At 46.5% G+C, this 57,671-nt stretch carries 49 protein-coding genes (2 of these 49 running past the window's edge); 31 read left to right on the forward strand and 18 right to left on the reverse strand.

Going from position 1 to position 57,671, the window contains the following annotated elements; translation table 11 throughout:
- Positions 1-936, forward strand: the 3' portion of a protein-coding gene (locus tag DC345_RS14160; RefSeq protein WP_113053639.1) for a nucleoside hydrolase-like domain-containing protein. The gene continues 699 nt to the left of window position 1, outside the view; 936 of the gene's 1,635 nt are visible here — the last part of the coding sequence; its start codon lies off the left edge, out of view; the stop codon is at positions 934-936.
- A 104-nt stretch (positions 937-1,040) separates the two neighbouring features.
- Here DC345_RS14160 and DC345_RS14165 read toward each other — a convergent pair whose 3' ends face one another.
- Complete coding sequence (locus DC345_RS14165; RefSeq protein WP_113053640.1) at positions 1,041-1,607, reverse strand: TetR/AcrR family transcriptional regulator; 567 nt, start codon at positions 1,605-1,607, stop codon at positions 1,041-1,043.
- Positions 1,600-2,817 carry an MFS transporter gene (locus DC345_RS14170; protein ID WP_113053641.1) on the reverse strand — a complete coding sequence of 406 codons (1,218 nt, stop codon included), beginning with the start codon at positions 2,815-2,817 and terminating at the stop codon, positions 1,600-1,602. Before DC345_RS14170 ends, DC345_RS14165 begins: the two co-directional genes overlap by 8 nt.
- 217 nt (positions 2,818-3,034) lie before the next feature.
- Here DC345_RS14170 and DC345_RS14175 point away from each other — a divergent pair, with 217 nt between their 5' ends.
- From DC345_RS14175 to DC345_RS14185, 3 genes are all read left to right on the forward strand, one after another.
- A complete protein-coding gene (locus DC345_RS14175; protein ID WP_113053642.1) occupies positions 3,035-3,841 on the forward strand; it encodes an alpha/beta fold hydrolase in 807 nt (268 codons plus the stop codon).
- 28 nt (positions 3,842-3,869) lie between these two features.
- Positions 3,870-4,868, forward strand: a complete 999-nt coding sequence (locus DC345_RS14180) for a sensor domain-containing diguanylate cyclase (protein ID WP_113053643.1) — start codon at positions 3,870-3,872, stop codon at positions 4,866-4,868.
- A 68-nt stretch (positions 4,869-4,936) separates the two neighbouring features.
- Entirely contained in the window at positions 4,937-5,767 is an 831-nt protein-coding gene (locus DC345_RS14185) for a methyl-accepting chemotaxis protein (RefSeq protein ID WP_113053644.1), read from the forward strand.
- Between the two features lie 120 nt (positions 5,768-5,887).
- On the opposite strand, the gene DC345_RS14190 is transcribed toward DC345_RS14185, so the two are convergent.
- Both DC345_RS14190 and DC345_RS14195 read right to left on the reverse strand, forming a co-directional pair.
- A complete protein-coding gene (locus DC345_RS14190; RefSeq protein ID WP_258530679.1) occupies positions 5,888-7,369 on the reverse strand; it encodes a right-handed parallel beta-helix repeat-containing protein in 1,482 nt (493 codons plus the stop codon).
- A gap of 172 nt (positions 7,370-7,541) precedes the next feature.
- A complete protein-coding gene (locus tag DC345_RS14195) occupies positions 7,542-8,777 on the reverse strand; it encodes an MFS transporter (RefSeq protein ID WP_113053646.1) in 1,236 nt (411 codons plus the stop codon).
- Between the two features lie 111 nt (positions 8,778-8,888).
- Between DC345_RS14195 and DC345_RS14200 the strand changes: the two genes are divergently transcribed.
- Positions 8,889-10,688 (forward strand): SgrR family transcriptional regulator, encoded by a 1,800-nt coding sequence (locus DC345_RS14200; protein ID WP_113053647.1) that lies wholly within the window; start codon positions 8,889-8,891, stop codon positions 10,686-10,688.
- A gap of 63 nt (positions 10,689-10,751) precedes the next feature.
- Here DC345_RS14200 and DC345_RS14205 read toward each other — a convergent pair whose 3' ends face one another.
- Positions 10,752-11,603: a leucine-rich repeat domain-containing protein gene (locus DC345_RS14205; RefSeq protein ID WP_113053648.1), complete on the reverse strand. Its 852-nt coding sequence runs from the start codon at positions 11,601-11,603 to the stop codon at positions 10,752-10,754.
- A 165-nt stretch (positions 11,604-11,768) separates the two neighbouring features.
- Between DC345_RS14205 and DC345_RS14210 the strand changes: the two genes are divergently transcribed.
- From DC345_RS14210 to DC345_RS14220, 3 genes are all read left to right on the forward strand, one after another.
- Positions 11,769-12,446, forward strand: coding sequence for a Crp/Fnr family transcriptional regulator (locus DC345_RS14210; RefSeq protein WP_181586592.1), 678 nt, complete (start codon positions 11,769-11,771; stop codon positions 12,444-12,446).
- A gap of 61 nt (positions 12,447-12,507) precedes the next feature.
- Positions 12,508-13,164: a DUF2625 family protein gene (locus DC345_RS14215; RefSeq protein ID WP_113053763.1), complete on the forward strand. Its 657-nt coding sequence runs from the start codon at positions 12,508-12,510 to the stop codon at positions 13,162-13,164.
- Between the two features lie 33 nt (positions 13,165-13,197).
- Positions 13,198-13,662 carry an SMI1/KNR4 family protein gene (locus DC345_RS14220; RefSeq protein WP_113053650.1) on the forward strand — a complete coding sequence of 155 codons (465 nt, stop codon included), beginning with the start codon at positions 13,198-13,200 and terminating at the stop codon, positions 13,660-13,662.
- Between the two features lie 117 nt (positions 13,663-13,779).
- On the opposite strand, the gene DC345_RS14225 is transcribed toward DC345_RS14220, so the two are convergent.
- The 3 genes from DC345_RS14225 to DC345_RS14235 all read right to left on the reverse strand — a co-directional run bounded on the left by DC345_RS14225 (position 13,780) and on the right by DC345_RS14235 (position 18,516).
- On the reverse strand, positions 13,780-15,105 hold the full coding sequence (locus tag DC345_RS14225; RefSeq protein WP_258530680.1) for an MFS transporter: 1,326 nt from the start codon (positions 15,103-15,105) through the stop codon (positions 13,780-13,782).
- Positions 15,106-15,275: 170 nt separating this feature from the next.
- Entirely contained in the window at positions 15,276-17,927 is a 2,652-nt protein-coding gene (locus DC345_RS14230) for a cation-translocating P-type ATPase (protein ID WP_113053652.1), read from the reverse strand.
- A gap of 217 nt (positions 17,928-18,144) precedes the next feature.
- Positions 18,145-18,516, reverse strand: a complete 372-nt coding sequence (locus DC345_RS14235; protein WP_113053653.1) for a hypothetical protein — start codon at positions 18,514-18,516, stop codon at positions 18,145-18,147.
- A gap of 229 nt (positions 18,517-18,745) precedes the next feature.
- On the opposite strand from DC345_RS14235, the gene DC345_RS14240 reads away from it, so the two are divergent.
- The 3 genes from DC345_RS14240 to DC345_RS14250 all read left to right on the forward strand — a co-directional run bounded on the left by DC345_RS14240 (position 18,746) and on the right by DC345_RS14250 (position 22,483).
- Positions 18,746-20,356 carry a helix-turn-helix domain-containing protein gene (locus DC345_RS14240; RefSeq protein WP_258530659.1) on the forward strand — a complete coding sequence of 537 codons (1,611 nt, stop codon included), beginning with the start codon at positions 18,746-18,748 and terminating at the stop codon, positions 20,354-20,356.
- A gap of 114 nt (positions 20,357-20,470) precedes the next feature.
- Entirely contained in the window at positions 20,471-21,445 is a 975-nt protein-coding gene (locus tag DC345_RS14245) for an ABC transporter substrate-binding protein (RefSeq protein WP_113053654.1), read from the forward strand.
- Positions 21,446-22,483, forward strand: coding sequence for an NAD(P)/FAD-dependent oxidoreductase (locus DC345_RS14250; protein ID WP_113053655.1), 1,038 nt, complete (start codon positions 21,446-21,448; stop codon positions 22,481-22,483).
- A gap of 110 nt (positions 22,484-22,593) precedes the next feature.
- On the opposite strand, the gene DC345_RS14255 is transcribed toward DC345_RS14250, so the two are convergent.
- A complete protein-coding gene (locus DC345_RS14255) occupies positions 22,594-23,307 on the reverse strand; it encodes a MerR family transcriptional regulator (RefSeq protein WP_113053656.1) in 714 nt (237 codons plus the stop codon).
- Between the two features lie 153 nt (positions 23,308-23,460).
- Here DC345_RS14255 and DC345_RS14260 point away from each other — a divergent pair, with 153 nt between their 5' ends.
- On the forward strand, positions 23,461-24,351 hold the full coding sequence (locus DC345_RS14260; protein ID WP_113053657.1) for an alpha/beta fold hydrolase: 891 nt from the start codon (positions 23,461-23,463) through the stop codon (positions 24,349-24,351).
- Between the two features lie 23 nt (positions 24,352-24,374).
- On the opposite strand, the gene DC345_RS14265 is transcribed toward DC345_RS14260, so the two are convergent.
- Complete coding sequence (locus DC345_RS14265; protein ID WP_220095242.1) at positions 24,375-25,142, reverse strand: isoprenyl transferase; 768 nt, start codon at positions 25,140-25,142, stop codon at positions 24,375-24,377.
- Between the two features lie 359 nt (positions 25,143-25,501).
- Between DC345_RS14265 and DC345_RS14270 the strand changes: the two genes are divergently transcribed.
- Positions 25,502-26,272 (forward strand): SDR family NAD(P)-dependent oxidoreductase, encoded by a 771-nt coding sequence (locus DC345_RS14270; RefSeq protein WP_113053658.1) that lies wholly within the window; start codon positions 25,502-25,504, stop codon positions 26,270-26,272.
- Between the two features lie 39 nt (positions 26,273-26,311).
- On the opposite strand, the gene DC345_RS14275 is transcribed toward DC345_RS14270, so the two are convergent.
- On the reverse strand, positions 26,312-26,968 hold the full coding sequence (locus tag DC345_RS14275; RefSeq protein WP_181586593.1) for a TetR/AcrR family transcriptional regulator: 657 nt from the start codon (positions 26,966-26,968) through the stop codon (positions 26,312-26,314).
- A gap of 168 nt (positions 26,969-27,136) precedes the next feature.
- Here DC345_RS14275 and DC345_RS14280 point away from each other — a divergent pair, with 168 nt between their 5' ends.
- The 5 genes from DC345_RS14280 to DC345_RS14300 all read left to right on the forward strand — a co-directional run bounded on the left by DC345_RS14280 (position 27,137) and on the right by DC345_RS14300 (position 33,216).
- Entirely contained in the window at positions 27,137-27,667 is a 531-nt protein-coding gene (locus tag DC345_RS14280) for a CueP family metal-binding protein (RefSeq protein ID WP_397333670.1), read from the forward strand.
- Between the two features lie 107 nt (positions 27,668-27,774).
- Positions 27,775-28,416, forward strand: coding sequence for a TetR/AcrR family transcriptional regulator (locus DC345_RS14285; RefSeq protein ID WP_113053661.1), 642 nt, complete (start codon positions 27,775-27,777; stop codon positions 28,414-28,416).
- A 153-nt stretch (positions 28,417-28,569) separates the two neighbouring features.
- The gene (locus DC345_RS14290; protein WP_113053662.1) at positions 28,570-29,979 is read left to right on the forward strand and encodes an alpha/beta hydrolase family protein; all 1,410 of its coding nucleotides are present in this window, start codon (positions 28,570-28,572) and stop codon (positions 29,977-29,979) included.
- Between the two features lie 196 nt (positions 29,980-30,175).
- Positions 30,176-31,171 carry an ABC transporter substrate-binding protein gene (locus DC345_RS14295; RefSeq protein ID WP_113053663.1) on the forward strand — a complete coding sequence of 332 codons (996 nt, stop codon included), beginning with the start codon at positions 30,176-30,178 and terminating at the stop codon, positions 31,169-31,171.
- Positions 31,168-33,216: an iron ABC transporter permease gene (locus DC345_RS14300; protein ID WP_113053664.1), complete on the forward strand. Its 2,049-nt coding sequence runs from the start codon at positions 31,168-31,170 to the stop codon at positions 33,214-33,216. The genes DC345_RS14295 and DC345_RS14300 overlap by 4 nt, the downstream gene beginning before the upstream one ends.
- A 119-nt stretch (positions 33,217-33,335) precedes the next feature.
- On the opposite strand, the gene DC345_RS14305 is transcribed toward DC345_RS14300, so the two are convergent.
- Entirely contained in the window at positions 33,336-34,520 is a 1,185-nt protein-coding gene (locus DC345_RS14305; RefSeq protein WP_113053665.1) for an aminotransferase class I/II-fold pyridoxal phosphate-dependent enzyme, read from the reverse strand.
- Between the two features lie 181 nt (positions 34,521-34,701).
- Between DC345_RS14305 and DC345_RS14310 the strand changes: the two genes are divergently transcribed.
- A complete protein-coding gene (locus tag DC345_RS14310; protein ID WP_113053666.1) occupies positions 34,702-35,727 on the forward strand; it encodes a leucine-rich repeat domain-containing protein in 1,026 nt (341 codons plus the stop codon).
- A gap of 76 nt (positions 35,728-35,803) precedes the next feature.
- Here the strand turns inward: DC345_RS14310 and DC345_RS14315 are convergent, their stop codons facing one another.
- Positions 35,804-38,089, reverse strand: coding sequence for a helix-turn-helix domain-containing protein (locus tag DC345_RS14315; protein ID WP_113053667.1), 2,286 nt, complete (start codon positions 38,087-38,089; stop codon positions 35,804-35,806).
- 358 nt (positions 38,090-38,447) lie between these two features.
- On the opposite strand from DC345_RS14315, the gene DC345_RS14320 reads away from it, so the two are divergent.
- Positions 38,448-39,122: a hypothetical protein gene (locus DC345_RS14320; protein ID WP_113053668.1), complete on the forward strand. Its 675-nt coding sequence runs from the start codon at positions 38,448-38,450 to the stop codon at positions 39,120-39,122.
- A 181-nt stretch (positions 39,123-39,303) separates the two neighbouring features.
- Here DC345_RS14320 and DC345_RS14325 read toward each other — a convergent pair whose 3' ends face one another.
- Entirely contained in the window at positions 39,304-39,507 is a 204-nt protein-coding gene (locus tag DC345_RS14325) for a hypothetical protein (RefSeq protein WP_113053669.1), read from the reverse strand.
- 425 nt (positions 39,508-39,932) lie between these two features.
- Between DC345_RS14325 and DC345_RS14330 the strand changes: the two genes are divergently transcribed.
- Genes DC345_RS14330 through nagZ form a run of 8 tightly spaced genes read left to right on the forward strand, consistent with a single transcriptional unit; the run spans position 39,933 to position 51,155 of the window.
- Positions 39,933-40,901: an ABC transporter permease gene (locus tag DC345_RS14330; protein ID WP_090953579.1), complete on the forward strand. Its 969-nt coding sequence runs from the start codon at positions 39,933-39,935 to the stop codon at positions 40,899-40,901.
- Between the two features lie 13 nt (positions 40,902-40,914).
- Positions 40,915-41,784 carry a carbohydrate ABC transporter permease gene (locus DC345_RS14335; RefSeq protein WP_053781400.1) on the forward strand — a complete coding sequence of 290 codons (870 nt, stop codon included), beginning with the start codon at positions 40,915-40,917 and terminating at the stop codon, positions 41,782-41,784.
- Between the two features lie 48 nt (positions 41,785-41,832).
- Positions 41,833-43,392 carry an extracellular solute-binding protein gene (locus DC345_RS14340; RefSeq protein WP_076287988.1) on the forward strand — a complete coding sequence of 520 codons (1,560 nt, stop codon included), beginning with the start codon at positions 41,833-41,835 and terminating at the stop codon, positions 43,390-43,392.
- Positions 43,393-43,451: 59 nt separating this feature from the next.
- Complete coding sequence (locus tag DC345_RS14345; RefSeq protein ID WP_258530660.1) at positions 43,452-45,533, forward strand: Ig-like domain-containing protein; 2,082 nt, start codon at positions 43,452-43,454, stop codon at positions 45,531-45,533.
- Between the two features lie 54 nt (positions 45,534-45,587).
- Complete coding sequence (locus DC345_RS32195) at positions 45,588-45,725, forward strand: hypothetical protein (protein ID WP_258530661.1); 138 nt, start codon at positions 45,588-45,590, stop codon at positions 45,723-45,725.
- 39 nt (positions 45,726-45,764) lie between these two features.
- Positions 45,765-46,547: a glucosamine-6-phosphate deaminase gene (locus DC345_RS14350; protein ID WP_309304335.1), complete on the forward strand. Its 783-nt coding sequence runs from the start codon at positions 45,765-45,767 to the stop codon at positions 46,545-46,547.
- Positions 46,544-47,707, forward strand: coding sequence for an N-acetylglucosamine-6-phosphate deacetylase (locus tag DC345_RS14355; protein ID WP_258530662.1), 1,164 nt, complete (start codon positions 46,544-46,546; stop codon positions 47,705-47,707). The genes DC345_RS14350 and DC345_RS14355 overlap by 4 nt, the downstream gene beginning before the upstream one ends.
- Positions 47,708-47,717: 10 nt before the next feature.
- Complete coding sequence (gene nagZ, locus DC345_RS32200; RefSeq protein WP_258530663.1) at positions 47,718-51,155, forward strand: beta-N-acetylhexosaminidase; 3,438 nt, start codon at positions 47,718-47,720, stop codon at positions 51,153-51,155.
- 284 nt (positions 51,156-51,439) lie between these two features.
- Here the strand turns inward: nagZ and DC345_RS14365 are convergent, their stop codons facing one another.
- A complete protein-coding gene (locus DC345_RS14365; RefSeq protein WP_113053670.1) occupies positions 51,440-52,297 on the reverse strand; it encodes a type II CAAX endopeptidase family protein in 858 nt (285 codons plus the stop codon).
- 325 nt (positions 52,298-52,622) lie between these two features.
- Between DC345_RS14365 and DC345_RS14375 the strand changes: the two genes are divergently transcribed.
- The gene (locus DC345_RS14375; protein ID WP_113053672.1) at positions 52,623-54,059 is read left to right on the forward strand and encodes an alpha/beta hydrolase family protein; all 1,437 of its coding nucleotides are present in this window, start codon (positions 52,623-52,625) and stop codon (positions 54,057-54,059) included.
- 20 nt (positions 54,060-54,079) lie between these two features.
- On the opposite strand, the gene DC345_RS14380 is transcribed toward DC345_RS14375, so the two are convergent.
- The 3 genes from DC345_RS14380 to DC345_RS14390 all read right to left on the reverse strand — a co-directional run bounded on the left by DC345_RS14380 (position 54,080) and on the right by DC345_RS14390 (position 56,557).
- Positions 54,080-55,111 carry a MerR family transcriptional regulator gene (locus tag DC345_RS14380; RefSeq protein WP_113053673.1) on the reverse strand — a complete coding sequence of 344 codons (1,032 nt, stop codon included), beginning with the start codon at positions 55,109-55,111 and terminating at the stop codon, positions 54,080-54,082.
- A 318-nt stretch (positions 55,112-55,429) separates the two neighbouring features.
- Entirely contained in the window at positions 55,430-56,149 is a 720-nt protein-coding gene (locus DC345_RS14385) for an SDR family NAD(P)-dependent oxidoreductase (protein WP_113053674.1), read from the reverse strand.
- A gap of 45 nt (positions 56,150-56,194) precedes the next feature.
- Positions 56,195-56,557, reverse strand: a complete 363-nt coding sequence (locus DC345_RS14390) for a winged helix-turn-helix transcriptional regulator (RefSeq protein ID WP_113053675.1) — start codon at positions 56,555-56,557, stop codon at positions 56,195-56,197.
- A gap of 200 nt (positions 56,558-56,757) precedes the next feature.
- Here DC345_RS14390 and DC345_RS14395 point away from each other — a divergent pair, with 200 nt between their 5' ends.
- Positions 56,758-57,309 carry an NAD(P)H-dependent oxidoreductase gene (locus DC345_RS14395; protein ID WP_113053676.1) on the forward strand — a complete coding sequence of 184 codons (552 nt, stop codon included), beginning with the start codon at positions 56,758-56,760 and terminating at the stop codon, positions 57,307-57,309.
- 353 nt (positions 57,310-57,662) lie between these two features.
- Positions 57,663-57,671, forward strand: the beginning of a protein-coding gene (locus DC345_RS14400) for a hypothetical protein (protein WP_113053677.1). 351 nt of this gene lie beyond the right edge of the window; 9 of the gene's 360 nt are visible here — the first part of the coding sequence; the start codon lies at positions 57,663-57,665; its stop codon lies beyond the right edge, outside the window.

Consider the following 57,671-nt stretch of genomic DNA (forward strand, 5'->3'; position numbering starts at 1 on the left):
GACTATATTGCAAAAAATTGGCCGGACATTCGTATTCTGAACGACCAATCGAACTTCTGGCATTTTGCCTATGCGTGGAAATTCCATACAGAGGAAGTCAACAGTAAGCTGCATGGCGACTGGATGATTAAAAACATTCTGGATGGTCATGGCAAGTTGTTGGATATGTATGCATCCATGGGTGATGGCAAAATGATTGAAGGCGAGCTGGACGAAGAGCAGCGCGGTAGTGCTGAATATCTGAAGAAAAATCCGCAATATGATAAATACGATTTTATCTCTGAGGGTGATTCTCCATCCTTCTTCTATCTGATCGACAATGGCCTGCGCAGTATGGAAGACCCTTCTTACGGTGGTTGGGGTGGACGCTTCGGTGTAGTAAATGAAAAGCTGTTCAGGAACAACGTTCTTGACTACGATCCGTATACCAAACGTTATGAGGCTGAATACTCTCTGATGAGATGGTTTGACGATATTCAGAATGATTTTGCTGCTCGTGCCGATTGGGCCGTCACGGATACGTATGAAGGAGCCAATCATAATCCGTCATTAACAATTAAGGAAGGATTGGACCTGTCCGTCAGTCCGGGTGAGAAAGTAATCCTTCATGCAGAAGGCCAAGACCCGGATGGGGATCAACTGACTTACAAATGGTGGAGATATTTTGAAGCAGATACGTACAAAGATTCCAACGTCCAGGAGGAGAAAGTCCAGCCTGAGATGGCGGGAGACTTGCAGCTTGGATTGCATCGTGAACTGGCAAAGGGTGAGAAGCTGAATACAATACAATTAGAGGACAGCGATACCAATGCTGTAACGTTCACGGTACCTGACGATGCCAAATCGGGCGATACCATTCATATCGTAGCGGAAGTACAGGATGATGGGGAGCACCAGTTGAAGCATTATCAACGTGTGATATTGACTGTAAAATGAAACAAAACAAAGAGGAGCGGTTCCCAAAAAGTATAAACTTGGGGAGATGCTCCTCTTTGGTTTCACGTCAATCATTCACCAAAAGGTGTACCTGGTCCTGGTGCTCAGCGCTGCTGGATACCTGACCAGAAAACATTCCAGGTGATCGCCAAAGCCTGCTCGTAGGATTGTCTTGTCTCATACACAAGCTGCACATCAAGACCATCCATAAGCGTTACGAAGGCTAAAGTTGCTTCTTCTGGACTTAAACGGATATCTGGATGTCTCGCGAAAACTTCTGCAAGCTCTTCCTTCAACGTGCCCAGATATGAACGGTACTGAGCCAGCACAAAATCATGGACCTCTAGTGGAGTAATAAAAGACAATATATACATAAAGGCCACATTCGGGTTGGTCAGGAACCGATTTTTGTGTTCAATTAAAAAGGCATGCAGTTGCTGCTCCAAAGGCTGTGCAGTCTCTTTTTGAAAGAACTGTTTTACGAATTGTTGTTCCTCCTGAACTACTTCCTCATATATTTCGATCAGCAGAGCTTTTTTTGTTGGAAAATGATAAGCAAGCGATTGCTTGCGAATGCCTGCTTCTTCGGCAATCTGGGCCATTTTGGTCCCTTCATAACCGTGGCGGTTGAAATGTTGGATGGCGATTTCTTTAATTCTTCTTTTACTCAAGGTTTACCTCCAGTTGGTTGGCTTGATCTCTCATCCGCTGTCTCCGTGAGTATACCAAAAATAATAATAGATATACCACAAAGACACCTATGGCAATATGATACACCATTGTATAGGAAAAAGCAGAAGCCATCATACCAAGCACGAGCGACCCGCCGCCAATACCAAGATCGAAGAAGTTGAAGAAGGAGGCCATGGCATTCTCGTGTTCATGTTCATCGACGAGATTTACACACCAGGTCTGAATGGCTGGGAAAATGGCACCAAAACCAAAACCGTACAGCGCCCCGGCGAGCAGGAAATGTACTTCATTCTGGGCTACTGTTAGCATAAACAGTCCAGCGATTGCAAATCCGGCTGATGGCAGCAATACCGAGCCTGGCCCTAACCGATCAAACATTTTCCCAGAGAATAATCGAACTGCAAAGCTGGCTATCGCCACGATAAAGAAAAACCAGGCTACATTCTCAAAACCACGTTCTGAGGCAAACAAAGCCACAAATGACATGATGGAACCAGCAGCTATGCCTACCAACATGATCAGGAGGGAAGGAAATAATACTTTTTTCTCGATTAGCTTGACTGTAGCAACGGGGAGCTCCGTTCTTTGATTGCCTTGGACCGGCTTTGGTTTTCGGGATACAAATACCGCCATCAGAAGGGCTAACAGCAATATGCACATCCCTCCCACAAAAAGACTTTGATAATTGTATCTGAACAACAGGCTGGTTCCAACCAGTGGTCCAATGGATATAGCTACGGTCTCACCCACTCCGAAATATCCCATGCCTTCCCCGCGTCGTTCTTTCGGCATGTTCTCCGTAGCAATCGTTGCGAAAAATGTTGTCGCCAAACCAAAGCCAAAACCGTGAATGACTCGTAACACAAGAATCATCCATATACCTGACGAGAGGTAGTATGCTCCAGTGCTTAAAGCACAGATTGCTATGCCGATAATCAGAAGATATTTTTTGTCCATTCTTGTGGCCAATACTGCTGTAAATGGCCTTACCAGGATGGCAGAGAACATAAAAATACCTGTGACAAGTCCGATTTGGGAAGCTTCTCCTCCTAGGGATGAAACGAATAAAGGCAGAGTGGGAAGCAGCATTTCAAAAGCCATAAACAAAAATGCATTAGCCAGCATAATAAAAATAAAGGATCTTCCCCACAATTTCTGAGGCAAATGGTTATCGGTCAGAGTGTTCATCGTCTTCCTCCGCAATATAATCTCTGTCGCGCGACATGTTTATCTGATTTTATCTGACGATAGTCAGATTGTAAAGATCTAAAAATAATTCTGTACGATGTCTATCTGTACCTTCCGAGATGAGGAAATTAATATTTTCTATCCATATCCCAGCATTTTCCGATATAATAACCAGATAGACAATACAAAAGGATACTACCTCAGAGAGGTGATTGTTGTGGCGATTGATGTACTTGTACGCAATAACGTGAAGGTGCTCGGTTCTGGCAGTCAAACGATTGTTTTTGCCCATGGTTTTGGATGTGATCAGGATATGTGGCGTTATATCGTTCCGAGCTTCATGGATAATTATCGTGTCGTTTTATTTGATTATGTAGGCTCTGGCCAATCTCAAATTAACTATTATGATGCTGAAAAATATAGCAGTCTGCGAGGATATGCACAGGATGTGCTGGAGATTATGGAAGCGCTCGAATTGAGAGACGCCATATTTGTTGGGCATTCTGTCAGCAGCATGATTGGCATGCTCGCTTCCATCGAAGCATCCAACTATTTTAGACATATTGTTATGCTCGGGCCTTCCCCGCGTTATGTAAACGATCTTCCGGGTTATTATGGCGGTTTTGATCGGCGTGACATTGATGAACTGCTGGAAATGATGCAGATGAACTTCATAGGTTGGGCCAGCTATCTCGCTCCGATTGTTATGCAGAATCAGGAACGGAAAGAGCTGACGGATGAGTTGGAAAAAAGCTTTTGTTCGAGAGATCCGCATATTGCCAGACAATTTGCGGAAGTGACGTTTTTCTCGGATTGTAGGGATGAATTGGAGCGCGCCTCGGTACCTACGCTCATTCTTCAATGCTCAGATGACAGCATTGCGCCTGTTGAAGTGGGGCATTACTTGCATACACATCTGAAGAACAGCAGACTTCAACAGATGACGGCCAAGGGACATTATCCACATTTGAGTCAGCCTGAAGAGACAAGCCGCTTCATTATAGACTATTTGCAGAGCGTGTAAATAAAATGAGAGGAAAGGCAATTATTTCATGGATATTCAATTAGATGTGGCTCCATGTGGCTACTTCTCGATCGCTGATTCGGGAATCATTCAATCCATTAATCAAACCCTGCTGACTTTGCTGGGATATGAACGCAACGAGCTGTTGGGACGACATATCGAGTCCACCATGTCTGTGACCAACAAGCTTTTTTTTCATACGTATTTCTATCCCTACATTCAGTTATATGGACATGTGGATGAGATGTATTTTTCATTTCGGACCAGCGATCAACAGGATGTTCCGGTTCTACTGAACGGGGTTCGCCAGACCCGCAATGGGGAAAACGTAATCGATTGTGTTGTGGTTGTCATGCGCAAGCGAATTGAGCATGAAAAGGATATTTTGAATACCAAAACGAAGCTGCAAGAGTTGTATCAAGCTACCCATGAAGCGAACAAGGAGCTTGAACGACTGCACGAAGAATACAAGGTGAAGCAGCAGGCATTGATTAAAGTAAATGATCAGCTGGAGACAATGGCCTCGACGGATCTGCTTACAGGACTCAAGAACCGCAGATTTTTTCAGGATAAAATGCTGGAAAGTTTGGCTCTCTTCCGGGATACTCAGTTTGTTTTCTCCCTTCTTGTCGTTGATATTGATCACTTCAAGAGTATTAACGATACGTATGGACATCCGATTGGAGATCTGGTTTTGGGTAACCTGGCAGGCCTGCTGCAATCGGTGTCACGAAGCACGGATGTGGTGGCGCGTTATGGCGGAGAAGAATTTGTCATTATTCTTGCGGATTGTGATCGAGAGCAAGCTGTAACTATAGCAGAGAGATACCGTTCACAGGTCGCCTCTGCCGATTGGGGAGAGTATAACATTACAGTGAGTATTGGCGCGGCAACGGTTTCGCAGGAAGATACAGATCAGTCTTTGTTTCAAAAGGCGGATCAGGCGCTCTATGCCTCCAAAACGGGCGGGCGAAATCGGGTGACCCATGCAGCCGAAGCAGCGAGTAATGGTATTAAGCCTTCATAATGGATTAATAACTGTCGATATAATATTCAGCACTATTATCTCTATTAAGAGGAAGTGAATATATCATTATGAATCAGGTTGAGGCTGTTTTGGCTGCAATACCATTTATTCGCGAAGCTACACGTCAGGATGTTTCCATATCGGTCATGGACCGGGAAAAATTCCTATTTTTCGAATCCGGTAACGCTTTGAAATATGATTTCAAGGCAGGAGACCCAATTGCAGATATACACAGAGACTTTAAGATGTTAAAAAATGAAGCCAAGACAAGGGAGCATTATCCGGCTGAGGTTTTTGGCATCGCTACGGATTCCTATTTCCTTCCGATTAAGAATGAACAGAACGAGATAGAAGCAGTCCTTTGCATTACATATAGTATGGATACCCAGGATCAATTGAAAAAACTGATGAATCAGGCAGGAGAAGTTACAAGCAGACTGATTGAAGGTATCCAGCATGTAGCTGCTCATTCGGAAGAGTTGAGTGCAACCTCGGAAGAAATTTTGAGCAATACGAAACGCGCGGTTGAAGATTCCAGTAATGTGAATGAAGTGGTTAGCTACATAAAAGAAATTTCAGAACAGACCAATCTGCTGGGTTTAAATGCTGCAATTGAAGCGGCGCGGGTCGGTGAAGCCGGGGCAGGCTTTGGAGTAGTAGCCACGGAAATCCGTAAAATGTCAACAGGGACAAAGGAAGCCACGGGACGAATAGAACAGTCTCTTGATGCTGTGAAAAAGTCCGTACTGAACATGGAACAGGAGATTGCCCAGATTTCAGTTTCTTCTCAAGAACAGGCCAAACTGGTCACAGAGTTTATGAGTGTAATTGATCAATTGAACGAAACCAATCATGGCTTGCGGAAACTGGTAGAAAAAATTACTGACGACGCTGAATAATAATTTGTAGCGTTTAATCCTGTACTCCATATCCTGAAGTCGAAAAAACGCTCAACCATCATCGTGGCTGAGCGTTTTTTTCGGTTTGTTTAGAGTTTCACCAATTGGAATCATATCAATCTACTCATGGCTCATAAATCCATTTCCAAGGGCAGGTGAACTGCCTTGGAGAGCGAAATCTTCGTTGGCTTCATCTACAAATTGGGGGTTTACATACAATGAATGTGCGTCATTTCCTGATCCATCCGTGTAGGAGGTGAAGCCGGAATACTCTGTATTTTTCCATACCCACAGGGCCTCTTCTTGTGGTGCAGGGGAGTAGTACACATTATAATCAAATACATTCCCCGAATTACTGGTGTATTCATTGTAAATGAGCACGTCAGAGCTGCCCGATACGAGAATGTTCCGTTTGAACGTATTGTTCTTCGTTTGGGCTTGCAAGAAGAGCTGCCCATTGCCTGCATCCAGCAGGTCGTTATCTACTAACGTATTATACATAATCGTGCTGTCCTCGGTAGAGCCACGCTCCTCATCATAACCGCCCATGGCGATGCCTGTAAGCCTGTTGTGAAAAATCAGATTATCCTGTAACGTAATGTGGCTGGTCGAACGCCCGGCATGCTCCGAAGCAATCTCGATTCCGATATCGTTGCGATATACCCGATTATGGTCGATAATATGATTTTTGCCTCCATCTACATAGATTCCCCCAGCTGAATTGCTGTCATTAGGGAGATTCGTTCCATAGGACGGATTAAGATTGGAAGAGATATTATAGACCTCATTTCCCCGTATAATCCCGTTTCGCGCTAGATCGTAAGTGTCGTCCTCCGAAGTTCCTTCATACCCAATCAGATCAATACCGATGTTGTCGGTATCATGGATCGTATTGTCCAGTATCCCAAACGTATCCACATTCCCGTTGACTGCGAGTGACTCACTTGAGCCTAGCACGAGATCATACATTTCATTATCCTTGATGATAATATCACGCAATGCTTGGGGATGCTCCGTACCATATATCGCAATTCCATGGGCATCTCTGCCCTGTAAATCGGGTCCTGAAGGTTTAGCATCATTGGCAATGGAATGAATGGTGTTGCCCAGCAGTTGAATGTGCTCTCCTGCCCCGTGAACATATATGCCAGAAGGCACTTGTCCCCGAAGTGAGGTAGTAAAGTTGCGGATTTCGAGATTTTGAATCGTAATATAGCTGGCATTTTCGACTTCAATCAAACCCTCTATGCCGCGTACCGACAGACCTTCACCATCAATGATGACCTTCTCCTGTAGATAGCTGGAAAACAGGGTTGGATTGCCTGATGAATTACCGCTTCTGGTAATCTTAACTTTTTGGTGATAGATACCTTCCCGCAAATAAACGGTGCTTCCCGGGGGAGCATGGTCGGCAGCATGCTGCAACGTTTTCCAGGGAGCTTGAATGGTTCCTTTGTTCAAATCGTTTCCTTGTGGTGATATGTAATACATCTTCTGGGTATCCGGTACCTGCACAGCCTCGGGAGAAGGGATGGATGAAGGCTCGTCCTTCTGACAACCGGTTGCGAACAGAATCAGAGCCAGGAGTACAATTGCAGCCATACGATACAAGTTGATTCCTCCTTAATAACAAGCTATGAAGTTCGATTATAGCAGATTTGAATGGTGAATTAGCGCGTGAGTACTCATAGAATTTCAGAATGGGGAGAGGTTCCTAGAAACAGCGAAACAGGTGGTGAGTGTGATCTCGCCACCTGTTTGTATATGTTGCTTGTTATTTTCGGTCCCAGAGCACACTGTAGCGGCAGCAGATAAAAATGATGACATTGACGGCTGCGGCTATGCCGAACACCAACGCAGGATTGGACAGCTCGGAGATCCAGCCGCTTCCCCATATAGCCAAGGGCATGCCGAGCTTGAACAGAGAGCCGGTAATCCCGCTGATCCGGCCTATCATGTGATGCGGCGTGGATTCCTGACGGAATGTCCAGATGCAGATCGTGCTGATGGTTTGGAAAATACCAGATAGAAACAGGCCCACTGCAAGTCCGTAGGTGGAGTGGGACAAACAAAGGATTAAAAAGGCGAATCCTTGAAGCAATGTGGTCACCACAATCAGCACGCCAGCCGAATATTTGCGGCGCAGGGAGCTTACCATCAGACTACCGATTAAACCACCTGCCCCGGCAGCAGCTAGTACAAGTCCAAGCTCCAGATTACGCAGTTGCAAAGTATCTTTGGCATAAAAGATGACGGTTGCATCCACCATACCATAGGTGGCATTGAGAAAAATGACCGTAATGCTGATAACCAGCAACATATGGTTGCGTCGCAGTTCGATCCAGCCTTCTTTAAAGTCTACCCAGAAGCCCTGAGGAGATGTTCCTCTGGACACAGGTGCAGAGTGCAGTGGTAATAGAATGATACATGATACCGCAAGTAAAATGGCCGTAATTAACAGCCCCGTATACAAGTTGGATAACATCAAAAGCATTCCTGACAGGGCGGAACCCATAATGGTAATTAACGTTGTGGTGAAACCCAGAGCCGCATTAGCTGACGTTAGCAGTGGCGTAGGCACCGATTGCTTGATCATGCCAGCTGATGCATTGCGAAAAGCATAACTTAGTGTCATCAGCATAAAACCGCACCCGTAGAGTACATAAATGGAAGGTTTACCGTATTGAAAAGACAGAAACAGCGCGAGCAGAAGCATAACCTGTAACGCGATGGAGCCAATAGACCACCATTTCTTATGCACCCGGTCCATCAGTACACCGATAAACATGGCGAGAAACAGATTCGGCAGAAATTCAATGCCACGCATGGTGGACATCGCTACAGGAGATTTTGTGAGTTCATATAAAATAAGAGGCAGGGCCAATTCATAGATTTGATTGCCCAGAGCAATGATGCCGCTGGCAACAAACAGAATGATAAAGCTTGGATTTCTCCATACGGATGTGGCGGGTGTGGTGACAGATGCGGCGTGTACGTTGATTTCGGACATGGATAACAATCTCCTCTTTACGTGTGGTAATGAGGTCCATTATACTTTTGCAAAAGAGGAAGAAAAAGCGAAGCATTCACCAAGTCGACTTCGCCTTTTAGGAGGGTGAAGATGGACGCAGAAGAGCATTACCTTATCTTGCGCACCCAGTTTGAGGGTGTTCCTGAGCAGGAAATGATTGAAGTCACGATGGAACAGGTCACTGAACTGCTGGATTGTTCGAGGCGCAATGCACAGCTAGTTCTGAACAAATTGATGGAATCCGGTTATTTGACATGGATACCCGGTCGTGGAAGAGGCAAGGTATCCCGAATGTCTTTTCATATTTCGATATCGGATCTGCTTGCAGCCAAAGCGAAGCAGCTTGTGGAGAATGAGCAGCTGAATGAAGCATGGCGTTTAATTGATTCTTCCGGTACACAGCGAATGAAGGATGACTTTACCGATTGGCTGGAACGACAGCTGGGCATCTTGCGCACCGATGAGGAGGAACGGGAGGTGCTGCGTTTTCCCTTTTACCGTCCAGTCCCTCATCTGGACCCCGCGTGGGTTCAGCGGCGTACTGAATCTCATTGGGTAAGGCAGATCTTCGATACACTCCTCATATTCGATCCAGAGGAAAAACGTATTCTTCCTGGACTAGCCCATCATTGGGAATGGGACGAATCATCATCGCGCTGGCGATTTTACTTACGTAAGGGAGTACGGTTCCACCACGGTCAGGAAATGACTGCACAGGATGTGAAATTTACATTTGAACGCATGTCAGGAAGGACATCCTCAGAATGGATATTTTCTTTAATTAAAGCTATAGAGACTCCCGGGAGATATCGCATTGACTTTTATTTTGCCCAGCCCAATGCAGTATTTCCAGCTTTTCTCTGTACGGATCGCTGTTCGATCGTACCTGAAAATTTGGGAGGCCCTGATAAAGCTGCATGTTTCCCAGCACTGCCGATTGGCACGGGTCCTTTCCGTATGATCAAAAATAATGAATCCCTGCTTGTATTGGAAGCGAATGATCTTTACTTTGAAGGGCGTCCTCATCTGGATCGGATTGAGATGTGGGTGTGGCCGGACTATGAAGGACAACCTGGATCACACAGGACAGGCAGGGATATGCAGCTGTTATATTCGGATGCGAGTAGAGAATCAACGAGTGAACCCTCTCTCAGCCAGTTGGAGAATGGTAGCACCTATCTGACCTTTAACCTGAGCAAAGCAGGGATTCAGCAAAATATTCTATTTCGTCAGGCCATAGATATGGGATTGGATCGGGAACGAATGATTAAGGAACTGGGTGGTCTTAGGCAGTGTGCATCGGAAGGGTTTGTGCTCAGTGGAGCGCAGCAGGATGACACAGCGAGTTTTGATCTGGATGAAGCCAAAAAACGGATTCAGGCATCCGAATATGGAGGTCAGTCTCTGAACCTGTACACGTATGAATGGTTGGAGAATGAAAAAACGGCTGCGTGGATTAGCAGGCGATGCAAGGAGATGGGGGTTCAACTGAACGTAGTGAAGCTCCCGATCGAGCATCTGGCTGACGCTCAAGTGCTGGCAAAGGCCGACCTGGTCATGGCAGGAGAAGTGCTTGGCGAGCAGGCAGACCTTACCCTGCTGGAGCTGTATCAATCCCGTTTCAGTTTCCTGCGTAATCACCTCAGCCCGGAATTGACCGCTTATGTGGATGACAAGTTAACAGTATGTATGGGAGAACCAAGCTCGGATGAGCGAATGAAGCTGCTTATGGACATTCAGGAAAAGCTCAAAAGTTCATCTAATGTCATCTTTCTGTATCACAGCCTTCAGAAAGCCCAGCATCACCCCATGCTTGAAGGCATGGCCTTAAATGCATGGGGGAAAATCGACTACAAGCATATCTGGGTGAAGCATGTCGAGGAAGTGTAACATCGAGAAATCCAAGATGGTACTATCCTTCATTCGACCTTTTCATGCAGAAGGCTATAATGCTCATGTATAAACCACACAGCCTCTTTGCTCGAGGGTAGTTAAGCAGGAAGTGGGCCTCAGATTGCTATTCCACCTGAGATCAAGCTTCTCCAGATGCTCCAGCTCCAGGATGGATTCAGGAATTTCCAAAATGTCGTTATCTCTCAAATCTAGCTCAATCAGGTTGGCGAGTGCACCGATTTCTGAAGGTAACTGGGTTATTCTGTTTGTTCTAAGGCTTAGCTTTCTCAATTTTTTCATGCCCTGAATAGAGTGAGGCAGTTCATTAATCCGATTGTTGTTACAATCCAATATGCGAAGTTCAGTAAGGTGGCCTAGTCCCTGAGGCAGGAAAGTGAGCAGATTACCGTATACGTGAAGTTCTCTCAATTGGCTTAGTTCGGTAAGCGATTCGGGAAGTGATTCCAGTTTGTTATAATATAAACGTAGCTCAATGAGGCTCTTCAGATTGCCTAATTCTGCTGGGAGCTCCCGAAGCTGATTGTCTGTAACATTCAGATATCGAAGTGACTTGAGGTTACACAACTCTGCAGGAAGATTTGTAAATCGATTGTTGCTCAGGTAGAGGAACGTATCCAGCGAGCTTAATTGTCCAATTTCTTTGGGCAGCTGTTCGAGACGATTATGTCCAAGATCCAGCATTCTCAAGCGAGCAAGGCGACCGATAAGGCTTGGCAAAATCTCAATTTCATTTCCTGCATAATTCAAAACTTCAATATCAGTATGTTGGAACAGCCGATCGGGAATTGTGTTGATCCGGTTGTTATAGAGGCTTAGTTCAAGCAGATTTTCAGTATCCCATACATGTTCCGGTGTCTCGGTTAAACCCAGCCCATCCAGATTAATTCTCATCACATTCTCTCCTCGTTATACAAAATAATGGACATGCTGGTTGTGGCAAATAGGTGGTTTGATTGTGGCAACGTGTGCTTGAACCTACTATAACAGCGCTGGTGAAGAAGTGCTGTATGCCAGCATACGATCATCCGAGGTACAGAAAGGAAGCTTATGGGCATTATGACATTATGGCAAGATATTCCGTTATTCAGAGACTTGTATCCGGAAGAACTTGAAGAAATCCGTCCTTTATTCCGAACGATATCTTACCCCAAAGGCAAACGGATTTTTGATGAAGGTGAACCGAGTCATTATGCCTATATTGTGTTATCGGGAGTCATCAAAGTGTACAGAACGACACAGGGGAGAGAGCATACAGTTGATTTGCTGGGTCAGGGCGATGTCTTTGGAGATATGGAGCTTGTCGATCCCATCAAGGAGAGGCTGTTATCTGTGGTTTCCCATCGTGACAGTGTGGTCTGTACCATTGACGGTAAGGTATTCAAACAGTTGATTGCCCAATATCCAGGTGTTAAAGACCGTTTGCTACAGCTTCAGATTGATCGTCTGATCCTGGCTAATGAGAAGCTGCATGAGATGAAAATCAATGATGCCAAAACACGATTAATGCTGACGCTGCAAAAACTGTATTCCAAATTCGGTGCACAGGAAGAGGGAAAGTCCATCATTAATTTGAGACTGACTCATCAGGATCTGGCAGATATGGTTGGAACTCTGAGGGAAACGGTAAGCATATTGTTAAAGGATTTGCAGCAGCAGGATGTGGTGCAAATGCAAAATCAAAAAATAGTTATTATGAACCCTGAAGCGTTGATGAGCTTCGCCAAGTCTGAATAAACGAGCAGCTATTGGAAATGAACGATATGTAAAGTTATAGGTTGGAGAGGGGCGAGTGATCATGCATAAACTATCTGCAAATGAATTAGTGGATCGGGAACATCATGCTTGGGAGGAACTCAAGGAACTGTTGGACCATGGACAAAATAAATACACCTATATACCTGCACAGCGGGAGGTCGGAGAAGATGCGCTCTATCGCCTCCAAGTAAGCACCAAATCCTATTTGGGAGCCGTTGCCTATGAGACAGAGGGAATCGTGTTGGATGATGGCTGGATTACATTACTTGGATCGGGTAGTGACCGTATTTTCGGGAGTCTGACCCGTTGGAATGGTGTTGGTGACATGCCGTGTGTACCCGCATTGGAAGGCATGATGATCGTCGCCTACGATGCCGCGGGTGGATTTTTCGGAATGGATATGGGTAAGTATGGCCGTACGGGACATGTATACTATTTTGCCCCTGACACGCTGGAATGGGAATCGACAGAACTGGCTTATTCAGGCTTCATCAACTGGTTGGCCAATGGTGATCTGGAGCAGTACTATCAGACCTTTCGCTGGAAGGGTTGGCAAAACGACATGGGGCAGCTTCAGACAGGGCAAGTATTTGCATATTATCCACCGCTTTGGACAGAGGAGGGCGGCGGCGAGAGCAGCACAAAAGCTCCTGTAGCGGTGGAGGAGGCCTGGAAGGCAGCATTGGCTGGGAAATGATGTGTTATGACAGGGCTGTAGGGGAGGGAGTGTATGAATAAATTGAATATCGATAACATTCAGAAGTATTACGGCATTGTGTTTCCCCACGAATATGTGGAGTTTCAGCAGGAGTCTGGCGGTCAGGCATTTGACATGATTGAAAATGGAGAGATCATTGATTGGGAGATTCGTTTCTCTGCTCTCGATGATCAGTTCATTGCGAATAACATCAATCTGGTTGACGATGTGAATCCCGATCCACGCCGGATCATTCCATTTGCTTGGAGTGTCAGCAGCGGCAACAACTATTTATTGGATTATCGAACGAATTCAGAATCTCCTGGCGTACTGGTTATGGATCATGAAGAAGCAATGGTGCGCGAAGATGCTGAGAGTGAATCAGAGACGTCGGAGGAAGCCCAGCAACTGCTGGAGGAAAATGTACGAGAGATCGCTACCAATTTCAATATATTCATAACTTGTTTAAAAGCCAGATCGAGTGATTCAGTAGAGTGATTCACCGTTTGAACATCCTCGTGAACGACAAAAGGCTCGCGCTATGCGCGGGCCTTTTACTCAACGAATACATGCATGTTCTAATTGAATGATATAGAATACATCCTTGTTTGCAACCTATCCAGTCTCAGTCATTGTAGTCGTAGAGTTCGATCGTGCAGCTTTGTTATGCCAAACCACGATGACAAGCGAGATCAGACAGACTAAAAGCAGACATCCATATACATAATGATAGGCTTCCTCAATCGGAACGCCTGGAATGCCGTGAAGCAGTAGACCGCAAACAGCTACGGATACCGAGCCGCCAAAAAACTGAATCAACTGCAGCAAACCCATACCGGAACCGATCTGTGCTTTGGGCAGCACCCGAGACGCTTCGTTATTCAGCGAAGCTATCGATGCGGAGAGTGCCGGGGAGAAAAAGAGATATCCGCCGGTGATGATCAAGGCAGACTGATTCAGTCCCAGCATAAACAGAGCAAGTACTGCGGCAAGCAAAATGTGTCCGATCATCAGAAAACGCATATTGCCATAACGGTCGATCCAGCGACCTACGAAACGGGTGCAGAATGCCGAAACGATGGCACCCGGAGCAATCAGCAGACCAATAGCCAGTGACGAACGTCCAAACAGATCAGCGAGCACTAGCGGCATCAGGAACAGATTGCCCAGATTTACGACCAGAACACAGAAGCCGATGATCAGCAGCCGGGTAAACCCGGGTGTTCGGAATACATGTGGATTCACAAAAGGAAGGCTCGCCCTGCGAATATACACGATGTGTGCAACAAGTGAAATGACACCTATAGCCAGCCATAACCATGACTGTTGAGTGATGGCAACCAGAAGAGTGGTTGCATTAATCACGGTTAATGCTGCACCGATCATATCAAAAGGATTCTCAGGTTTGGTCGTTTCACGAGGTAGAAAATAGAGCAGTACGGGCAGCGCAAGCAGGACAAGCACTGTGATAGCGAAAAGTCCATTCCAGCCCCAATACTCGCTAATGAGTCCACCCACAATGGGACCAAGCCCAAATGCCATGGCACTGCCTGATGAGATCAGTGCGATGGCAGCTCCGCGTCGCTCCACTGGAATATAACGGCTTGCGATGACAAGCCCAAGTCCGGCCATCACCCCTGCACCCGCAGATTGCAAAATACGTGTTAGCAATAGAATTGAAAAGCTGTGCGCAAATAATCCAAGCAATGAAGATAAGCCCAAGATCAGCAATCCAACCGTCAGCAGTTTGCGTACCGGAATACGGTCAGACAAACGACTGTAAATCACCGTCGACAAGGCGTAACCAATGGAGTAGCTTGAAATGACCCAGGACCCCAGGTCCGATGTAATCTGAAGATCATGAATAATCACGGGTAAAGAGACGTTAAACATGGTGGTATTCATCACAACGATGAATAGGCAGCAAGTCCAGAGAGGCATTACAATTTTATCTTTCACGTAACCATTCCTGTCTATGAATTCAATAAACCATTTTACGCTCAATCTATGTATATGGCAATAATGTCATACGGATTCGTGTGGTAATCAGAACAAAACGACGTCCTGACCAGGACGCCGTTTTGGTATATGGCACTTTCATGTGTTCATTTTTAGGAAGCAGTAGTTGATGTGCCACGATTGCGAATCCACTTGATGACATCCATCAGAATGACCGCGGCGAGAGCGAGTCCCCCTGCGATGAGGAACTCATTCCAGCCAAAGGCTGCCGGGATGGCGAAGATGCTGCGAACCCCTGGAATCAGCGTGATTCCATACAGGCAGAGACAAACCAGGATGGAGCCGAGGACATATTTGTTGGTGGTGAAGCCAACCTGGAAAATCGTCTGTGTGTTGGAGCGAGCTGCAAAAGTTTGCAGACTCCGTGCCAGAATCAGGGTTGTGAAGGCCATTGCCACACTCATTTCCTCCGAGATCCCAAGTCCAATATATTGGGATACGATAACAGCCACCCCGATCAGAACACCACGTGTAATGACAGCCTGCAACGTTCCGCCGGCAAAGATGCCTTCGTTGATATCCCGCGGTTTGCGCCGCATGACATCCGGTTCAGCTTTTTCGGTGCCCAGTGCAATGGCAGGCAGGGAGTCATTCACCAAATTGATGAAAAGCAGCTGGAGAGCTGTAAATGGGTTCACCCAGCCGACCACAAGTGCAAACAAAATGGCGATAATCGCCCCGAGGTTTCCTGCAAACAGGTACGCAATGGCTTTTTTGATATTATCAAATACCATACGTCCGACACTGACTGCATTTACGATGGAAACAAAGTTATCATCCGTCAAAATCATGGCTGCCGCATCTTTTGCGACATCCGTCCCGCTGCCCATCGCTACGCCGATGTCTGCCTGTTTCAGTGCAGGTGCGTCGTTGACACCGTCTCCGGTCATCGCTGCAATCTTGCCTTTGCGCTGCCACGCACGCACGATGCGGATTTTATTTTCAGGAGATACGCGTGCATACACCGAGATATGTTCGAGTTGCTGATCGAGTTCTTCATCGGACAGTTTGTCCAGCTCTGCTCCGGTAAGAGCCAGGTCGTCCGGGCCTGCAAGTCCGATATCAATACCAATGGCTTGGGCTGTTGTTTTGTGGTCTCCAGTGATCATGATGGTGCGAATGCCCGCCTTCTTGGACTCTTCGATGGAACCATATACCGCTTCACGCGGTGGATCGATCATAGAAGTTAGACCAACAAGCGTTAGATCATGTTCGTCCTCGATGGTGAGCTGATCTTGGTCATCAAACTTTTTGTAGGCGTAAGCCAGCACACGAAAGGCCCGTTTGGAGAATGCTTCGTTTTTTTCTTCAAACTGCGTGCGAATCTCGGGTGTCAATGGCTGAACTTCTCCGTTTATAAAAACATGGCTACACCGGCTGAACAGCACATCCGGGCCGCCTTTGGTCAGCAGAGCCGTCTGTCCTTCAAATGTGTGCACTGTACTCATCAGTTTCCGGTCCGAGTCAAAAGGAAGCTCGGCTTCACGCGGAAACTGGTCACGAATTTCATTGTAATCCTTGTTCACCCGGTTACTGAAGGCAATGAGCGCCACTTCGGTAGGATCACCAAGTTCCTTGCCTTCCTGGTTAATATTCGAATCATTGCAGAGTACTGCAATATGTAATAAGCGCCGTTCCTCTGCAGACCACTGTTTGGGATCATCGGGGAATTGGTCTTTGGTGCCATGTGGAATGTAATAGTCCACCACGGTCATTTTGTTTTGAGTAAGCGTTCCTGTTTTGTCGGTACAGATAATGCTGGCAGAACCCAAGGCTTCTACGGCAGGAAGACGTCTGATGATGGCATGCTGCTTGGCCATTTTATTCGTTCCCAGAGACAATACAATCGTCACAATGGAGGAAAGGGCTTCAGGAATGGCGGCGACAGCTACGGCAACTGCGAACATGAGGGCATTCACAATGGATGGCCCGATATTTTCCGTTCCTTCAGTTAACCAGACACGTCCTGCTTCGATGGCGAAAATAAGAATCGACAAGCCCAGGATAAAGAAGCCCAGCTTCTTGCTAAACGATTCCAATTTGCGCTGTAACGGGGTTTCCTTCGCCTCAGCATTTTCAATCAATTCGGCAATCTTTCCGATTTCCGTTTTCAGCGCTGTACCCGTAATGACGAGCGTACCCCGACCATACACCACCAGTGATCCACTGAATGCCATATTGCGACGATCACCGATCGGAGCTTCTTCCGGGATGGCATCTGCGTGTTTCTCCGCTGCTTCGGATTCTCCGGTCAGCATGCCTTCGTTGATTCGCAAGCTGCCTGATTCCAAAATGCGGCCGTCTGCCGGGACATAATCCCCTGCATCCAGCAAGACAATATCGCCGGGAACAAGTTCCCGCGCGGGAATCGTTTTTTTCTGCCCGTCACGAATGACTTTGGCTTCGGGAGCGGACATTTGCCGGAGTGCGTCCAGAGAACTTTCGGCCTTTTTGGTCTGCACAACGCTGATTACCGCATTTAACAGAATGACGAGAAAAATGATTAGCGATTCAATCAGGTGTCCAAGGACGATCTGAACAGCGGCTGCGATCAACAGCACGATAACCATGGGATCTTTAAAATTTTCAATAAACAGCTTCCAGACGGGGGTTGCAGCTTTTCCTTTTAACTCATTATAGCCTTCTGTCTCCAGTCTCTTCGCAGCCTCAGAGGTTGTGAGCCCATCAATGGAACTCTGAACGTCCTGAAGCGTCTCCTCTGCACTGTGTCTGTAATATTGCAAATGACCAGCTCCTTGAATCATAGATTTCAATGTGCTTCACTTGTATTACCCTTACGGGCAAAATATAGAATCGTTGCATTTCATTATTTTTATGTACACAGTATTTTTCATAAGGAGTCCAGATATCCCTGTTTTAATTTTTTTATTTCCAGTGATGCACATACAAGATATGCATCACTGGAATGTTGAACGTATTTCCGTCGGTGAATCTAACAAATTAGATTAATCGGTAGCCGGGAGGAAGCTCTCCGGTTCTTCTAATTTCGCGAATCTGTGCCAGTGTTAACCGCTGATTGGAAGCAATGAGAGACTCCACATCACCTCTGCGCAAGAAGTCATCCAGTTCACGAATGATTCGATTTCCCCGCAATACAACGAAATTGTCACGAAAACGTGAACGATCAAATAACACAAGTGTGGCGTTTGGATTGGTTGAGAAAAATTTCAGACTTTCGATCCCTGTCAGAACAGCATCAAGATCGGCGATTCCGAGGTTGCCGCGATATACTCTTCGAAGCCCTCTGAAATTCTCCTCACTGTACACGGTAAGACGGGGATACGTCTGAGAAATAGAGACCTGTTTATCCATGGGTCATTCCTCCTCTGCTGTTAGACAAACTGTCTGTATGACAGATTGTGATATACCATATGTTGAACAGCAGGTAATGGCTTGGACAATAGTCTTGGAGAGATGAAGTTCATAGATGATATAAATAGTGCTTGATGGAAAAGCATTACGGTGAATTCCATTCCAGTATACAATGCAGGAATGGAAAGAATTTAAACATATAAACCATCAAGAAAGGGGTGGCATACATATGCCCAACAACATAGAGTGGATGGCTCAATGGAAGTCAACTAAGCCACTGACAGACCAATGGATGACTGCGGGAAAGCTGATTCACTTTCCTAGTCATGCTTTACTACTCATCCTCGATGGGAGTGCGAACTGGAATATTAATGGTCATAGGGTTCCGATATCTTATGGTGAGTTAATTGCTGTGCAAGAAAACTCTGTGATCGAAGTGATTGAAGTTGGTAATCTGGATTTGGCCGGATGGCATGTTCAGTTCGATACATATGCGATGTTTCCAGACCGAGGTGAAGTGGAGAAATATGATTGGCATGTACCGTCAGGAGAGACATATCAAAAAGTGAAATTAACCGGTGGCACACTGGCGAGTCTCAGCGAACATTGGAGTGAGAAAGGTTCTCCTGATCCAAATGCCATCCGGGTTAGAAATCAGCATCTGGTGTATGAACTTTTGCAACATGTATACCGTGAGTTGTCGGAAGAGGGGCCAAACGTGGAACGAAGCATTATCCGCTCTGTGGAATACATGCAGCAACATTATGAACAGGTCATCTCCCGAAAGCAATTGTCTGAGGTCGCAGGCATCAGTCCTTGGTATTATTCCCGCAAATTCAGTGAGCGTTATGGAAAGCCGCCTCTGGATTATCTGGCTCAATACAGGATCTATCGTGCTCAAGAGGAGCTGTTATTAACAACGGCTACATCTCAGGACATTGCCAAAAAGACCGGATTTGAGGATGCCCATTATTTCAGTCGTCGTTTCAAACAGTTAACGGGTGTTTCCCCGAGAAATTATGCACACACGCTACCCCAGCGTAAAATCATATGTCTTTCACCGCTTTGTGCGGAGGTGTTGATTCACTTGGGTATTATTCCGCATGCCGTTGTGGTAACTCCCTTGCTATTGCCTGAACATCAACATGAACTATTTGAAACGCATCAGGTGAAGATGTTAAAAGTCTCCCAATATGAGCTGGATGTGGAACTGATGCGGCAGGTTGAGCCCGAATGGATTGTGGGAAATTGTTGGACAGAAGAGATCAAGCAAAGGCTGCGCACAATCGCACCCATCATAACTGGTTTGAATAACGATGTGGAGGCTCTGCTCCATCAACTGGCTAGTTTGTTTCAGCGAGAAGATACAGCCCATAAACTTCATATGCAGATGAAATTGGAAGTAAACGCAGCACAGCAGCAACTGCAGCATTTTGTCCAATCTTCCTCTACCGTGATGGTGCTGAGGGTAGAACCGTTTGGTTATCGATATTTGGGTGGTCATTCTAGTGGGGTATCCCATTTACTGTACGAACAGCTCCGTTTAACTTTGCCAAAGCCGCTGCAATCAGGGGAGGTGTGGTTTAATCCTTGCTCACTCGACTTGTTAGTCAAAGCCAATCCCGATTACCTGTTTGTGGAGAAACGAGTCATGCAGCACTTTAGTGCTGAAGAAAATATGAACAAGTTAGTGGAGAGCACTCAATGGAATGACTTGAAGGCTGTAAAAAACAACAGGGTATTTCTTGTGGATACTCGCCTGTGGGTGGATGGCCGCGGAATTATTGGAAACCAAATGATTTTGAATCAAATTGTGAATAGCCTCGTCACCAATGTCTGATAGAGCACAATAATCCAACTGAATACGCACCATCTCCTATGGAAGGATCTCTTCCTATTTGCTAGTATTTGATAATAATTATCATTATCAATATACATAAGGGGCGAGTAGATCATGTCACGAAGGTTTAAAGGTTTAGGAATGGTGCTGTTGGCGCTAAATTTGGTGCTTTCCGCCTGTTCCGGTACTTCTAATCAGGAAGTGGAAGCTTCAGCAATAATGGCAGGGGAAAATGAAACGAAGGTTGTTCGGGATCAGTTCGGAGAGGTGACGATCCCTACCAATCCTCAAAATATGCTTGTACTGGATTCCATCTATGCCGAGTACTTGATTGAGATGGGCGTTACACCGCAGATGGTTATATTTGTTCCGGAGATTGAACCGGAATATCGTGCGTCTTATTTTGAGGAACAGGGGGTACAAATGATTGAAGCTGAACAATATCAATATAATTATGAACAATTGCTGACGTTGTCACCAGATATGATTGTTACCGCAGGCGTAGGCATGGAACAAGGCGTTTATGATGAACTATCCAAGATTGCTCCAACGGTGGCTTTGGATTCCAACAGTGAAATGCAGATTGCCATGCCGAAGCTGGCTGCTGTCTTTGACAAGACAGAGGAATCTGCCAAAGTGCTGGCTGAATTTGATGAGAAGGCGAAGCAGGCACAGAAGAAAATTTCTCAAGCCATCGGTGACAAAACAGTGCTTGTTCTTCGAGTGGAACACAATCGTTACCGTTTTATGGGTCCCAAAGGAGGCAGCAGCAGCGTCTTTTTCTATGATACTTTGGGTCTTAACAGCCCCGAGGTGATCAAAGACTCTACAGATTGGTTTAGCCAGTTTTCCCTGGAATTTTTGCCGGAAATGAACCCGGATTATATTTTTCTAGAAGACAGGACGCTGAAAGGCTATGATACGAAGGAATCCATGGACAATCTGAAAGAAAGCAAAGTGTGGGCGAGCTTGAACGCAGTGAAAGACAATCATGTCTTTCCGCTGAAAACGAGTGATTTTGTAACAGGTGTGGGTCCTATTGGATCGGCCAAGCTGTTGGATTATGTCGTTGGAAAGTTGGTACCCTAGATGAATACTGGAGCGGAGCAGCAATTGGACATTTACGATATAACGATTGTTGGTGGCGGACCTGCAGGAATGTATGCTGCATTTTACAGCGGGATGAGAGCCATGCGTACCAAAATCATTGAAGCCAAAGAGGAATTGGGCGGGTTTATGCGTACGTACCCGGAGAAGCTGATCTGGGATGTAGGTGGAGTTGATCCGATTCGTTGTGAGAAATTGATCGATTCCCTGGAAAGACAGGCAAGAACCTTCGATCCAACTATTGTATTCGGCCAGGAAATTGCTCAGATGGAACGACGCCATGATCAAGTGTTTGTACTCACCTCAAAGACAGGGGAACGTCACTACACGCGAACGATCTTGTTATGTGCAGGCAGAGGCATGACGCAGGTTCAAAAGCTGGATATTGAAGGCGCAAATCGGTACGAGCTGACGAATCTACACTATACCATTACGGATCTGTCCAGATTCAAGGATAAACGTGTGTTAATCTCGGGAGGCGGAGATTCCGCAATAGATTGGGCGAATGAAATGGAGAGATTGGCGCGGGAGGTCATTGTAGTGCACAGACGACAGGAGTTTACGGCACATGAACTGCCAGTTGCCCAGATGAAAGCTTTTGCCCAAGTCTTAACCCCTTACAGCATCTCTCGCTTATATGGTACAGGAGACAAAATAGGTCGTGTTGAACTCGCCCATGTAGACAATGGTGACATCCTGCCGATTGAAGTGGATGAAGTGATTGTAAGTCATGGATACGATCGTGATTTTGGTAACCTGGTCCATTGGGGACTGGAACGTGAAGATTACGGTATCTCGGTTGATCAGCGAATGTGCACAAGTCAGCCGGGAATATTCGGAGCAGGTGATTTCATTACCTATGGAAGCAAAGTCCGTCTTATTGCTGGTGCATTTAATGATGCTGTACTCGCAGTAAACAGCGCTAAACTCTATCTGGAGCCAGCCGCCTCAGATATGGCAGGGGTATCGTCCCATAATGCAAGGTTCTTTGAGAAAAACAAAGCCATATCTACCCTGTAAAGTAGCATGTGTAGAATGTAAAATAATATAAAAAGCCCGACCCGTGTTGAGAATTCTCGAACATGGTTGGGCTTTTTTTATTAAAACTTTCATGCTCAACTAACCATAAGTTAATCCTGTGGTTCCTGATGTAATTCAATATATGTCATAAGTTCCTTCACTCCTGCAAATTGCAGGGTTAGTTGACTATTAAGCTTTTGCAAGGCTAGTTGAAAGGCTTTATTAATCTGTGTATAATCCTGCGTGCCGACAGTGTTCAGAAGCTCTTTCATATGTTCAATGTAGTAGACGGATTTTCTTAAACTGCTGATGACCAATATCTTTCTTAATTCGGCTCGGGTATACATTCGATAACCGTTGTCAGGGTCTCTTTCCGAGCAAATCAAGCCTTCGGTTTCCCAATGTCTGATAGCAGAAGTGTTGACCCCGGCTGCTTCGGCAGCTTTTCCAATCGTCATGGTATCCAGCGTTCCACCCTTTATATCGTTAGCAAAATCCACCTGTTGCACCATGTTCCAAATGTCTTCCATTCGTTGCTTCTCCAGTTGGCTATTGTACAGCTGCTGGTTTATAAGCCAGAGGGCATCCATCGCATTGCCCTGTTTTACTTTTCTCATAACTTCGTATACAACGGGAATCTCGTACCCTTTCAATAATAAACGAATGGCAACAAACGCCTGAAGATGAACAGGGGTATAGTACCTGTGATTGCTGGCGGTCCGTGGAACGTCAGGAATAAGGTTCTCCTTTTCATACCGTCGAAGTGTAGTTGTACTTATATCCAGCCTTGTGGCAATCTGCCCAGGTGTATATGCTCGGTTCATGCTTCTTCTCCTCATGCTTCAAGTAAAACCTTCAAGTGCTACACTAACATACATCGCGCCAAAGTCCATATTTTATCCACATTTTATAATGAAAACCGGAAGATTGCATCCATGTTATACACTGAGGGTATCAACAGTAAAGGACTGGTTTAATTGCAGAAAATGATTACATTGTTAAATGGCTCGCAGCTTGAAGTGGGTCTGACGGGAGCACAAGATCGTAGCGTCATTATGCTGCCCATAGCCAAAAAGTCCGTAACCGGACAAGAAGCCGAAACCCTAAAGTTATGGGGTGTTGATCCTGAATTGGGTGCAAAGTTTATCGACGGACTTTCCGATGAATATCAGATCCTGCATTTTGATTATGAAGGCCACTATATGGCAGATCCCCATCCGGAACATTTTACGCCCGAATATATCGCTCAGGATTTGTTACGAATTGCAGATCAGATGAATGTGAATCGATTTAGTTACTATGGATACTCTTGGCTGGCTCTCGTGGGGCTGCAGCTCGCCCTTCGGACTGACCGTATGGCAAGTCTCATTATGGGAGGATTCCCGCCATACAAAGGGCCGTATGATGAAATGCGAGTAGTGACCACAAAGACTTATGAGGGAGCATTGAAACAGCATGAAGAATTGGGAGAAATACATTCAGCAGAAGCTCTAATGAAAGCAGAAGAATTGAGCCCGGATCAATTGGATTGGGACAACGTGGAATTAAAGATCGATCCGGCTCAAACAAAACAATTTGTGACCTTGTATCAAGGTTTAATTGATTTCGATGATCAACGTATTCATACTCAGCTGAATATGCCCAGATTGGCTTTTGCAGGAGAGAAAGATACGATTGTGTACGGTGAGAAATTTGGCAGTGTGACGGTGGATATCGCTGGACGATTGCAAAAGCATAAACCCATTCTTGAGAACTTCGGCTGGACCGTCGAAATCATCAAGGGAGCGGATATGGATCACACCAAAGCGATGCAGCCCAGTACCGTTCTACCTATTATCCTTCCCTGGTTAAAAGCTCAGTTAAGCTGAGGATCGGCAAAAACAAGTTGATATTACTGTGTTACATCGTCTAAAGCTCTTTGTTTGCGCTGCTGATAATCCAGGATGGATTCGTATAACAATTGCTCGTTGAAATCCGGCCACATTACGTCCGTAAACCAGAGCTCGGAATAAGCGGCTTGCCATAATAGGAAATTGCTTAACCGTTTCTCCCCACTGGTTCGGATTAGCAGATCGGGGGCAGGATTGAGTCCGGTATACAAAAACTTTTCGAATTCCGCCTCGGAGATTTCCGAGGTTTCTTTTTCTTCATTGTTTTCTACGATGTATGTTTTGATCGCTTGCACAATATCGTTTTTACCTCCATAATTCATCGCAAAATACACAGCCATCCCGCTGTTCGTTTGGGTTAGTTCCACCACTTTGCGCATCGCTTCCTGTGTTTCTTCTGGGAATTTTGAGATATCACCAATAAAATTAACTTTGATATTATTCTGATTCAGTTCCTGAACAGTTGTATCCTGTACAAATTCGACCACCAAACTAATGATGTAGTCGACCTCTTCCTTGGGCCTTTTCCAGTTTTCTGTAGAGAAGGCGTACAGCGTGAGTGAAGCAATCCCGTTTTTGTGGCACATGCTTATCGTTTCCCGCATCGTCTGCATTCCTGCATAGTGCCCAGCACTTCGAGGCAAGCCTCTTCTTGTCGCCCATCTTCCATTTCCATCCATCATAATTGCAATATGTTTAGGGACTAATCCGTTCCAGTCGATGGAATGGATAGTATTTGGTTTTTCTTTATGTACACGGTACCACTTCAATTGAAATTCCTCCTGCTCAAGCTAGAATAAGTTAGGAACGTATAATGGATTCAAATGTTTAAAGTGATTTCCATAATTTATGATTATTATATAGGATTGCACAGGGACAAGCCATGATAGGTTTACAATGTCACCAAGAAGCAGCAGGATCACCTTGATGTTAAAACAACAAATAACCCTGCATCTGTGGGATTACTTACAGGGAATGAACAAAGCTGCACCCAACTATCGGTTATCCTACAAAAACCTGCTCGTTTGCTGATTGAAAGAGCTTTCATTTCATCCGTATACTAAAGGTGTCAACAAGGTCGGATGTGTCTTGAATGGCATCCATCTTTATTTGGAAAGGGTGATTGGACATGGGAAGATTAACTGGAAAAGTTGCAATTATAACTGGAGCGGCAAGCGGTATGGGATTGGCTGGGGCTCAATTGTTTGCCAGAGAAGGAGCAAAGGTAGTGGCTACCGATGTAGCGATTGACGCTTTGCAGGAACAAGTGAAACAGATCGTAGCTGACGGCGGCGAAGCGATTGCATTAAAGCTGGATGTATCCAGTCCGGAATCATGGAATGCAGTTGTGGAAGAAACCGTCGCAAACTATGGCAAAATTGATATTCTGGTCAACAATGCCGGCATTCACATTGCCAAAGGCATTCTGGAAGCAGAATTGGAAGATTGGGACAAGGTCATGTCCATTAACGGTACTGGTGTATGGCTGGGAATGAAGGCGGTTATCCCTTATATGCAGCAAAATGGACAAGGCTCCATCGTAAATACGTCCTCCATCGCTGCCATCATTGGGGGAATCGCCGATGCCCAGGGCGCAGCATACAGTGCTTCCAAGGGATCTGTGCGTTCACTGACCAAACATGGTGCACAGTGGTTCGCCAAAGATAACATTCGTGTGAACTCTGTACATCCAGGGGCTGTGTTTACCGGCATGGTGGAAAAAGCGGGCATCAAGTCCCAAGTGGAGATGGGAGAGCATTACAAAAATCTAGCCCCACTGCCTCCGCATGCCGGAGAGTCCATGGATATCGCCTATGCTTACTTGTTCTTAGCTTCTGATGAATCCAAATTCATCACGGGTGTAGAGCTGCCAGTGGATGGTGGCTGGATCAGCAACTAACAGCAGATTGATGGAAGCATTCAAAGAGGTACTGGTTTCTCAGTTGTCATGAGAGACGGTGCCTCTTTCCATTTCATCCAATGATGGATTCAGATTCGAACGGTAAACTTCATTGGAGCGATTCATGCGTGTAAATTCCAGTAGCTGCTCCGCCATATAGGAGGCACTGTATTTGAAATTGCTTTGCACCCATCCTGTAATCAAACCAAGAACTGCATTGGCCTGATAACAGGCAAGAAGTTCCTTGTTCACTCGGGGGTCTGGCGACATATCGGTTACATCCTCCAGATACAGAGTTTTGAGCGTTTCATAGAGTGTATCCCGAAAACCCGAGAGCGTGTTTGTGTTCACCAGCAAGGCATAGAAGGTGGCATGGCCAAGAACATGGTCGAAAATTTTGATCGCTGAAGCGTTCAGGTCCATGATTCCGAAATCCTGGTAGTGCTGGTAAGGAGCACGGTAGGCGAAGATCAGATCTGCCATCACGTCTTTCAAAATTTCATTGAGCAAGTCTTCTCTATATACATAATGTTTGTAAAAGGTACTGCGATTCACATCGGCCAATTTCACGATATCGGTAATGGTAATACTCTCGAATGGCTTGCGCGACATCCATTCTAACAATGAGGCTTTCAGGGCCTGTTTGGATCTGTGGACTCTGCGATCCATGTCGGGTATAGATAGGGATTTATGCATTATACACATCCTCCTTTGCTGATCAATGATACATCTAACATAATGCGAATGAAGCATACAAATATGTGAATAAATGGTGAATTACATGCGCTTTCAGTCCATGATGGTTCGTTCTCCATTATAATAAACCAAAACGGACGAGGAGATGAACTCCAGTTGAAAAAACAAATGTGGATCATTGCCAGCTTTGTGGTTGTAATTGTGTTGGGGGCTTATCTGATTGCAAGCAATGTGGGGACAGAAGAAGCAGGTAACACCGAAGCGCCCAATATCAAGAAATTAGTAGAAGATATCAGTACAGGCAAGGAGAAACCGGAATCGGCCTCCATTAATGCCACCCAGTTAATCGTCACGGATAAAGGTAACCAAACGACAACCTACGACTTGCCTGAAAAGGAGTTTTTCCTTTCCATTGCACCCTATGTGGAACAGACTCATCCCTGTGCAATTCATAGCCTGACCGGATGTCAGGGTGAAATGAAAAATAAGAACTTCATTGTGACTATCCATGACTCCGAAGGGAATACGCTTATGAAGGATACTGAGATGAAGGCTGGTTCCAACGGTTTTATGGATATCTGGTTAGCTAGAGATAAGTCATACCTCATCCGTGTGGTGCATGATGGAAAGGTTGCAGAGACACAGCTATCTACTTATGAAGAAGATAATACGTGTATCACAACGATGCAGTTGAGTTAAAACGTTGTAAAGAGAAAGACGCTTGATCGTCTCTCTCCGGTTTGACAAAACGTATAAATTCATTTACGATTCAGATACATTTAAATGAATGTATATGGGGAGTTTATATGGCGAGAAATAAATATCCGGAAGTTACAAGAAGGCGCATTATGGAATCGGCTGTGAGATTGTTTACCCTTAACGGGTACAACAATGTATCCATTCAGGATATTGTGAATGATGTAGGAGACATTACTCGAGGTGCATTCTATCATCATTTCAAAACACTCGCAGATGTGATCCAGGCGGTAACCAAAGAAACCATGGCCGAAAAAAGTGTATTTCACGAAGCTACTGATCTGGCCAGCTTAAATGCACTGGAACGTCTAAGACAGGGCGTATCCTTTTCCATTTTGCAAAGCATCAAGGAAGGGGACCTGTCGAATGTTTCTTCCAATATGCATTCAGCTGAATTTGTATTTAGCCGGATTACAGAAGGGGCAAGAGTGGTTGCTCCTGGCATCAAAAGAATCATTGAGGATGGAAACAGGGACGGTTCCATGCAAGTCGCCTACCCCAAACAAGCAGCGGAAACCTTTACGATACTGTTTGATATCTGGATGAATCCAGGCATATTCGAAGTCAGTCGAGAAGAATTTTTGCAGAAAATAGAGCATATCCGTTTGCTGTTTGAAGGTGTTGGCATATCACTTGTGAATGAGGATCTGAAAGGTGTATTTATTCAATTGTTTGATGCGGTAGAAAAATAGGCTACATGTTGTAGCTTATTATTTTACTTATATACATTCATTTGAATGTAAGTGCTTTATATGCTGGTCTTCATTCTATCATCGTAGCTGAATCAAAAAAAATTTACCCATATACATTCATTTGAATGTATAACTGCTTAAGGAGATTGCGATATGAAATTAACCGAGATACTATTTGTAGCTATACTTATTCTATCGAGCCTTTTATTTACGTTTAGACAACGAGGTGTAACGAGAAACAACGTCATCATTCTGGGTGTAGACTACCTTGCTTTATTGACAACCCTGATTGCAGTGGGGGCTAACTGGCGCATGATTCCGGCGTATATGATGCTGATCGCTGTTACATTGCAGGTATTTATTAAGCACAAAGCCATAGAGGTATCCCGCAAAAAAGCAGTGAAGCTGCTAAAGGGAACGGGTATTATCTTTGCCACCATTCTCATGTTTGCCTTACCGATACTCTTTCCAATTCTGACTTTTGCTGCGCCTACAGGACCGTATGCGGTAGGAACGCAGTCTTTTCATCTGATAGATACAAGTCGAAAAGAGCTGGTTGTCCCCAACCACCAGGTGCACCGGGAATTAATGGTACAGGTCTATTATCCGGCGGAAAAGAATACAGGTGAACCGGCTCCATATCATGCAGATATAAAAGCACTGAGTAAGCAATTATCGGTAACTCAAGGATTTCCGTATATTGCAACCACTCATCTTGGGTTGACCAAAACCCATTCATTTACCCAAGCAGTGCCTGTGCAAACGGACAGTAAGTTCCCCTTACTTCTGTTCGCACAGGGAATGAGTCTTTACGGACAACAAAATACATTCCAATTGGAGGAGCTGGCCAGTCACGGCTATGTTATCGTGGCGCTCAACTTTACGGGTGATGCCGCAACAACTGTTTTCCCTGATGGGGATCAGGTAGATTTTACACCCATTGAGAACACAATAACCTTCTTGAATGAACGTATTCATATTTGGGAACAGGATGTATCCTTTGTTCTGGATGAAGTGATCGGCGGCGATTTTGACGAAGCATTCAAGCCCATTGCAGCGATGATCAACCCGGAGCAGATTGGCATGCTGGGTCACTCCTTTGGCGGTGCGACATCGGCCCAAATGCTGGTTAAGGATGAGAGGGTCAAGGCAGCGATCGATATGGATGGCGGATTATACGGTGGTCCCATGCCAATAGCTGGTCCTGGAAAGCCGTTTCTGTTATTGAATTCCGAGGCTTCCATTCGATTCATGGAAGAGGCCAATAAGGGAGAGCCCGGGAATAGGGATGAGCTGTTTGCCGAGGCTTACCTTCGCAATCAAACGATTGAGAAACCGGGTGTATATACGGCCACCATTCCTAAAACCAATCACGGGAGTTATACCGACCTAGCTGGCGTATCTCCAATCATTAATGAAGCAGGAGCCGATGTATCAGCCAATTTCCAACTTATTAATGAATTATCGCTGAGCTTCTTTGATCAGCATCTCAAAGGAATAACCGACCATACTCTGGATGACATTCGGACCGCGCATCCTGAAATTAACTTAATCAAGTATTAGATTAATTACAGTTAAGAGAGCCCGCCTTGAATGCGGGTTCTGTCATTTTTCTGTTTATGCAGTGACAGGGAAGATATTGCAAATGAAAAATAATCATGCTTTTGAATTGACAAAATCGCAATCCTACGGGATAATCCATTAGTGATAATGATAATTGTTATCATATAAATACATATAAATAGGGGAGAAGTAGGATATGAAAAAAAGCTTAAACGGATTTTTACTGCTGACGGTTTTGGCGCTTGCTCTGACAGGTTGCGGTAAAGCCAACAGCACAACAGATACAAATGAAAATGCCTCTTCCGGCAGCACGCCGACTGAAGAGACAGCAGGTCCTGTTACAGTTAAACATAGTGGTGGAGAACTCAAACTGGACAAACCCGCTAAGAGAGTTGTTACGCTGGAATGGACATATACGGAAGATGTAGTAGCACTGGGTGTTCAGCCAGTAGGTAGTGCAGACAACGCCAACTATAAAGTCTATGTGACTCCCGAAGCAGCTCTGGATGACACGGTGACGGATGTTGGAACACGTGACGAGCCAAATCTGGAGGCGATTGCAGCTTTGAAGCCGGATCTGATTATCGCCAATTCAAATTCGAATATCTATGATCAGCTCAATGCCATTGCACCAACGCTTGAATATGATCTGTATACGGGTGATGGCTATACTTATGACAAAATGACGGAAACGTTCAACAATATCGCGGTAGCTCTTGGAAAAGAAGACCAAGCGAAGAAGGTACTCGATGAACTCGATCAGCATTATGCAGAAGCCAAAGATAAACTTGCTGCTGCCGACAAATCGGAATTCCATTATGTACTGACACAAGCATTTACGTATCAAAATGCAGCAAGTCTTCGCATGTTTACCGATAACGCTGTCGTAATTGGCACGTTGGCGAAGGTTGGACTGGTTAACGACTGGCAGCCGGACAAGATTGAAGGGTATGGTTTCTCAACGGTGGGTATTGAATCCCTACCTGCTGTTCAGGACAGCAACTTCATCTACATCACACAACCGGATGATGACGTTTTTGGCACAGCAATGAAAGACAATTCAGTCTGGAAAGGTCTGAATTTTGTCAAAGATAAACGCACTTATCAACTGGATAGCACAACATGGACGTTCGGTGGACCTATCTCGTCCAAAGCTCTGGTTGACGGGGTTGTTGGAGCGATTACCCAATGAGTTCGGTCCAACATTCCCGACCAGTGTTTAACTGGCGTACATTAAGCATTTATGGGGGCGGTCTAACCGCTCTCATCGTGCTTTTTTTTGTAAGCCTGTGTTATGGAGAAGCTTCAATTCCACTCCATACGGTTGTAGATTCACTTATGGGCAGGCAGGACACACTGGAACATAATATGATCTGGGATCTGCGCATGCCGCGAACGGTAATTGGTATACTCGCTGGAGGGGCGCTTGCTGTTGCTGGTTCGTTGTTACAGACCATTACACGCAATCCGCTCGCGGCGTCTGACACACTCGGCATCAATGCGGGGGCCTATTTTGTTGTGGTGTTGGGAACGATTTTTTTCCCAGGGTTGATGCAGCAATCGCCTTTCCTTTTCGCCGTGCTCGGTGGATTACTGGCAGCTGCCGCAGCGTACTTCATGGGCGGGGGGAGGACGTCAAGTCCAGTACGACTTGCGCTCTCCGGCATGATTGTATCGATGGTACTTGGTTCTTTTACAAGCGCGCTGCATATTTTCTTCTCTCAGGAGACTCAGGCATTATTTCTATGGGGATCAGGAACGCTTGTTCAGAATGACTGGAGCGGTGTAATTTACGCATGGCCTTGGGTCATTGGAATTACGATCGTTGCCCTGGTTTTATCCCGGCAGTGGGATATGTTGGAGTTGGATGAATCAACTGCTTCTTCACTCGGGCAAAAAGTAGGCATGGCCCGTGCCACTGGGTTGATTATTGCTGTGTTGCTGGCAGCGGTTATTGTCAGTGTAATTGGGCCAATTGGCTTTGTGGGTTTGGTGGCACCTCATCTGGTTCGATTGAGTGGAATTCGTTCCAATCGATTGTTATTGCCTGGTGTTTTCTTGTGGGGCGCAGCACTGCTGGTCGGTGCAGACGTGCTTGCCAAGATGGTTCATAACTCCAGTCTGGAGTTGCCGACAGGGGCCGTGATGGCAATCATTGGTGCACCATGGCTGATCTGGCTTGTACTTACACGAATGAAGGCAGCAAATGGATCAGGCATGTCTACCTCAATGAGCACAGGAGCACGTTCTCGTCGCTGGGCATTTGGCCCTATTGCTATTATCTTTACGGTACTAACGTTAGTATTGGTTCTCCTTAGTACGATGTTTGGTGGGATGCGCATTCCAATGGCCGATCTTCTGCCAAGCCTGTTTCAATCGGATGGGCTATACTCGGCCATTGTTCAGCTTCGCATTCCGCGTACTCTTGTCGCCGCAGGTGCAGGTGCTGCGCTGGCGATCAGCGGTGTGCTTATTCAGATGGCCGTCCGCAACCCGCTTGCTGACGCGTCCATCGTGGGCGTGTCGTCAGGCGCAGGCTTGGGTGCGATGATGGTCATCATTCTATGGCCTGGTCTTCCAGTGTTCTTGCTGCCTATCGCGGCGATTGTTGGCGCAGGTATCGCTGCAGCAATCGTATTCTCTTTATCCTGGAAGAAGGGTCTCAATCCTTCTGCAGTTGTATTGTTGGGTATCGCCATGTCTGCAATTGCAGGCGCAGGCATTCAGGTTCTGATTGTTCGCGGCGCTGTATATGGCAGTAGCGGCTTTATCTGGCTGACAGGCAGTACTTATGCACGTACGTGGGATCAAGTGAAGATCATTGGGGTATTCCTATTGATTTTGATTCCGCTTGCGTGGTGGCTGGCGCGAAGATTCGAACTGTTGGTATTCGACGATAATAGTGCTTCAGGTCTTGGCTTGAGTGTTCGTCGGACACGTCTGCTGGCTATGACCGTTGGTGTTTTGCTTGCCGCAGGTGCAGTCGCCTGTGTGGGAACGGTTGGATTTATCGGGCTGATCGCTCCACATATGGTCCGTCTATTGACGGGAAACAAATTAAGACGGTCAATGTTTCTGTCGGCTTTGGTCGGTGCAGTGATGCTGGTGCTGGCGGATACAATCGGAAGGACTGTTATGGCACCAACCGAGATTCCATCCGGGTTGTTGATTGCGATTATTGGAACGCCGTATTTCCTCTATTTAATGTACCGTTCCAACTGGCGCAAATCGGCCTAAACTTTCGATCCTAAATAAAAAAATCCCCTCTGGATTTCAGTGTTGAGTTCATGTAAACATGTTCTCTCTCATTGCTTACCTAGAGGGGATATTTCTTATGATAGCTTTTTTCATTCGTGTTATAAATTAGTTGTTTTTTCTCTTAGCATTCCACTGTTATCTACCGATTGGATCGCTTGCTGCAACGTCTCTTTATCCTGAACCAAAGCGAATCTCACATATCCTTCACCCGAAGGTCCGAAGGCACTCCCGGGCGTTACGATTACACCCGCTTGTGTTACCAAATCCATGGCAAACTGTTCCGAGGTATCGTAGTGGTCTGGAATCTGACTCCAGATGAACATGCTGGCTTCGGGTTTGGCAATATGCCAACCGAGGTTGGTGAATCCTTCGCAAAGAATATCTCTACGCTCCGCGTAGATATCTCTGACCCGCTCAACTTCACTCTGATCCCCTGTGATTGCAGCAATGGCAGCTTTCTGAATTGGAAGAAACATGCCGTAATCCATGTTGGATTTCAGCTTTTTAAGCACGGATACCACATCAGGGTTCCCCACACAAAAGCCGATCCGCGCCCCAGCCAATCCATAGGTTTTGGATAACGAGTTGAATTCAATGCCTACATCCATCGCGCCGGGATAAGCAAGGAAACTACCGCATGTTTTCCCATCGAACACCAGCTCGCTGTATGCATTGTCATGAAGAACGATAATGTCATATTTCTTGGCAAACTCAATCAGATCGAGATAGAACTGATCGGGTGCCATTGCTGTCGTGGGATTGTTCGGATAGGAAACAAGCATGAATTTTGCTTTGCGCGCAACAGCTTCAGGAATGTCCTGAATTTGAATAACATAACCATGTTCTTCTTTTTGGGGCATATAATACAGTTCGGCTCCTGCAAGTAGAGGTCCATCTGCAAAGACTGGATAACAAGGATCGGGTACAAGGACCAGATCTCCTTCATCAACGATCGCCAACGAAATGTGGGCGAGACCTTCCTGTGATCCAAGCAAGGAACAAATTTGGGTTTTCGGGTTCAGTTCAACATGGTAACGGCGCTTGTACCATTCACTGACTGCTTGTAGCAATTCGCTCTGATCATTTACAGCATATGTATAGTTTGAAGCAACTGCTGCTGCCTCGCATAAAGCCGTCATGATATGTTGGGCTGGGGGAATATTGGGTGTGCCTACACTTAGATCGATGACAGGTTCTCCATTCTCCAGTCGTTGCCTCTTGATTTCCAGCAAACGTGTGAATATCCCCTCACTGAAATGTTCCATTCGTTTAGCAAACTTCATGATGATTATCCTCCATCCTGATCTCCCCTTGGGGAATAACACTTGGAGGTATTATAGCAGAGTTTTCAGGTGATAAGTAACCACGAAATGTGTATCCGACTTCTCAATATACTCTTCTTGATTTACAATTAAAGGAAAGCTAGACATGGATAAGTATCAGAGAATTGGAGGGTGACCAGTAATGAACGAACCGTGGGCCGCTTCAATGAGTGGAGTTCCCTGGAACGAGGATAAAATGGACAAGGCTATCGTACAACTGCGAAACAGGGCTACGATTAGCTTTGTTGTCGGGCTGGACGAGGCGCATGATCTGCAAAAGCTAGATGAATATGTGTTTGCCAAACGCCCCGATTTGATTTTAAATGTGTCCAATACAGATATGAAGGGGCGGTATTCAGAAGAGTTTCTGGAGGCACTTGCTGGTTTGAAACATGTCACCGCTTTGCAGCTGGATCTCAAACAACCACAGGATTTAAGTATATTGAGTGCGCTGCAAAAGATGGAGTTTCTAAACATTCGCTCACCCAAAAAGCAAAACCTGGACTTCATCCGAAATTACAAATACTTGAATTACCTCGCACTTAGCGGGAAATTTCCCGATCTCTCGCCGATTGAGGACTGCATTCGGTTGAATACCCTCGTCCTGAACTGTGACATTGATCAGCTTGATTTTGTTGCAGACTTGCCATTTATTGAGTATTTGGCTCTTGATCACTGTACATTGAATGGTTCACTCAAAGTACTGGCTGAATCGAATATCCATATGCTGAGATTATCGTCCGTAAAGAATCTGACCGAGATCGATGCAGTGGGGGCATTACATCATCTGGTCTATCTGCATCTGTCATTGCCCAAAATCGAGCGGCTGTGCGACTTCTCGCACATGAAGAATCTACGGCAGCTTGAACTTGATTTCATGAAGTCTCTGCAAGAGATTGAGAACCTGTGGACTGCGGATCAATTGGAGGTGCTGGAACTGAAAGAGATCCATAAGGGGATCAAGGCTGAGGCATTTATACGTTTGACCGAAATGCAAAGTTTGCGACAGGTGGATTTTCGTTTTATTGATCATAGTAAAGGCCGGATTGCCGGTATGAGCAAACAAATGATTGAAGCGGGGAAAGGGCACCTGCTCTATGAACAAATTCCTGAAGAACAGCGAATTCCTTCGATGGCTCTTGTGCACCTCTCCAAAATTCTAATGTAAACCATACACAAATGCCCGCCTCCGAAACGGGCGTTTGTGTATTTACAATCCTCGGTCCATACCGGCCCACGCCTGGCTAACCATGGTTGGAGGAGATAAAGGGCTCATCACCCGCATGACGCTTGCGGTATTCTCCGGGGGTCAGCCCATACCGACGCTTGAACATACGGATGAACGAGTTCACATTTTGATAGCCGACCTGTGTCGCAATGTCCTGAATTCGCAGATCTACATTCACAAGCAGTTCCTTGGCCCGCTCAACGCGCAGATTGTTCAGATATTCGCTGAAGTTGATGTTAGTCTTTTCCTTGAAAATACTGGAGAGGTATCCCGATGTTAAATTCAACTTGTCGGCGACGATATTCAAATTAATATCTTCCCCATAATGATGATCCAGGTAGTCCAGCACAAAGCTGATAACCGGATCACGTGTTTCCAGCTGGCTGCGTACTGCCGCAAGCACCGGTTGAGCCAGCGCCTGAAGCCATTCTCTGTATTGCTGCATGGAATGGAAACTAGCAAATGTCTCTCCCGGAGGAGAAGAGCGAAGCTCGGATTCGATTTTCGTCAAATTCAGCTTCATCACCGTCTTGCTGATCTGTTCGACTGCGCCAATCGCAAAGGTGCGGAAGTCTTCTGCGGCCGCATCCTTGTGCTGCAGTTGCTCCAGCTGGCGATCCAGCCAAGCGAATACGGCCTCTTCATTGCCGGATTGCAGCAGGTTGTGCAGTTCCTCCCCATAGGTGACCTTCACATGGAAGGCATTTGACGAAGAAGCGCGCGGCTCCACAATAACTTGTGTCTCCCCATTCAGCCTGCGTTCTTTTAACAACATGGACAGATTGCTGTACGTATCGGTAAAAGGAATTTCTCCGGAATACACCGGACTTACCGCGATGGTCAGATAAAGGGTTTCCTCGACAGCCAGCAACTCCTTCAGTGTATCGAGCGCTTGAAGAATACCACTTTGTGGACCTGGATCGAACAGCAGCAGGAGCAGTTGGTCCTGCTCGGGCTGAATGGCAACGCTATTGGTTTGGCTGCTGGTGAACAGGCTTTGAATCAGCTTCCATAATAACAGGGTATGCTGCCCGAATTCATCCGGCTGTGATTTGAAGCCCACCTTGAACAGAATGGAGACATAAGGCTGCTCGGAATGCTGGGCATCCTCAAGCTCCGCCAAATAGGAGCTGAGCGGTATATTTTTTACTTTATGGATATAAGCATACTGACGCACGAGAGAGTTCTTTTGCGCAAGGTCGCTTTGAATGTAACGGTTCTTTTCCAGAATGGAGCTCAGGCGGTCCCCGATCATGGCGAATTCTTTTACACTGCTCCATTTGTTAGGACCGCTGTCCGGATTTCGGTCCAGAGCGGCAATAAGGCGCTGGAGCGGCTGATTTAGTCGTAAGCTGAAAAACAGGGAGGAGATCACACTAATCAGTACAGCAGCACCAAGCAGGAAAGCCAGCAGCAGCTGCATGCCTCGCATTTCCGCAGCGATTACCGCGGCCTGAGTGACACGAACATAGGTAAATCCGGTTTGCTTACCTTTTTCATAGAAGTAATACTGATCCCCAATACGCTCATGTTTGCTCCCGTCTGCAGGTAGCTGCGGATTCTGCATTTCCTCCTCCATCGTGGTAAAAAGCAGGCGTCCCTCGTTGTCCAGAATGTAGAACGGATTATTAGCGGCATCGCCATATGTGTCCTGCATACGCTGTGGATCCAGCATAACAATGCCATACACATCTTCGTAGGGAATGGCTTTCATCATGAGCGGCATCAGTTGACCGAGAGAACGTGATGAGTGAACGGTATTTTCCGTAAAAGCTGCTGCAGGCATGACTTTCAGAAACTGGTTGTTCATCGTTTGCGTTTTCCAGTAGTCCGGAGGATATTCTTTACTATAATAATATTTACCGAACATATCACTGGCACTGTTAAGACCTTCCTTCTCCAGTACATAGTCTTCTTGCTTGAAATAGAGAATGAAATTGTCAATATGCAGAAAAGGATTGGCGTACAGCGTGGAGAGGTCCGACTTCACCTCTGCGGGAATATCGTAACGGCGGTTCTCCTTAATGTGGCTCAAAATGCCAAGGTTGGCTGTCCAGGTATCCGATTGAGTGAGGGCCAGAATCATATTCTGGGTCAGTCGGAAATGATTCTCATATCCTTCGACGGTCTGTGCAAGGCCCAGTTCATTTTGTCTGACCATCTCCTGATAGACCTTGTTGCTTAAGTACAGGTGGGAGAACAGATTAAATGAAGCCAAAATCAGGATGACACTGAGGAAGCTCAGCATTAGCTTGACAAACAGTCCATTCAGCGCAAATTTGCTTGTAAGCAGTCCCTTCATTATGACATTCCCCCTTGAGTACAGCCCCGGATCGAGTAGTTAATCCTATCATAGCGGCATAAAGCTGACACAAACAATATACACTTTTACTGAATTATACGCGGATATCTGGAAAAAAGGAGTAAAGGCGAAAAGTTATATAACATGTAGATAGCGCTTTCCTTATGAAAATTGGTATAATGAGGAAATGTACTCTGGATTTACAAGGGAAGTTACCTCACATTCAAGTCAATTTACAATCTTCTAAGCAAGAGAGGGTGCACCTCACTACAATCTTTGGTTGAAGTCTTGTGCTTCAAAAAGAACTTCCCCTGCTTAATGACAGGAATTGAACAATATTTTCACTGGAGGAATTGCAATGAAACGTGCTTACCTGTTAATAATAATTGTGCTTACCCTTAGCGCATGCGAACAGACTAATACTAGTACTAATGAAGATAACAATGCCGTTGTTGTAGGTGATACGAATGCGGAGGATTCTAAAAACACAGAAATTGCGCTGAGCACAAAAGGGGATTTATCAAAAGTTCCCTCAGAATTTTTAGCTCAGAACGAAAGTGATCTAACTGCTGGGGATTCTGAAACGGCCTATAAAATGTGTGCAGAAGCTCTGTCTGGATATTATAAAGCGATTTGGAACGGCTCGGAAATTGATTTGGATACTTATATCGATAACGAAAACCTTAAACAATATACGCAGAAAAAAGTTTCATCTCAATATGATTTATTCCTTAAAAACAAGTTTACCTATAATCAGGTCACAAGCGTTGATATTGGTGCTAGACAAGTAGAGTATGTTGGAGGAGATAATAGTTTTTTCTATTTGAAATTAGATGCACGTGTTCATAAGGATATAGGTGACTTTGCTGAACCTACTGAATTTCTTGTGCAAAATTCGAGTGGAAAGTTAGTTATTGTTGATTGGTATACTAGTAGTAAGGATAGTTATGATTCATCTGTACGTGGAGATACTCAGACTATTGACAATCCTGATATCTGGAATAACACGGAATGGGTGAGCACAATTAACTGATGAATTCCCCTAGCAATTGGATTGTTATTTTCAGTGGTTTAAACGGGTACATATTTTAAAAATGTCGTCAAAGGGCATGGCTCGCATTTACAAGTGCTAGCCACTGTCCCATATGACGTTTTTCAGTTGCAAAATCCGCTCTACGTCTCTTCATCCGGTGAAGGGGGAAGGTGCGGCCTTCTTACATTTGTTTTTCAGCGGACAATCCGTGCAGTCTGCGCATTTGAGTGATGAAGTTTCGTTCCATAATCCCTTTCGGTGGTTGGTTTGCTTTCATATGAGTAACGTAAGTATCCTGATTGCCGGGCATTTCCACGTATCGCCACCTTCCTTCTGGCTCAAGTTGCTGATCTTGCCCTTTCCCAGGTGTGTGTAATTTCTTCATTTACTTCTATAGCTAGTTCACCCAGCAAAGCCTTCTCTTCCCCTTATTCAAAGTGGGCAAAAGAGTGTAGCCCCCGGACGTTGGAGTAAATAATGCCCAAGTTGGCTGTTCAGTATCCAATTGAGTGAGGCTAGAATTGTGTTTTGAAGCAGTCCCTGCATTATGACATTCCCCCTTGAATACAGCCCCGGATCGAGTAGTTAATCCTATCATAGCGGCATAAAGCTGACACAAACAATATACACTTTTACTGAATTATACGCGGATATCTGGAAAAAAGGAGTAAAGGCGAAAAGTTATATAACATGTAGATAGCGCTTTCTAAAGAAATACAGCTATAATTCGGAGACGAACCCCGGAATTTCAGGGTAAGTTATCTGACATAAAAGTCGATTTAACTCATTTAAGCAAGAGGGGGCATGCCGATGGCTGATGCTAGCGTAACGCAACGTACACTGCAAAAGGAAGCGCACCGGCCGCCTCGGCGGAAGTCGCGTTTGATCAGAACCTGGAACAGGAACAAGGCGCTATGGCTGCTATTCCTGCCATGCCTCCTGTATTATTTGATCTTCCGCTATGCGCCGATGTTTGGTCTGGTCATCACGTTCAAGGATTACAATCTGTTTAAAGGAATTTGGGCCAGTGATTGGGTGGGATTCAAATATTATCGGATGTTTCTGGAGAATCCCGATTTTTGGCCGCTGATGAAGAATACGTTTCTGCTGGGACTGTATAAGCTGGTGTTCGGCTTTCCAGCCCCGATCCTGCTGGCCATTCTGCTGAATGAGGTACGAAGGGCAGCATTCAAGCGCTTTGTACAGACCGTCAGCTATCTGCCGCATTTCATTTCGAATGTAATCGTGGCGAGTATGGTAATTATGTTTCTGTCTCCAACTGGAGGGCTCATTAACAATTTGCTGGCAGGGATCGGCATTGGACCGATCAATTTCATGAATGAGCCCGGGCTGTTCCGGGGCATCTACGTCCTTTCGGAAATCTGGCAGCATATCGGGTGGGAAACCATTATTTATCTGGCCGCGCTGACGGCCATCGACCCGCAGTTGTATGAAGCCGCCGATATGGACGGAGCAAGCCGATTGCGCAAAATCTGGCATGTCACACTGCCCGGTATATCTCCCGCGATCGTCATTACACTGATTCTAAATATCGGCAAAGTGCTGGAGATCGGCTTCGAGAAAGTCTTCCTGATGCAGAATCCGGCGATCTACGATACAGCGGATATTATCAGCACGTATGTCTACAGGGTAGGCATGGTACAGGGGAACTTCAGTTATGGGGCATCCATTGATTTGTTCATGGGAGTCATCAGTCTGATTTTCATCTATACGGCTAACTGGCTCAGCCGCCGATTAAGTGAGACCAGTCTATGGTAGAAAGAGGTGTGGCGTGAAATCACTCCGATTTTCTTGGTTTAACGTTGTGGCATCGCTAATCCTGCTGTTCGTTGTTGTGGTTACACTCTATCCGTTCCTTCATATGCTGGCGGTTTCCCTCAGCAGCAACGTAAACGTCATCCAAAACAATATTTCCTTCTGGCCCAAAGGCTTTAATCTGAGCATGTACAAATTGGTGCTCGGCGATCCGCAAATCTGGACGGCTTACCGAAATACGATCATTTACACTGTGCTTGGTACACTGATCTCGCTGGTGGTCACCTCCACTGGAGCTTACGCATTGTCCAGAAAGGACATGGCACTGCGTAATAGCTTCACCGTCCTGATTGTAATTACGATGTTCTTCAGCGGTGGGATGATTCCGACCTTCCTGGTGGTCCGTTCATTGAATCTGGTGGACACCGTATGGGGCATGGTTCTCCCGGGTGCAGTTAGCACCTGGAACCTCATTCTGATGCGCACGTTCTTCTCAGGCATCCCCAAAGAGCTGGAGGAATCGGGCAGGATGGACGGTTTGAACGATATTGGTATCTTCATACGTATTATTGTGCCGCTGTCCAAGGCATCCTTTGCCACGATTGCCCTTTTCTATGCTGTGGGTATGTGGAACAACTTTATCTTTCCACTGCTCTATCTACGGTCTCCCGATTTATTTCCACTCCAGGTGCTGCTGCGTAATCTCGTGCTGGCCGGCAGCGCAAGCTCAGGCGACGTAACATCCATTGGGGGAGATAATCTGGTGGTGGAGGAATCGCTCAAGTATGCGACCATCATGGTCTCAACCCTGCCAATTCTGGTCATCTATCCGTTCGTACAGAAGTATTTCGTCAAGGGAGCCATGGTTGGTGCGGTCAAAGGTTAAAGTGAGGCAAGAAATGCACCGCGAATTCAGGTTAAGGGAGAGAAGCTTATGGGCAAATGGAAATCGGTAATACTTCCCCTGCTGATTGCAGTTACGATGGTGGCAGGGTGCAGCGGCGGCAAGGGTGCCGACCCGCAAACAGATACCAAGGGAAATGGTACCGGAATAACCGATAATTCCACCGGTGCGGGAAAGACCTTCACGGCCCTGCTGGACAACAATGCCACTTTTCCTTATTCCAAGAGCTGGCCCATTTGGAGCTGGTTGAAGGAAAAGACGGGCGTCACGCTGGAAGTGCAGACACCTTCCGGCAAGCTGGATGAGAGCCTGAACCTTGCGATTGCCTCCAAAGCGCTGCCTGATCTGATGTATATGCCCAATCGCAAGGATTCGAACAAGTTTGGTCAACAGGGCGCGTTGGTGGACCTGATGGAGTATATGGACAGTATGCCGAATCTAAAGGCATGGATGAAGCAATATCCCGAGGAAGCGAAGGCTGCCCTGTCCGCAGACGGTAAAATGTATATGTTCCCCAATCAGGGCTTCGGCGAGACGAATCGTATGATCTGGATGTACCGTAAGGATGTTTTTGACAAGGAAGGCATTCAGGTTCCAACAACTTATGAAGAGTTGCATGCAGCGCTGAAGAAGCTGAAGGAGAAATACCCGGACAGTTACCCGCTCTCGATCCGTTACGGTCAGATCCCGGATGAGATGAATGCCAATATGACGGTGAACTACGGAACGGGTGAGGGTGCCTACTATGATTTTGACCAGAAGGAATGGCGTTATGGACCGACTGAAGACAACTACAAGGCCATGGTAGGGATGTGGAAAAGTTTTTACGATGAAGGGTTGGTCCCACCCGACTTCTTATCATTGCAAACCAAGCAGTGGCAGGATATGGTCTCGACTGGAAAATCATTTGTAACCATTGATTATATCAGCCGGATTGATTTCTTCAATAATGCCATGCAGCAGGAAAATCCAGAGTTCAACATGCAGTTTCTGGCCCCTCCGGCAGGTATTTCAGGGGGGAAACAACTAAATCCGTATTTTCATTATATGGAAGGCGGATTGACGGTGGCTTCGACCTCCAAGAACATTGATGATGTGATGAAGTACATGGACTTTTTCTATTCCGAGGAAGGACGTACGCTGAGCAGCTGGGGTGTAGAGGGCGAGACCTTTATAAAGGAAGGCGATACGATCAAGTTCAAGCCGGAGTATAACGATGTCATTGAAATGCGCAAACAGACAGGGCTTCAAACGAGCGGAACCTACACCTGGATTGATTTCAACGCGCATTTGTCACTATTCTCGGACGATCTGAAGCATGCCTATGAAGAAGCGGTCAAATATGACCCTCCCGCAATGCAGCCAAGACCAGCTTTTACAGAAGTGGAAAATGAAGTCATATCCATTACCGGGCAGGCAATCAAGAAGCACCGTGACGAGAGCTTTGCCAAATTTGTTACGGGTTCCCGGAGTCTGGCGGATTGGGAGAAGTACGTAGAGGAAATTAACAATCTTGGGGTAGATAAGCTGCTGAACACCTATAAGGAAGCGTATGACCGTGTTCAGAATGTTCAGCTGAGCGCGAAATGAGCGAATGTAAGGCACAGGAATCCTAGACCATTACAGAATGGCAAAAGGAGGCTTCGCTTATGAAAAAGCAGCATCTGCGTGTGTACTCCGGATTCAAACTGGGATTGTTTCTGTTGATCTGTATGGTGACGATTGGGATAACTGTCCCTGGCAAGGCAGAAGCGGCGGGTTCAATTTCACTGGATGCGCCTGCGGGCGGATATGTGTCGGATGGAGGGCTGGTGGAAATTGGGGGCAGTTATACCGACTTGTATGACATTCGACTGTTTGTGGACGGAACGGCTCAATTCGAAGTGGTATTAAATGATCCGGATGGGGATGACAGCGGCACATGGTCTTATATGCTGGATACCTCAGGCTATAACGGGATTGTGGAACTGGTGGTTCGTGGACTGGATACGTCCACCCGTTACGGGGTATGGGGAGCACCGGCCATCCTTACCGTTAATAACCCGGCAGGTGCTGTTCCTGTAGTAACCATCACGGGACCATCTGAGGGCGTAGCTCTTAGCGGTCAGGTGGAGATCTCTGTCGAGACCAGCTCTCCACTTCCAATCATGCTGGTAGAGGTTCGGGTGAACCGCGGGCCATGGGAGGAGGCTCTTCAACAAGGCTCCGAGTATGTATACTTCTGGGACACGGCGGGACTTGGCGATCGCACGGTCAGTCTGGAGGCCAGAGCAGCCAGCGCGCCGGAGCGTTACGGTTATAGCCCGACGGTGTATGCTCAGGTGGGAACCGGGACGCATGAGACTGCCGTTCCTCTGCCTGTACAGGAGCGGGCCATGTGGATCTGGGAACCGGAGAGCTATAAGCTGCTGCTGAACCCTGGATCACGTCAGGTGCTGGAGTCATTCATCACCGATACGCAGACATTCGGCCAAACACCGGTTCAGACGCTTTATCTCGCAGTAGGCGGTTATGCCGGATACGATGCGCTGGAAGCGCAGGAAGTGGAGTTACGTTCTTTCGTGAGTTGGGCGCACAGCAAAAATCTGCAAGTGCATGCGTTAATTGCAGGCGGCACTACGCCGGCCTATATGGGCGCTTACGAGAAATATCACCATCATGCTGTGCAGGAAATGGAGCAGGTGATCAATTACAACCTTGCAGCGGGGGATACGGAGAAGTTTGACGGCATCAATGTGGATATTGAGCCTTATATCTCTCCCGACTTTAAAGACCCAAGTCATTTCCTGCAGAAGGAATACCTGGATGGCCTGCAAAAGATGATTGATCGCCGGGATACCGCAGGTATTTGGCTTCCGTTCGGTCCTGCTGTGCCGAAGTGGTATGACACATCGGATCAAGCAGCAAATATTTCATGGAATGGCTCCAGCAAATGGTTGTCTGAGCATGTTCAGGATATATCAGATTATATCTCCATTATGGATTACCGGGATACGGCGGATGGCTCGGCTGGCATTATTGCCGGGGCTGCTGGAGAGCTGGCTTATGCGGATCAGATCGGCAAGCCGAATTCCGTGGTGATTGGTGTGGAAACGCTGGATATCGCCAATAGCGGCGACCCGGAGACCATTACCTTCTGGGAGGAGGGGCGCATCCACATGGAGGCCGAGCTGGATAAGGTATATGCAGCTTACGGGCAGAGCAGCTCCTTTGGCGGCATTGCCGTCCATCACTATGATTCCTACCGGGCACTTCCTTCTTATTGGGGGCCGGGCGGTGTAGTTTGGACAGCTCCGGATGACCAGGAAGCTCCTTCCGCCCTTTCAGGGGTTCCTTCCATTGAGGCCACTGATTATCAGACTGTACATCTGAAGTATGGAATGGCTTCAGATAACATGGAAGTAGAACGCTATGTGATATACCGAAGTACCGTTCAGGGGTTCACACCTGTTGCTGCGGATATCGTCGGACTCGCTCGCGCACTGAATTACCAAGACAAAGGGCTACTGCCGGATACGACATACTACTATCGTATTGCGGCCCGTGATTTGGGTGGAAATATCGGGCCTCTCACTGATGAAATGTCAGCGACCACTGGTAGTACCACATTGAAGCCATTGATTGTAACAGACATGAATCTGGTCTATGGCGGATCAGGGGTATCCGTCACACTGAAGGTCAGAGATTATGATACAGGCGCGGTACTTGCGGGGGCGAAAGTCGAAGGGTGATTTACTTATTCGGCGGGGCGTTACACCAGCGGGACAACCGGAGTGGATGGGAGCGTGACGCTTGTCTCGGAAGCGGTGGGAACGGGCAGACAGGTTGGTTTTGAACCTCGCAGAATCCGTTACAACGGCTATTACTACGCAGTAGGTCATGATTCGCCGCATTCAACACTGCTGATGAATGCCAGCAATTGAACAAGCAGGAAAGAAACGGCTTGAAGGAGGGGGAAGCACATGAATATGAATGACTTGGTGGAACCGCTCAAGACTCATATCATTGAGCACATGTCTGTACAGGTTTATGCAGATCGGAATCAGATGGGGGCAGCCGCTGCGGCTGCGGTTGGGGCCAGATTAAGACAGCTGCTTCAGGATTCGGAGCGTCAGGTACGCATGGTGTTCGCTGCTGCTCCTTCGCAAAACGAATTATATGAAGGTTTGGTACGGGAGCCAGGTATCGATTGGTCAAGGGTTTGTGCCTTTCATATGGATGAATATATGGGTCTGGCGGATACCGCTCCCCAGCGATTTGGTCAATATTTAACGGATTGGCTGTTCAGTCGGGTGCAGCCTGGGCGGGTGGAGCTGTTGGATGGGCTACAAGATGTGGAGCAGGAGTGTCAGAGATATGGAGACCTGCTGCGTGCGGCTCCTATTGATATCGTCTGCCTCGGGATTGGAGAGAATGGGCATATCGCCTTTAATGATCCGCCTGTTGCCGATTTTGAAGATTCGAGGATCGTCAAAGCAGTGAAACTGGACGAAGCCTGTCGCCGTCAGCAGGTGAACGATGGGTGCTTTGCCCATCTGGATGATGTGCCTGCGGAGGCGTTGACTCTTACTGTGCCAACGTTGATGGCTGGAAGGGAGCTGTTTGCAATTGTGCCAGGAGCATCCAAGCGTCGTGCACTTGCGGCAGCTTTACATGATCCGATCAGCACGGCATGTCCTGCTACCATCCTGCGTACCCATCCCGGCATAACGATGTTCACAGACCGGGAAGCCTACGACCTGTGAGTGTGCCAATGATCGGGAAGCACTACAGAACAGGGTTGCCCATTGAGGTGGAGGTCAAAGATGGACGTATCACTGCTGTTACTGAACTTGAAATGTCGCCTCCCGTAGATTGCCTGCCCTGGCTTGCGCCTGGACTGGTGGATTTACAGGTCAACGGTGGATGGGGGCTGGATCTGAACACAGCCCCGCTATGTCCAGATATGGTAGTGCAGCTGACCCGGAAGCTGCAAAGTCAAGGTGTTACAAACTTTTGCCCGACGTTGATTACAAACAGTTCCGTACGGCTAGCTGAGGCGGCTTCTGTCATTGCAAAAGCCGTTCGGCTGAACCCGGATGCGGCCGAAGGGATTGTGGGCATTCATCTGGAAGGCCCATTCCTCTCGCCGGAGAATGGCCCACGCGGCGCCCACCCAAGGCAGCATATTGTTCCGCCTGATTGGGAGGCACTCAGCCGTTGGCAGGATGCCGCCGATGGGTTAATTCGCATCATTACCCTTTCACCCGAGTGGCCTGGATCAGCTTCATTTATTGCCCGGTGCTGCGAATCCGGCATTCTTGTCTCGATCGGACATACGGCAGCAACGCCAGAACAGATCAGGGAAGCGGTCTCCGCAGGAGCAGTGATGTCTACACATCTTGGTAATGGTGCGCACTTGATGCTTCCGCGTCATCCAAACTACTTGTGGGAACAGCTGGCGGCCGATGAGCTGTATGGGTGCATGATAGCGGATGGTCATCATCTTCCGTTGTCCGTGCTGGCCGTAATTCTCCGGATGAAACGGAACCGCGCCATTCTGGTCAGTGATGCTGTCTCACTGAGCGGAATGCCGCCAGGTTCCTACCACCTGCATATCGGCGGAGATGTGGTATTGACGGCCGAAGGTCGGCTGCACCTTGCCGGCCAGCCGGAGCTGTTGGCTGGCTCGGCGATGATGCTGCCGAATCAGGTGGGATATCTTGTGGAAGCGGGGTTGTCCGGGCTTCCCGATGCCTGGGACTGTGCATCGGTGCATCCGGCACGGCTGCTTGGGCTTAAACAGGCTGCCGGACTTGAGGTCGGAGCGCCTGCGGATATCGTTAGCTTCAACATCGATGGTGGAAAGTTAAGTGTTTTGCAGTGTTGGAAGAATGGCCGGATCAGTCCACAGAGCCGAGAATAGGAGGAGAGCGATGCCGAGCTTGATACCACAACCGAAGCAAATTGTAGCGAGCGAAGGAGAAGCCTTGCGACTGAATGGAGAGGAAAAATGGGGTCTTTTCATGGAACAGGATGATCCCAGATTGGAAATTCATTGCCGCAGGGCATTTCCGGGAATGGAATATATATGCTCCAGAATAGAAAAGGGTTATTTGTTAGTAATCGGACGTTTCTCAGAGCAGGAAACGAAGCAGGTGGTCAATGATGAGGACTACGGATCGCATGCAGTTCATGAAGTTCTGGGAGCGCAACAGAATAGCCAGGTCATTTCTGATGTCCCTTCATTTACTCAACAAGACAGAATGGATCTGACTGGGCTGGACCGACGTCCACAAGGATATAAGCTGGAGGTGTCGACCGACAGGGCTGAAGTCCACGCACTGGATGCGGCGGGTCTATTTTATGGATTACAGACATTGGTACAACTGCTTGGACCGGATGGTGTCATCCCGGCGGTATCCATAACCGACTGGCCGGACACATCTTTACGCGCAATGAACTTTGACCTGCGTCAGACGTTCTCGAAGCCGGAACTGCTGACAGGGTATTTGGCTGATATCGCCCGTTATAAGACGAACGCGATTTTGATTGAATACGAGGATAAGTTCCCATTTCAGTCGCATCCCGAGTTCGCACATCCACAACATGCGTTAAGTCGTTCACAACTGGAAGAACTGAAGCAGAACGCCCACGAGCACTTTATAGAGATTATTCCACTCCAGCAGAGTTTCGGACATCTGGAATATGTATTACGCCACGAAGGTTGGCGGCATCTTCGCGAGACAGAGCGGTCCACCGGGGAGATCTGCCCATCGCATCCGGAAACCTTTGGATTGATAACCTCTTTACTCGAGGAGATGATCGACGCCCACCCGGATTCGCGATATATCCACCTCGGGTGTGACGAGGTCTATAGCCTATGCGAATGCGAACGCTGCAAAATCGAGTTTGGAGGCGTGCGAGAACGAGCTTTTATCGCCTTTTTGAATCGTCTGATTGCATTTACGGCAGAACGGGGGAAACTGCCAATTTTCTGGCATGACATGCTGGATAAATGCCCGCCAGAGGAGCTGGTTAAGCTGGATCAGCGAAGTGTCGCCATGATCTGGATCTACAACGGACGCAATATCGAAGCGGAGGTGACTTCACATGCGGCCAAATTCAGGTCGCTCGGCATTGAAGTAATGGGAGCGCCAGCAGTTCGCAGCTTTGACTGGGCTGAGCATCAGAATTATCCGGTACTGCTGAACCGGACAGACAACTTGCTTCAGTGGGCAGAGACGGCCGACAAGCTGGATCTTGGCTGTGTTGTTGCTACTAACTGGACGGGGCCTTTCAGCCTCGGTGTTCCATATGGTATTTTCGAAACCACCTGGTACCCCATGCTGCTGCATGCGGATTTGGCCTGGAACCGAAAGGCGAATACAACTACCTTCATCGACCGGTTTCTGGAACGGTTTCATGGCATTGATCCTGTTACTGGACACAACCTCCTCGGCAATTACAGGGTAGAGGATTATTATGATGTGATCTGGAAGCTGGTGGACGAAGTGCGCGAGCACAAGGAAGAAGCGGAACTGATTGCGATAATGCATGATTTTGAGGTGGCGACAGATCGTTCGCGGGCAATCCATAAGTATGCTTACCGCTGGGAGCTGTATCCCGGAGACGATGCGGAGTGGCGCTCACTCCATAACAATTATACGAGAAACCGCCGCGGGCGTGAGGGCGTCCTCCCTCGGATGAAGGCTGCGCTGGAGCGTTACCAGCCCTCTGATATGGCAGAGCACTTTGTAAAATCGAGGTTCTATCTGCATGATTATCTGGAGCGCACGCTCTATCAAGAACTGGGTCTGAACGCACTGCATCCAGAAGCCGATCTGACGGCAATGAGCTTGGAAGACAAAATAGCTCTGATGTGTGTAGTCGGCACACCATCGACTCGGGCCGAGCCGGAGTTTCGCGGCAGAATGGCACAGCACCGATTCGGGGGCATCGGCATCTTTCCCCATAATATTGAGAGCGAGCAGCAGTCACATACGCTGCTTGCAGAAGTGAAGAACATAGCCGGAGAGAGCGGCAGCCTTTTGCCTTATTACGTTTCAGTAGATGAAGAGGGTGGGACCCTGTCCAAGTTTAAGTCCTTTTTTCCCTATGTTCCTGGCAACCGGGCAGTCGGGTTAAGTGAAGATCCGGAAGCCGCTCTTTTGCTCGGTAAAATCATCGGCAGTGAGCTGCACTCCCTTGGTATTCCCATGAACTGGGCACCAGTGCTGGATGTGAACACGAATATAGATAGTCCGGTTGTGGGTGTTCGCTCCTTTGGAGAGGACCCGCAGCTGGTGTCCCAATTCGGCCGCGCCTATATACAGGGAATGCATGAAGCAGGTGTAGCCGTGACGGCAAAGCATTTTCCCGGACACGGGCAAGTGAGCGGAGACTCACATATTGTTTTGCCCGAATGTGAGTTGACGATCGAGCAGTTGATGGAGGGGCCGTTGCTTCCCTTCATTAAGGCGATTGAAGCTGGTGCAGATTCCATCATGATGGGACATCTGGTGTTTCCCAACATTCCGGAATCCGGCGGACTTCCGGCCTCGCTCAGTCCTTTTTTTGCCACGGAATTGCTGCGGAAGCAGTTGGGCTTTGCGGGGGTGATCTGCACCGATGACATCGAAATGGGGGCAATTTGCAAAAATTTCAGCCCGGAAGATGTGGGTGTGCTGGCTGTTCAGGCGGGGAATGATATGATCCTGATGTGCCATACGCCGGAGTTCCAGAGCCGAGTCATCGCGGGTATTCTGGCAGCTGTACGGGATGGGCGCATCCACGAGTCGCGAATCGAAGAGTCGGTTCTTCGTATTCGGCAGCTGTATGACCAATTCCGGCAGTACCAAGCGGCTGCACAGCCGATTCCCAGAGAGCAGTGGGGAGAGGCGGCACTGAAGCTGGCTCGTATGACTGTCAAAGTTAGTCGGGACCCGCAGGGTCTGCTGCCACTCAAGGATTCGGTGAAATATTTGCTGATACTGCCGCAGCAGGAGCAGCTGACCCAGGCCGATAATAGTGGTTCTGCGGAAATCAGGGTAGCCTCCCAATTGAAGGATGAAGGCTTGGTTGTGCAGACGCGCTACTGTGCAATGAAGCCGGATCCCGTGCAGATAAAGTCTCTGGTTCTGCAAGCTGCTGATGCGGATGTCGTTATCCAGGGCACCCTTAATGCTCATCTATTCACAGGACAGCTGGAACTGGCGGAGGCCTTGGCTGCAGTTAAGCCACTGCTGAATCTGGTGCTTCGCAATCCCTATGATGACGCTGTACTGCCGCAGACAGCCGGAAGCATACTGTTGTGCTCAACCTCCGATTATTCACTGCGGGCACTGGTGGAATGCTTGACAGCATCAAAGTGAGACTTATCAGTGATGAGCTGATCAACAGGGCAATGAAATTATCCAAAAGCTCAAAAGAAAGCTTGCGTGCATTTGCCAAACTTCATTCTTACAAGCGATCTAGCTTGAAATTAAGAGATAGAGGATGAAAAGAGGATATAAAATCGAAAAGCCCGCTACTTTGCGGGCTTTTATCGATCTTGAGTTTGGATGCTCATCCCTACAGAAGAGATTTTCATCATTGCTCCGAATGCTAACGTCTTCTTTTCGAAAAAAGTTTATACATCCTCACCTATAGCAATTGTTTATAGCTGTCTTATGACAAGTGGCTTTCTCGACATCATCCATGCTGCAATCAGCAAGGCGAGTGCCATCAATATTCCGGATTCTCCAGTCCATAACAGAACGTTCTTGCCACTGGAAGATATATCAAAGGCATCCTGAATCACGGCATTCCAACATGCATGGAGGAGAATTGCAGGCCATATGCTGCCCGTTGTTAAGCGCAAGCGGCTGATCAGATAACTGAAAGAGGTCACTGAAATCATAAATAGGATAACCGATAAGGCAGGATATGGACCGGAATAATAATTTGCAAAAAGCATCACGGGAAGGTGCCATACCCCCCAAATAATTCCGCTCGTCAGCACGGGTCGAGGTACACGGGCGTTGATTAGGCGAGTGAGCATATAGCCTCTCCATCCAAGCTCCTCTCCTGAACTGCTGATTATACCGATTGCAGTACCCGCAAACATTTGAAAAAGTATCGTTCCTGCAAAGATAACGCCTGATGGACCTTGAATGAATGATTCCGGTGTAACGTACTGAACAAGTCCTGTAATCCAGGCAATTCCATAAGCGAATAAACCAATGACAACTGGAAACAGCAAAATGAAAGGTAACGACTTGAAGGTGTGCTTCCCCCCAATCCGCAGGGAAATATCCGAGATGCCTTCACGCAGTACGATACGGGCGAAGATGGAGGATAAGCCCGGTGTCCACATGAGGAGCAGGCCGAAAATCGGTGCTTTCATGATCAGTACATAACTAAGGATGGAGAGAGGGATGAGTATGGCAAAGAAAACGAGCAGTCCTCGCCTGGCTTTTTGGACCTTTTCCTCCTCTGAACTCAAGCTGGGCATCGTACTAAAATCTGTTCTCATTGTGATAGCTCCTTTTATCAAAATATGTATGTCGCTTTGCAGTATAACAGTGGATTTACCATAATCAGAACAAACTCAAGCCCAGTCTTTGTCCAAGACCCTAGCCCAGGAGGAACACGACTAAAGTATAGTAGCGAGATTTGAAAAATGAGGTAAAGCGCAGCTATTCCTATGCAGTTTATAATTTCGCACAACACCTTGTTGCCAGCACAAAGGATTTTGGAATAGATTTTTTTAAGAGGGTCTTGAATCTTCACCTACTGGAGGTTGTAAGCTACGAATTAGCTAGCCAGCAACTTACTATAAACGTGGAGGTTCAATTCTTATGAGGTTTTTAGAAGTTTTGTTTGTTGTTTTTAATATTATGATGGTGGGTTGGATTATATTTGCGAAAAACAAGACGCAGCGTAATTTGCTTATTGGATTTGGCTTGTCTGCCATTCTCATGCTGATGCATGGGATCATAGAAGGCATGCGTTGGCCAATGATTCCGGCCTATGTGATGACGGTAATACCGTTTGTCGTAGTCATGATTAAATTGAAGTCGAAGTCTCGACAAGAAGAGGAACAAACCGCTCGAAAAAGATCGGTTGTAAAGCTCATTTTCGTGACAATACTGATGGTTGTTTATTCAGCGGCAGCGGTGGTATTGCCGATATTGCTTCCGGTATTCACTTTTGATATGCCAACAGGTCCTTACAAAATCGGCACAGTTACTTATGACTGGGTAGATGATCAGCGTGAAGAAATCCTTACGTCAGATCCAAGCGATAAGCGCGAATTAATGGTACAAATTTGGTATCCTGCGGACGCCAAAGCGAAAGGGAAACCGCAAGCCTATCATTCTAATATGGATGTCTTTGCGGAGGGATACCACAAAATGTTTAACGTTCCTAAGCTTCTGTTTTCTTCAATCGGTTATGTCAAAACGCATAGTATAGAAAATGCAGATATTTCTAATGCAGAGCCGTCCTATCCGGTACTTCTTTTTTCCCATGGCCTCACTGGAAACAAAATGCAGAATACCTTCCAGGTTGAACAATTGGTTAGCCAGGGTTACATCGTTGTTGGTATAGACCATACCTACAGCAGTACCGCTTCAATTTTCCCGAATGGGCGTGTGGCGCCTTTAATTATGCTAGACATCAATTCCATCGCAGACCTGGATGAAGCCAATATACAATGGGTAGAAGATGCGCGTTTTGTACTAGATCAAGTGGAGCAACTGGCGGCAAATGATCCAGAGCGGCGTTTTACTGGACGGATGGATATGAATAATGTCGGGATGTTCGGTCATTCCTTTGGTGGTGCAACAAGTGTACAAGCGTTAATGACAGATTCAAGAATTAAGGCGGCGCTTAATATGGATGGTGCATTATATGGGGAACGTCGTATTCCGGAAGAAGGGCTGAAGAAGCCATTTATGATGATGAGTGCTGATTCCAGTGTAGAGAGTATGAAGAAGGTAACGGAGGGCAGTCCGATTGACATGATGAAGGAAGTTCTGCCTCGGTTCGATCATGTAACAACAGGTGGTAACTACTGGATGATCCTAAATAAGACGAATCACCTCAGCTTTACCGATATGGTTCTGTTCTCACCTCTGTTTCAATTGATGCAGGGCCGTGATGTTCGGGAGGGTTTGAGCCTCATTACCGATTATTCACAGGATTTCTTCGATCATTATTTAAAGGGAAAACCATTTGAACTTATAGGGCAAAATGTTGGAGAGCACCCGAAATTTACCCTCCTTCATGACTAAAGCAACCTAGCCCGAAGGCTCTAGCCTTTGGGCTGTACACTGGAGTGACTTTGTAATGGTATTATCCTTTCTTGCAGGTTTTGAAAAAAAATTAGATTTCCTTCTGCAAGCAAGTTTAATTGCGGACTCATAATGGCACACAACCTGTTGACCCGATCAATGAGCGGCGAATGAGTCTGCTCGGCATGTTCCAAAAAGGAAATAAGGAAATCCTCGTTATAGATCGTTTGCTCTGCATTGTCATATAGAGAGACCGACTCTTCAATGATGGCCTGAACTTCAGGACTGTCAGCAGACTTTTTACTTTCCAACGCATGGGTTAATCGAACATAGATTTGATCCAGCTTCTTGATCCATGTATCAGCATCATAGCGGGGTTGTAGTTCATTAATAAAGAATGCAAAGTTAGTGATTTTCATGTCTTTCATGAATTGGGGATCATTTATAATTTCTTGTAACTCATTCCATGCAGCTATTTCTATTGCCGTTGTTTTCTTTTGATTTACAATATGTTTATTAAAGTAATGCAGCATGGGAGCCTGATAGTCTGGAGGAACTCCTTCAAAGAGATTAGAACTTTCAACATTCTCATTAATGAACTTTTTCCGCTTTTCAACATTGGACGCTTTGGCTTGAACGAGGTCGTAAAGGTAACGCAAGGAACCCCCTTGTTGCTGCTTCGCTTGTTGTAAAATAGATATCATATTGGTTAGCGCGCTAGCTTGGATCGAAAGGGTTTCAATCTGCCAGTCGAGTGCTTTATCAATCGATAACTCTCCAGAAAATAACTGGCTAATCTCTTCAATACCAAAATCCAAGTAGCGGAGCGTTGCAGTGAGCTCTAACCGCCACACATCCTCGGTTGAATAGAGTCGATGTCCTCCTTCTGTATAGTTTGTGGGCTTCACTAACCCGATTTCATCATAGTATCGAATAGTTCTGACCTTAGAACCAATCATTTTAGCTACTTCTCCAATCGTAAAGGTCTCTATCTTATTCGGAGAATCAGTGGAGATGTGATGCTGCAGCTCTGTATCGACATTTGAATGCAAGAAAATTACCTCCAATGTTAATAATGACTATATATTTATAACTCATTTTATATTTAATAGGATATATATATCAATTTGATTATCATCACCTATTTTACAATAGAAATAAGGCCGCAGTGATTCGTTAAAACTCAGTAGGAGAGCGAATAACGTGTACTGGCTTTCTTAGACAAAATAACGGGAATAAGGGATTCCCCCGTCATGCGAATGGTTTATGGAAGAGCAAAAAGAGCACGTCTCAAACGCGCTCTTTTGTTTGTTTTTAGCTGGTTGTCATGGTGTTTCTTTATCATTCTTTAAGATGGCCATGTATTTAAATTATGCGTTCAGATCCGTAATTGCCGGCATATTAATTTCTTTTACACAGGCTGCATTGGACAGGCCGACAATGCACTTTACAATAGAAACCATATCTTGAAGAGGGATGCGTGTACCATTATATTCGGAAAGAGCGCGGTCAATGCCATCTTTATATGGAACTTCGGCTGCGAGTTCTCCCGGGTTGATACATGTAACCGCGATCCGATCGTTTCTTGTATGTTCTCTCAGGGCTTCTGTAACCCCACGAATGGCAAATTTGGAGGCTACAAAAGATACCTGAGTACTGTTCGCATTGCTCAGACCCGCAGTCGAGCCAATAAGAATGATTTTGCCTGCTGTTGATTTCCTGAGGTGGGGCAATAATGCCTGAATGCTTACAATAGCGGATGTTACATTCACATGAATCAGATTACTGATGTCGGCGGGGGTGTCCTTATCGAACGTATAGTGGTCCTCGAACCCCTCTTTCTCCCAAATGCCCACATTGTAAATGAGAACATCCAAAGTCTCGTTCTGAAGGGCATCGCAGATCTGTTCGGATGAATCAAGCGTAGACAGATCTGCCTGTATCCAAATGCGTTCTACGCCATCGTCGAGCTTCAAGTTATCAGGTTTCGTGCGGGACACAACCCAGACTTTATCGCCTTGTTCAGGAACCCCCCTGACAAATGCATCTCCTAATCCTTTGCTAGCACCAAATACAAGATAGTTTTTCAATTAAAGTGCTCCTTTTTCTCCAAAGTGTCGGCTAAAGATACCAGCTCAAAACGCAGGCTCTTTATTTTCCAATAATATAATGTCTTCTCCTTGTTGTTGCCTTAATGCTATATTCTCCCGCCCCCATGTACACATCACATCCACGATCTTGTTGGCGGTAACTCCATATTCCGTAAGGCTGTATTCGACTTTGGGCGGCATCTGTTGGTAAACATGTCTACTGACAAGGCCGTCTCTTTCAAGTTCGCGTAATTGCTGGATCAGGACCTTTTGCGAGATACCGTCTATACTGCGCTGTAACTCGCCTGTCCTTTTCACACCGGACATTAATAAACATATGATTAGCGCTTTCCATTTGCCGCCAATAATTTCGAGTGTTGCTTCGATTCCCAGGTTATATTGCTTCATGACATATCACCTCGTTCATGTTACATCGTGTTGATGTGGTATAACTATTCATTTTCTCATAATGTGGCTGATGAAGTCCATACACACTTTGAAGTAACCATCTTACTTTCGAGTGTGTATTTTCTTTTTTTCAGGCTTATATGATAATGGCCCTAGTCGAAAAAGGAGTCTGAAACTGAACCGAGAAAGGAATGTTAAACATGAAAACACTGGTCATTCTGGCGCATCCCAATATAGAGGTCTCAAGAGTAAATCAACGTTGGAAAGATGAGCTGCTGCAGCACTCCGATATTACAATTCATGAGATTGATAAAGCTTATCCTGATTGGAACATCGATGTTTCCAGAGAACAGAAGTTACTTGAAGCATATGATCATATTATTTTGCAGTTTCCGTTATATTGGTACAGCTATCCACCGTTATTGAAAAAGTGGTTAGATGATGTTTTTACTTACGGATGGGCGTATGGATCAACAGGTAACAAATTGCATGGTAAAAAGATGGGTTTGGCCATATCCATTGGCGACAAGAAGGAAAGTTACACGAAGGATGGTTCAGTTTCCTTTACTGTGGAAGAGGTGGTTACGCCTTTCAAGGCCAGCATAAATCATATTGGAGCCGTAGCGTTACCGTATTTTGCAGTCTTTGGTGCCTCATTTCAAGCTACCGATGAAGAAATTAACCAAAGTGCACAAGATTATATCCGTTATATCCATAAGTATCAGAATGAGGTTAGGAATCTATCGATTTGAACAGATAAAAAGCGAGGCAATCGTGTGCCATATTCATTAGATCTAAATAACTATGTAACTATGAAGGGGCTGTCCCAAGTCATGAGCATGACTTTTGGACGGCCCCTTTGACAAGAAAACACCAAACTACACGAGGCTGATTTGTTGTATAAAATACACATTTGAATTCCAGCACTTTCGGCTGCTTCCGTTAATAAGTTCATATACTACTTCTTCCCGTAACCTTATAACCCTTATGAATAATGGTGAATTGACGCCTGTCTTTTGTCCACACCGTTGCTTTCATGCATGAATATTACTATTCATGTGAGCTTAAGAGACTAAGAGGTTCATAAAAAGGTGGGATGGGGAAGATGGCTACT

It is taken from the genome of Paenibacillus taichungensis (assembly GCF_003287275.1).
Taxonomy (GTDB): Bacteria; Bacillota; Bacilli; order Paenibacillales; family Paenibacillaceae; genus Paenibacillus; species Paenibacillus taichungensis_A.

Excerpts from the sequence above, each read along its gene's own strand:
- DC345_RS14310 (WP_113053666.1), top strand. The coding sequence starts at position 34,702 with ATGAACGAACCGTGGGCCGCTTCAATGAGTGGAGTTCCCTGGAACGAG.
- DC345_RS14305 (WP_113053665.1), bottom strand. The coding sequence starts at position 34,520 with ATGAAGTTTGCTAAACGAATGGAACATTTCAGTGAGGGGATATTCACA.
- DC345_RS14195 (WP_113053646.1), bottom strand. The coding sequence starts at position 8,777 with ATGTCCGAAATCAACGTACACGCCGCATCTGTCACCACACCCGCCACA.
- DC345_RS14295 (WP_113053663.1), top strand. The coding sequence starts at position 30,176 with ATGAAAAAAAGCTTAAACGGATTTTTACTGCTGACGGTTTTGGCGCTT.
- DC345_RS14180 (WP_113053643.1), top strand. The coding sequence starts at position 3,870 with ATGGATATTCAATTAGATGTGGCTCCATGTGGCTACTTCTCGATCGCT.
- DC345_RS14320 (WP_113053668.1), top strand. The coding sequence starts at position 38,448 with ATGAAACGTGCTTACCTGTTAATAATAATTGTGCTTACCCTTAGCGCA.
- DC345_RS14390 (WP_113053675.1), bottom strand. The coding sequence starts at position 56,557 with ATGAAGCAATATAACCTGGGAATCGAAGCAACACTCGAAATTATTGGC.
- DC345_RS14170 (WP_113053641.1), bottom strand. The coding sequence starts at position 2,817 with ATGAACACTCTGACCGATAACCATTTGCCTCAGAAATTGTGGGGAAGA.
- DC345_RS14345 (WP_258530660.1), top strand. The coding sequence starts at position 43,452 with ATGAAAAAGCAGCATCTGCGTGTGTACTCCGGATTCAAACTGGGATTG.
- DC345_RS14350 (WP_309304335.1), top strand. The coding sequence starts at position 45,765 with ATGAATATGAATGACTTGGTGGAACCGCTCAAGACTCATATCATTGAG.
- DC345_RS14325 (WP_113053669.1), bottom strand. The coding sequence starts at position 39,507 with ATGAAGAAATTACACACACCTGGGAAAGGGCAAGATCAGCAACTTGAG.
- DC345_RS14280 (WP_397333670.1), top strand. The coding sequence starts at position 27,137 with ATGTGGATCATTGCCAGCTTTGTGGTTGTAATTGTGTTGGGGGCTTAT.
- DC345_RS14210 (WP_181586592.1), top strand. The coding sequence starts at position 11,769 with ATGACATTATGGCAAGATATTCCGTTATTCAGAGACTTGTATCCGGAA.
- DC345_RS14250 (WP_113053655.1), top strand. The coding sequence starts at position 21,446 with ATGAATACTGGAGCGGAGCAGCAATTGGACATTTACGATATAACGATT.
- DC345_RS14245 (WP_113053654.1), top strand. The coding sequence starts at position 20,471 with ATGTCACGAAGGTTTAAAGGTTTAGGAATGGTGCTGTTGGCGCTAAAT.
- DC345_RS14315 (WP_113053667.1), bottom strand. The coding sequence starts at position 38,089 with ATGAAGGGACTGCTTACAAGCAAATTTGCGCTGAATGGACTGTTTGTC.
- DC345_RS14235 (WP_113053653.1), bottom strand. The coding sequence starts at position 18,516 with ATGGATAAACAGGTCTCTATTTCTCAGACGTATCCCCGTCTTACCGTG.
- DC345_RS14255 (WP_113053656.1), bottom strand. The coding sequence starts at position 23,307 with ATGAACCGAGCATATACACCTGGGCAGATTGCCACAAGGCTGGATATA.
- DC345_RS14215 (WP_113053763.1), top strand. The coding sequence starts at position 12,508 with ATGCATAAACTATCTGCAAATGAATTAGTGGATCGGGAACATCATGCT.
- DC345_RS14285 (WP_113053661.1), top strand. The coding sequence starts at position 27,775 with ATGGCGAGAAATAAATATCCGGAAGTTACAAGAAGGCGCATTATGGAA.
- DC345_RS14185 (WP_113053644.1), top strand. The coding sequence starts at position 4,937 with ATGAATCAGGTTGAGGCTGTTTTGGCTGCAATACCATTTATTCGCGAA.
- DC345_RS14240 (WP_258530659.1), top strand. The coding sequence starts at position 18,746 with ATGCCCAACAACATAGAGTGGATGGCTCAATGGAAGTCAACTAAGCCA.
- DC345_RS14225 (WP_258530680.1), bottom strand. The coding sequence starts at position 15,105 with ATGCCTCTCTGGACTTGCTGCCTATTCATCGTTGTGATGAATACCACC.
- DC345_RS14330 (WP_090953579.1), top strand. The coding sequence starts at position 39,933 with ATGGCTGATGCTAGCGTAACGCAACGTACACTGCAAAAGGAAGCGCAC.
- nagZ (WP_258530663.1), top strand. The coding sequence starts at position 47,718 with ATGCCGAGCTTGATACCACAACCGAAGCAAATTGTAGCGAGCGAAGGA.
- DC345_RS14200 (WP_113053647.1), top strand. The coding sequence starts at position 8,889 with ATGGACGCAGAAGAGCATTACCTTATCTTGCGCACCCAGTTTGAGGGT.
- DC345_RS14270 (WP_113053658.1), top strand. The coding sequence starts at position 25,502 with ATGGGAAGATTAACTGGAAAAGTTGCAATTATAACTGGAGCGGCAAGC.
- DC345_RS14395 (WP_113053676.1), top strand. The coding sequence starts at position 56,758 with ATGAAAACACTGGTCATTCTGGCGCATCCCAATATAGAGGTCTCAAGA.
- DC345_RS14190 (WP_258530679.1), bottom strand. The coding sequence starts at position 7,369 with ATGGCTGCAATTGTACTCCTGGCTCTGATTCTGTTCGCAACCGGTTGT.
- DC345_RS14300 (WP_113053664.1), top strand. The coding sequence starts at position 31,168 with ATGAGTTCGGTCCAACATTCCCGACCAGTGTTTAACTGGCGTACATTA.
- DC345_RS14365 (WP_113053670.1), bottom strand. The coding sequence starts at position 52,297 with ATGAGAACAGATTTTAGTACGATGCCCAGCTTGAGTTCAGAGGAGGAA.
- DC345_RS14275 (WP_181586593.1), bottom strand. The coding sequence starts at position 26,968 with ATGCATAAATCCCTATCTATACCCGACATGGATCGCAGAGTCCACAGA.
- DC345_RS14340 (WP_076287988.1), top strand. The coding sequence starts at position 41,833 with ATGGGCAAATGGAAATCGGTAATACTTCCCCTGCTGATTGCAGTTACG.
- DC345_RS14205 (WP_113053648.1), bottom strand. The coding sequence starts at position 11,603 with ATGAGAATTAATCTGGATGGGCTGGGTTTAACCGAGACACCGGAACAT.
- DC345_RS14290 (WP_113053662.1), top strand. The coding sequence starts at position 28,570 with ATGAAATTAACCGAGATACTATTTGTAGCTATACTTATTCTATCGAGC.
- DC345_RS14375 (WP_113053672.1), top strand. The coding sequence starts at position 52,623 with ATGAGGTTTTTAGAAGTTTTGTTTGTTGTTTTTAATATTATGATGGTG.
- DC345_RS14220 (WP_113053650.1), top strand. The coding sequence starts at position 13,198 with ATGAATAAATTGAATATCGATAACATTCAGAAGTATTACGGCATTGTG.